Origin of the sequence: Prochlorococcus marinus CUG1435 (genome assembly GCA_017644375.1) — a bacterium.
Taxonomy (GTDB): domain Bacteria; phylum Cyanobacteriota; class Cyanobacteriia; order PCC-6307; family Cyanobiaceae; genus Prochlorococcus_A; species Prochlorococcus_A marinus_AH.
Genome location: JAEPLP010000001.1, coordinates 170,180 through 227,850 on the forward strand (window position 1 = coordinate 170,180; position 57,671 = coordinate 227,850).

Below are 57,671 nucleotides of genomic sequence, written 5' to 3' on the forward strand. Positions count from 1 at the left end.
CCTATGCTTTTAACTAATGTTGGAGGAATACCTTATTTATTGAAAAATAACTATCACGCATTAATTGTAAAACCACATTCTCCGAAAGAAATAGCAAAGAAAATTAAATATTTTTTGAAAAATAAAGAGACCGCACCAAAATTAGCAAAAAACGCTCATGATTTACTAAAAATTTATAATCTTGAATCTAGTGTTAATTCCTTAGTACAAAATTTAGAGAAAAAAATTTAATGAATAAAAGATCTAATTCATTTTTTTTAATAATATTATTTGTATTATATTCCATCTTTCTTTTGGAAGCCACCGGAATTCCTTTATTTCTTGTAAAGCTTGGCAGTTTTCCTCTTACACTTGGTAGGCTTGGGTTAGTAATCTTAGGTATTTTAAGTTTCTTTATAGCAGATAAGAAATATTTAAGATCAAAATTCGCCTTATCTATATATGCAATTTCAATTGGTTACTTTTTAGGATCTTGTTTCTCAAATGATTTTTCATACGAATTCTTAAAATCATTTATCCTAAGCTTAGTTCTTTGTTCAACAATAACTACAGCTTATTTATTAAAAATAAAAATTTTTAGAAATATAACAACCATATATATATTGACTATTTTTGTTTATTGGACACTTTATTCCATAATAGCTCCGCAAAATATAAGCGGTGAATTTCTTAACTACAATCTCGCATATGTATATAGTCTAGAAAACGAATTGGGTATTATTAATTACCATAAAGTTGGATTATTAATAAGTGTTAGCTCTTTAGCTATATTTGAATTCAAAAATAAAATAATGCAATCATATTTTAAATATATTCCTTTATTATTAGGTTTAGTATTTTTAATTAATCTAGGTTCAAGATCAAATATTGTAATTATTTTTTTATTCATAATTTTCAAAATTTTTAAAAATTTCAAATTTAATAAAAAAAATATAATAAGTTTAATAACCTTAGGATCTTTACTAACTTTAATCATTTTGTTAGCACTTGGCATAAACGAAGAGCTAAGATTTAGATTTTCAATAATAAATCCAGCCAATATTTTTGCTTTAAAATCAAGATATCAACTTCTAGCTTATGGTATTAGTGAAATCTTGCAAAATCCACTCGGAACAGGGCCAAGTGATAATAGAATTAATTTTTTTGGTTACCAATTTCAACCTCATAATCAGTATTTAACTTTTGGAGTAGGGGCTGGGTTATTAGGATTATTAGGATCATTAATCTGGATTAAAATTGTTTATTCTTCATTTGTTTTTATTAACAAAACAAGAAATTCCAAACTTTTGCCTTATTTTGCATTTACTGCAGTTTACTTAATTACGATGTTTACAAATGACCAGTCTGGTTCTTTATTATTCTTAAACCTTATTTTCATCCAACATCTTGAAATAAATTCTAAAGAAGAGTATTACTTTAATATTGAAACATGAAAATATTATTTCATTATCATACACCTGCTATTCAAAAAGGTTCAGGCATATATATGCCTGCTTACTTAGGTTTATTTATAGATAGCATTGCAAAATACTATGAAGAAATAATATTACTTTTGCATTTACCTAATAAAAAACAGAAAGAAATAACAAAATATAAATTAAAATCAAATAATATCAAATTAGTCTCTTTATCAGTACATTCTAATATTCCACATAGATATCTACTAGCTCCTTTTTTTATAAATAAATTATTTAAGCTAAGAAATAATGTGGATAATTTATTATTGAGGGCATCAACTCCATACCTACCATTTGTATACCTTTTTTGGAAAAAGAATACAACACTACTTTTTGTATCTGATGCAAATAAAGGTTTAGATGAACTAAATCAAAATTACTTAAAATTAAATCTTATTAAAGTCTGGGCTCATATCTGTAACAAATTTGAGCTAAGTTTTGCGAAGAAATCTAATGTGATTGTTAATTCATATACTCTTTTAGAAAAATTTAAAAAAATTAATAAAGAAGTTAAATTAATAAGCACAACAACAATAGAGGAAAAAGAAATTTTTTATAGAAAAGATACATGTTTATCATCACCATATAAATTGCTTTTTTCTGGAAGAATATCTAGAAATAAAGGTATCTTTGATCTTATAGGAGCATTATATATACTTAGACAAAAAGGATTTGAGGTAAACTTGAATATAGTTGGTTTTTTTGAAAATGATAGATTAAAAGACGAACTTAAATCAACAATTAGTAAATTAAATTTAAATTCATTTATTTCTATAAAGGGTTTCTTTAATGCAGGTCCTCAATTACTAAAATGGTACAGAAATTCTGATATTTTTGTAATGCCTACCAGATCAGAAGGTGAAGGTTTCCCGAGAGTAATATGGGAAGCTATGGCATCAAGCTTGCCAGTATTAGCAACTGATCTTCCAGGCATAAAAGAAAAAGTTAATGATTCAATAAAAACCTTCCAAAAATGCAGTCCCGAAGAGATTGCGAAAGCTATTACCTTTGTTATAGAAAACAAGAAGTATAGACAAGAATTGATAATAAAGGGCGTTAATTCCGTAAAAGAAATAACCTTAGAAAAACAAGCCAAAATTATCTCCAAAATCATACAAAGTTAATAATTTAAAAAATGATTTTAATGTTTCATAATATAGTTCCAGATAATATATCTAAAACCCTAGAAATTCCGCCGCATAATTTAAAGACCTCAGAATTTTTAAAAATTATAAAGATAGTAAACAAATTATTCAAAATAATTAGTTTAAAAGATTACGTTGAGAATTATATAAAGAGAGGTAGATTTCCTTACTCTAAATGTGCCATAACATTTGATGATGGGACTGCTTCATCTTTAGAAAACGGTATCCAGTTTCTATGTCGTAAGAATATTCCCGTAACTATTTTTATTTCAACTTGCCAAATTCATAATAAGAAAATATTAGATGGTTATTATTTAGCGGCTTTATGTCTAGAAAGTAAATACGAATCAATACAAATAGAAAATTATACTTTTCCTTTGAAAACATTTACTCAAAAAGTTTATACCTATAAAAAACTACAAAAAATCGTTAACCATAAATCAAAAGATCAATTAATTGAAAATTTAATAAATTCTTATCCCGTCATGGGAGAATCAATAAAATTTTATAGAGGTTTAACTAAATATGAAATTGAAGCTAACTTAGAAAAATTTAGTTGTTTGAATATTGCCTCTCATTCAAATAATCATTACAGTCTTGAAGAAATGGATTTTGATACCCAATATAAAGAAATAAAAGATTCTTTAGATATTATTTCTTCTCTTAATGGAACAAATAAACTATATTTTTCATATCCATATGGCGAATATAATAATGATACATTAAAAGTTTTAACATCTCTAGGATTATCTGCTTCCTTTGCAGTAAAGCCAAAGAATTTAAATATTAATAAAGCATTTGAGATTGAGAGGATAGGGATATATAAAAGCAATTTCTTATATGTTTTAGCTAAAATTTTAAAATATCAATTAAGAATATGAAATCTTTAAGACTTAACCAATTAAGATATTTTTTACCACTATCTCTTATACAAACTACAACCTTATTTTTACCTGATTTTATTATATTTATGAAATTTAGAGGTTTTTTATCAAGTTTTTTCGTAAAAAAATGTGGAAAAAAACTTATGCTTGGAAGAGATATAACATTTTACAATCCCCAAAATCTTTATTTGGGAGATAATGTATATATCTCTAAAAGTGCTTGGATAAATTCCTATAAAAAGGTAAACATAGGCAATGAAGTTTTAATTGCTCCAAATGTAGTAATAGCATCTGCGAATCATACTTATAAAAACCAGAGTTTTAGAAATAGTAAGCCAGTTGGTGAAAAAATTGAAATAATGGACGGCTCTTGGATTGGAGCTAATTCTGTAATTACTGCTGGATCGATAATTGGCAAAGGTTGTTTTGTTTCTCCTTGTTCGGTGGTAAGAGGCAAATTTGATGATAACTATATGATTGGTGGTAATCCAGCAAAATATATAAAACCTTTAAAATGAAAAGTATATTGTTTATTGGTTCATTCTTGTCTTCATCAACAGGAACAATTTCAGTAGTTGAAAAGTTGGGAAATATTTGGGTAAAAAATAATACATTCAAATTACAATATAGTTCCAGAAAAAATAACAAAATTTTTCGCTTAATAAATATTATTTATGATGTATTTACTTTTAAGGGTGATTTAATTCATATAGATGTTTTTAGTGGTTTTTCATTAATCATTCCATATTTTGCGGCATCTATATCTTATTTGAAATGTAAGAAAATCTACCTAACACTTAGAGGCGGAGGCATACCTTTTCACTACAAGAAAAATAAATTTATCTATGATAACCTTTTTAAATTTAGTAACAAAATATCATCTCCTTCAAAATTTATAATAATCAATTTGCCAAAAAAATATAATATTAATTATTTACCAAATCCTATTGATAAAAATTTATTCAAACCTCCTGCCCAATCAGTAAAAAGAGTAAATTTACTTTGGGTAAGAGCTTTTTCTAAAATATATAATCCTAAGACTCCAATTAATGCCCTCAAAATATTAATTGTCAAATACCCCAACTTAAAGTTAACAATGGTTGGTCCAGATAAAGGAGAATTATCAAAATGTCAAAAACTTATAAAGAAACTAAAGCTTGAAAATAACATAAATATTCTGGGACATATTGACCATTATCAACTTCCTGAAATTTACAAGAATCATTATATATATTTAAATACAACAAGTTTTGAAAGCTTTGGATCTGCCTTATGTGAGGCGGCGGCCTGCCAAATGGTAATAATTTCATCAATAGTTGGTGAAATACCTTTAACTTGGGAAGATAAAAAAAATATATTATTTTTTAAAAATAAAGATCATTCTGACCTGGCATCTAAAATTGAATTTGTTCTCAGTAACCCCATATTCTCTGAGTCAATATCTAAAGAGAGTCTTAAGCGAATTCAGTGTTATAGTACTGATGTGATTTCTGAAAAGTGGATTGATTACCTTAACCAAGGGGTTAATTCTTAAATTAGCTACAAATTTATACAATAAATCTCCTGAACTCATAAGAAATATAGGTTTAAATACTTATGGATATTATTTAAAGAGAAGAAAATATGGTGGAAATTTTAGAGAATATTGTAGAGAATTCAGGGAAAGAAGTTTTTACTCAGAATCTGAGTGGAATACTTATCAAACTAAAAAATTAAGAAAATTACTTTTACATTCATACAAGAATGTTCCTTATTACAGAAGTTCCCTAAAAAAGGCTGGATTTAAAGAAATTGATTTAAAGAACTTTAAATTAAATGAATTAGCAAACATACCAATCCTATCTAAAAATGAATTAAGAAAATATTGTAGTTCAGAACTATTATCAGAAAAAAGACCAAGTGGGATTTTTATTCCTTCTAGTGGTTCAACTGGTACACCAGTTAAAATCTTTTTTAGCAGAAAATTTCATCAATTATGGTCTGCCGCATTTGAGGTGAGAATAAGAGAATGGGCAGGAGTATCCAAAGAAGATGCTAGAGGAACAATTGGAGGAAGAAGAGTAGTCCCAACATACAAAACAAAACCACCTTTTTATAAATATAATATTTTTGAAAAACAACTCTACTTTTCCGCATACCACATTAACGAAAATACAATAAATAATTATTTTGAAGGAATATCTAGATTTTGTCCTGATTATTTAACTGGCTATGCAAATTCAATTTTTTTTCTTGCGCAATTATTTGAAGAAAACAATTTTAATGCACCTAAAATGAAAGCAATAATAACTAATAGCGAAGAATTAACTCCAAAAATGTCAGAATTGTTCCAAAAAGTTTTTGGTTGCAAAACCTATAATTCATATAGTGGGGTAGAAGCTTGTGGTTTATTCTCGCAAACCTCGAATGATGAATTTGTAAATAATCAAGATATAGGGATTCTTGAATTAATGGATAATCAAGGTAAGATTATCAACTCTTATAAAAAGGAAGGAGAAATAATTTTTACTGGTTTACTAAATTTCGATCAGCCATTAATTCGATATAAGATCGGTGATACAGCATCTTATTCGAGCAAAAGATGCATTGATAAAAGAATTAGAATGCCTATTATCGAAAAATTAGGAGGCAGGATCGAAGATGTAATTTTAGGGCAAGATGGTAGAATGATGGTTAGATTTCATAGTATTTTCCTAGAAATAAAAGGACTTTGCAGTGCTCAAATTGCTCAATATTCTTACACTAGAATAAAGGTATTTTTAATAGTAGAAGAAACTTATATATATGATATTTCAGAAAATATAATTAAATCTAGGATAAAGAGTCAATTAGGTGAAAATATAAATATCGAATTCGAATATATAGATAAACCCATTCTTAGTAAATCAGGTAAGTTTTTATCAGTAATTTCTTACTTATAAAAGAGATGAATATATTAATCTTGACTCAATATTACCCTCCAGAGATTGGAGCACCTCAAAATAGATTGAGTTCATTGGCTTTATCACTAAAAAGGGATAAACATAATGTTGAGATTCTTACTACTATGCCAAATTATCCCAAAAAAGAACTTTTTAAAAAATATAGAAACTTAAATTATTTAGAAGAAAAAATAAATAATATTAAAATAACAAGAACTTCTATTTATATTCCCAAAAATAAAAGAAAATTAAATTTATTGTTAATGTATTTTTCATTTGTTTTTAGCTCAATATTTCAATTTCGTATAAAAAATAAAAAATTTGATTATGTTATTTGTGAATCTCCTCCTTTATTTTTAGGTATTTCTGCTTTTTATCTTTCACTGAGATCAAAAGCCAAATTAATTTTTAATGTTTCTGATCTTTGGCCAGAATCTGCAGAAAGACTTGGAATAATAAAAAACAGAATATTTCTATTCCCAGCATATTTTCTTGAATGGTTAATTTATAAGTATGCATTTTTAGTTACCTGTCAAACAAAAGGGATTTTAAATAACATAAACAAAAGATATCCTAAGGTTAAAACTTATTGGTTTCCAAATGGATTTGATAAATCAATTTTGAAATCCAAGCGAGATAAATATTTTCCTAAAAATTTCAAAAAGAAAGGTAAGAAGCTGATTATTTATGGTGGCTTATTAGGACATGCACAAGGTTTAAAAACTATTTTAAGAGCAAAAAAATGGATAAGAAAAAATTATCCATCAATAAATAAAGGTTTAGAAATAGTTTTCATAGGAGACGGACCTGAAAAAGATGATTTGCAAAAATCAAATCAATTAATGGGAACGAATGTTACTTTTTTACCTGCTGATATCAAAAGTAAATTCATCTCTAAACTAAGGAATGCAGATGCATGTATTATTCCATTAAGGAAATTAGATATCTTTAAGGGGGCTATACCTTCTAAAATTTTTGATGCTTTAGCACTGGGTATCCCTATAATTCTTGGGGTAGATGGAGAGGCTAGAGAATTATTTATAGAAAAAGCAAATGCAGGAATTTTTTATGAGCCAGAAAATCATCAAGAATTAGCGAAAGGATTAATAAAAATTTATAATAATAAAAATCTAGAAAATAAAATATTAGGAAAAAATGGCAAAGCATTTGTTTTTAATAATTTTGATAGAGATCACTTAAACAAAAAACTAATAAATCATCTTGCGGAGAAAAATTGTTTTGCAAATTCTAATCGCTGACAAGAAAGACCTTATAGAAATTGCCAAATGCCACCAAAAGGCTTTCCCAAAATCACTTCTATCTTATTTAGGAATAAGTTCTGTTGCAAAAGTTTTAGAATGGTATCTTACTAATGAAAGAGGCATTATTTATTGTTTAAAAGATTCAGAAAATATTATTAAAGGATATTTTTGTGGAATAATTACAATTGACCAAAATTTGATAGGAGCAAATTCCAGTACCTTTAACTATGCCAAGGCCACTTTAACAATATCATTTTTAAAAAAACCATGGTTATTATTTCATCCTGAAATATTTTCAAAAATTAAAAATTTTTTAGCTTTTAGTCCAATAAACTTTTTGAAAGTATTTTATAAAAAGAGATTCAAAAAATTTGATAAGGAAAACTTTATACCTTTTATTGGGTTAGTTATAATTGGTGTAAAAGAAAAAGGGTTGGGTTATGGATCTTTATTATTAAAAGAATTCGAGAATATTTCAAGAACAATTCCAATGATTAAAAAGTTACAACTTTCTGTAAAAACTGAAAATAGAAGAGCCATTAAAGTTTATCTTAATAATGGTTGGGAGGTAGAAAAAAGCGAAAAAACATATTTTAAACTCTATAAAGTCTTATGAAGATACCTTTCTCTCCTCCTTACATCGATCAATTTGTTATTGATCAAGTTACATCTACATTAAAAAATAAATGGATAACCACTGGTCCTAAAGTAGAACTTCTTGAGAAGAAGATATCTGAATACTATGGTTTTGATTTTTGTGTTGGAGTCAATTCTTGGACAAGTGGTGCAATACTTATACTTAAGTGGCTCGGTATTAAGGAGGATGATGAAGTTATAATTCCAGCTTATACATATGCAGCAACTGCTCTAGCGATAATTCATGCTGGGGGTAAGCCAGTAATAGTAGATGTTGATAATGATTTCAATATTAATATAAATGAAATCAAGAAAAATATTAACTCTAAAACTAAAGCAATTATGGGAGTTGATATTGCTGGATATCAGGCAAAATATGGTGCAATAATTGAGATATTAAAAACTGAAGAATGTATTAGTAAATTTAGACCGAGTAATAATCTTCAAAGAAATATTGGAAGACCATTAGTAATAGCAGATTCTGCGCATTGTTTAGGAGGTAGATTCAAACCAATAGCTGATTTTCATATATTTTCTTTCCACGCAGTTAAAAACTTTACTACTGCTGAAGGAGGAATGATCGCCTCAAACTTAAAAAATTATTTCAATTTGAATGATTTGTACAAAAGGCTAAAAAGACTTACCATAAATGGGCAGACAAAAGACGCGTTTTCAAAATCCAAAGATGGTAGTTGGAAATACGATATCGTTGAGGCAGGATTAAAGTGCAATTTACCTGATATAAATGCGGCTATTGCTCTAGGTCAATTAAAAAGCAAAGAAAAAATAATCAAAAGAAGAAAAGAAATCTTTAAATTTTATCAATCATTCTTTTCAAAATTTTCTTGGTCAGAACTCCCGCCTTTTGAGGAAAAATCAAAATGCATTGAATCTTCTTGCCATATATATATGCTAAGAATAATTGGTATTAATGAAAAGAAGAGAGATTTTATAATTGATAAATTATTCGATAAAGGTATAAATGTAAATGTGCACTATATTCCTCTACCTCTTCTAACATATTTTAAAAATTTAGGATATGAAATTAAAACTACCCCAAATTCCTATAATTTGTACTCTAGAGAAATATCTCTACCAATTTATCCATCTCTTAAAGAAAAGGAGGTTTTGTATATTTGTGAGAATTTGAGATCAATCGTTGAAGAATTAATATGAAAAGTTTTTTTCTGAAAAGATTTTTTGATTTTTTACTTTCAACAATAATATTTTTGTTTACTTTCCCTTTTTTTATATTAATTTCATTTTTAATATTAACGTTTGATGGGCCACCCATATTTTATGTTCAAAAAAGAGTTGGCCTAATGGGCAAACAATTTAATATATATAAGTTCCGAACAATGAAAAATAAAAAAGAAAAAAATAGAAAATTTTATTCATTTACATTACATAAGGATAAAAGAGTTACTAAAATTGGACATTTTCTTAGAAATTTTAAATTTGATGAGTTACCTCAATTAATTAATGTTTTGAAAGGTGATATGAGTTTTGTGGGTCCCAGACCAGAATTAAAATTCTTTACTGATTTATATGATAAAAAACAAAAAGAGATCTTTTTAATAAGACCAGGTGTTACAGGTATTTCATCACTACTTTTCAGGAATGAATCTAATTTCCTAAAAGAAGAGAAAAATCCTGAATTTATTTACCGTGATTGTATCTTGCCTTTGAAATTAGAATTAGGATTAATTTATAAAAAACATTCGAATATAATTACAGATCTCAATATTATTTTGATTACGATCTTTCTTATTTTCATTAAAAAAAACTTATTAATTTCAGATTTTCTTATAAAAAAAAGTTTTAGAAAAGATATTTCAAAAATAGAAAAAAAAATTTCTAAACTTTCAATTTAGTATTTTTTAAAAATCATTTTTTAATCATCTAACTCATTAATTAAATCATTCAACTGGAAAAAAGGCATTATTTCTTTAGCAGGCGCAGAAATTATTCCTAGACCCTCTGTTAATTTAGATATAAATTTTTTACCAACGATTATAGTATCTTCATTTTGTAGCATTGGATTATTTTTTTCTGAAAGAGGCTTGTAGAAATCAACTGCTATTTTCTTAGAATTAAAAGTACCATTATTATTTTTTCTTAATAAGGAAACATTCTTACTTGATGTTTTACTTAAAAGTCCCCCTGCCTCTATTAATGCTTCATTAAACAAAGAGTTCGCCTTCATTACTATTTTGCCAGGTTTTCTTACTTCACCAACAACATAAATTGCAATTTGATCTGGTGCTAAAGTTGAATTTCCGAGTTTTCCATAAGAGGTAGAAGTATCTTCGGCTTTGTTTATTATTACTACATCTCCATCAAATAAAGTTAAATTCTGATTCTGATCACCATTAAAAATAAGCTCATAAAGATTAACCCTTGCGATTTTATAATTTTTTTCTTTACCTGGCAAAACTCTTTTAATTAAAATATTTGAAGCGTCAGAACTAACAGTTAAACCTCCTGCCTGTTTTATAACATCAGAGATTTTTGGGATAATATTATTTTCAAGTACAAGTCTTTGAGAATTTTGAGTTGCTGGAACACTTGAAGAACCAATAGTATAAAGCCCGGGACGAACAATCTCCCCAACAACTGAAACTCTAACTGGCCTCCTTTGAACTAAATTTATAGAAATAACAGGGCTAATAATATTTTTTGAAATTAACTTATGAATCTTTTTTTCTGCTTGAGTAAGAGTTAAACCATCTAAATTAGTATTTCCATAAAAGGGTATTTGAACACTTCCATCATTAAGAATATTTAAAAGACTAGAAAAATCGGGATGACCAAAAACTAATAGATTTAAAACATCTCCTGAACCAATTATATATTTATCAGTTAAATCTTCATCAAAATTATTTTCTTCATTTGCTACTAATTGATCATAAGATTTATTATCTTTAGCCAGGAGATTTGTGTTTATAGAACCTATAAAAAAATATATAAAAAAACTAACAATATATAAAATTTTTTTATTAAACTTCAACTTCATAAAAAATTCAAAAAATTTTAAGACAACTAAAAAATAATCTTAAGTCCTAATATAACAGTTATTCAAGTAATAATTATTAAATTTCACGTTTTATATCTGTTTATATTTCTCATTTATAAAGATCATTAATTTAAAAATCTGATTAAAATCAAATTGTTAGGTATCAAATAATGATAAGATCAAAGTTTATTGATCTTTAACCAAAAATAAACTAATAAGTATGGACAAAAAAGATCTAGATTTTGAAAGTAATATTGATATTGCGGATATTACTAGAACACTCACAAGAAGAAAAAAATTATTAGGATTTACAACTTTAACCGTTTTATCTTTAAGTATTTTTTTAACAACTTTACAAAGAATTTTTAATCCCTTATATTCTGCAAGTTTCACCATCCTAATTGATGATCCTATAGATAGTACAAAAGCGAAGCCAGCAGCAGGTTTTGGTGGTTCCGTATTCAATCAAGTCGCAGGTAATACGACATTTAATGATATTCCCACATTGATTGAGTTTTTAAAAAGTGATTTAATTTTAAAATCAACTGCTGATAAATATAAAATCCCAAAAGGATTACTTAGAAAAAGAATAACAATAAAAACAGGAGGCACCAAAAGAAGAGAAGCTGAAGGCGTACTTAAAGTGACTGTTTTGTCGGGAAGCAAAAACAAGACAAAAAATATAGCTACATCTCTTCAAAATGAATATATAAATGCAGCACTTACTCAGAGAAATAGGAGGTTCTCAGATGGATTAAAATTTCTTGACAAACAGGCTCCCATTTTAGAGAAACAGACACTTGAATTACAAGAAAAACTTGCTAAGTTCCGAGTAGATAATTCTATAATTGTCCCTTTTGAGGAAGTAAAAAAAAGTAAAGAATTCGAAGCTAATGCCAAGATTAAGATTCTTGATTTAAAAACTCAATTATCGCTATTAAATGAGACCAAAGAAAAAATTGAAAAAGGTGAATTAGTAACTGAAGGCTTTAACAAAATAATTGGGAAAGATACATCAAATCCTGATGGCTTAAATATTAGTAATGATAAAAGCAAACTTTATAATGAATTTAGAACTGAGTTGGCCAACAAAAGAGCTATTTATAGTCCTAAATCGCAAATAATAAAATCTTTAGAGTCAAGATTAAGAAAGATTAGTCCAGAAATCTTAAGAGAACAACTTTCAGCAATAAATTTGGCAAAAGAATTCTATACCAAAGAATTAAAAAGAATAGAACAAGAACTCAAAGAGATACAGCTTGAAAATATGAGATTACCAAATTTTATAAATGAATATGAAGATATTCAGCAAAGATTATTGATTTCAAAAGAAAATTTAACTTCTTTGATCGAAACAAGAGAACAATTTAAGCTTAAAATTGCCCAAGAAAGTTTTCCTTGGTTAATAATAAGTCCTGCTAAGGCATCAAGAAATCCAGTAAGTCCTTCTGTTCCAAGAAACCTTCTTATTGGATTATTCCTTTCAATTATTTCGGGAATTACAGCTGCTTTTGTAAGAGACAAATTCAATAACGTTTATTCAGATTACTTAGAAGCAGAGAGAGATCTGAAAATACCAAATCTTGTTACTCTTCCATATATTTCAAATTTCGAGGGTATAAAAGAAGATAAAAAATTAATGCTGGATACGCTTAATAAAGATCTCGAAAAGGATGAAGAATCTAATTTAGAAAGATTTTTCTATCAAGAAGCGATGAGAAGTCTATATACGTCTATAAGATTTTTAAAAACGGATAAGGAAATTAACTCAATTACCATTTCTAGTTCTATACCAGGCGAGGGAAAATCTTTAATAAATATTTTACTTGCCAAAACTTTATCTGATATAGGTAAAAAAGTTTTACTAATTGACTGCGATTTAAGAAAGCCACAAGTCCATACAAGACTAGGAATAAATAATACAAGTGGGCTCTCAAATCTCTTATCACTAGATGTTGAGGACTGGCGTAAAAATATTAGAAAAGTTGACAAACTTGCAAATCTTTCCGTATTAACGGCAGGCTTAATTCCACCAGATCCAATAAGACTTTTAAATTCACAAAGGATGAGGGATCTAGTTAAAGAAATTAAAGCCAGTAAAGAATTTGATTTAATTTTATTTGATACACCCCCCTTAATGGGTCTTGCTGACGCAGTTTATGTGAGCGATCTGACTGATGGCCTTTTATTAGTTGTATCAATAGGATTCGTGAATAAAGATCTCCCCAAAGAAGCAATCAAGCAACTTAATAAAAAGAATATCAAGCCAGTTGGATTTATATCAAACATTAGAAGGGAAGAAAAAGGACTAACAAAAAATCAAACTAATAATTATAGTTATAGTTACAGAGCATACGGTTCAGCTTATGCATCCCAAAATGAATCTGTAAAAGATACGAAAGAGGTGGAAAAACCCTATTTACTTAGAAAGTTGAGCGAACTAATTACTTGGCTAGATGAATAATATAAGAAAATCCCATTTTAAATTTGATTGGGTTCTCGTTGATGATATTGCTATTGGAACTGTTCCAACTAAATTAATACATCTAGAGAAACTTAAGAAAGAGGGAATTAAGGGAGTTTTAAATTTATGCGGAGAAGAAGAAGCTAAATGTATTGATAATTTAGATGATATTTTTACATTCAAAAGAGTAATTCTTCCTGATCATAGGCAAAAAAAATTGTTGACCAAAGATAACATCATTTCTGCTTTAAATGAATTAGAAAAACTAAACAAATTAGGGCCAACTTTTATTCACTGTTTAGCTTCTATGGAGAGATCCCCAATCATTTGTATGGCTTGGTTGATGAAAAAAAATGAAATGGATTGTTTCCAAGCAATGGATTATTTAATGATGGTGCATAAAGGTACTTCACCTTTAGCAGAGCAGTTTAATGTTTTAAAAAACATATAAAAATCAGGATTATTTTTTTTAAAAAACTATTTTCTTATAAAGGTTAAAGTAAAGCGCAGAAATTACTTCCATTGACCATTTGCGCAATGCTCTTTCTCTGGCCTTTCTACTCATTTCTAATCTTAAATCTTTCTCTTTAAGAATTCTATAAATTAGATCAGAAAATGAATCAGTATCAAATGGATTAGCTAATAAACCTGTTTTCTCATGATCTACAATATCTTCTAAACCGCCAGTATTAAATGCCACCACTGGGGTGCCACAAGAATGAGATTCTATTCCAACATTAGGTAAATTATCTTGTCGAGAAGAAATCACAAATAAATCTGCTGCAGAATAAATTAAACGTAAAGTAATATCGTCTTTTTGAGGACCTAAAAACTGATATTTTAAAAATGGTTTAGATTTTTCAAAAGGATTTGAATCTCCAAAAATTAATAATTCAAAATTTTCATTTTCATTATTTATAAATTTTTGTTGAAGTTTATTTATAGATTTAATAAATAAATCAACACCTTTTCTGTATGAAGATTTACCTGAACTAGACATGTAAAGAATCATCAATTTATTAGGATCTAGATTTAATGATTTTTTTGCTAAGGTTTTATTTATTGGAATCCAAAAATTGACGTCAATAGGATTAGGAATTACATTAGTTGACCAATTTTGCATAAGGGCGCTTTTTTTTACGCAATTTTCCATCCACTTACTTGGACAAACAATATTCATTTTTTTTCTCCAGAGTCTCTTTTTCTTAAGCCATATAGTTCTGTTTAAATCATTGATATTTTCCAGAGCTTCTAAATCAGACTTTAAATATCCAGATATAAATCTTTCTTCTTCATTTATAGTTCTACCAAAATAATTAGAATTTGAATAGTGCTCAGTACCACAAAAAGGCCACTGATCATGCAAAGTCCAAACTATAGGGGGCTTTAATTTACCAATTTCGGATATTGAAATAGTATTATCACCGAGCCAATGCAGATTAACTATATCTATTTTCTTTGATTCATATAAATTATTTATTTCTTTACCTAATCCAGTATTTATTAGACAAGTTGATAATCCCGTTTGAGTAGTTGGCTTAAAGCCTAGTTTGAAAAATAAAGTCAAATATGGATGCAATTTTCTTTGTAATTTATTTTGGTATATTGGTGCACCTCCTTTTATGTCATTATCATTAGTCGTTTTCTTAATAACTCGCATTTTTGAATCAATTAATATTTTATCTAATTTGCCAAATGAGCTATTGATCCTATATGAAGCCTTTGCTGCTCCACCTGAATTATCATTTGAATTTAAATGTAAAACCTTTAACATAGTTTCGATTAAAGACTAATTTTTGATATCTAAGTAAACCTAAATTAAATTGCATAATGGTTTATGTTAAATTTATTTTATGAAAAAAAATTTATTAATAAATTCTAAATAATTATTAATTAATAAATTTTATTTTATACAAACTTATTATCATTCGATTTTGAATAAAAATATTGGTTCAAATTTATTTTGGATTTATTTTAGAGAAAGTTCTACTATCTTCCTAAAAGTTATAGTTTTAGCAATATTATCTAGAAATGTAGCAATATCAGATTTTGGGTTATTAGCAATTGCGAGTATATTTATAAGATTTTTTAGTATCATCTGCCTCAAAACTATAGATAGTTATGTAATTTTTGTAAAAGAAAAAGAAGATTTCCAAGAAAAATTAAACTCAGCTTTTTGGTTAGATGTTTTATTAGGGATAACTTGTTTTCTTTTTCTTATTTTATTTCTTCCATATTATTTAAAAGCCTATGATTCAGTTGTTATTTATAAAAAACTAGAATTAGTTGTTATTGTATTAGCAATTCAAATACCATTAGACTCGCTATATAGAGTTCCAGATGCAATATTATCAAAAAATTTCAAATTAAAACAAATACAAATTAGAGATACATGTATAAAAACATTTACTTCTCTACTTTCAATCTTAATGGCATTAAATGGTAATGGAATCTGGAGTCTGGTAATTCCTGTCATTTGCACATCATCATTAAAAGTGGTGACATCTTACATAACAAATAATTGGAGACCTAAACTATATATAAACTTTAAACACTTTGGTGAAATAATAAAATACTCAATAAGTATTATTGGAGCAAACCTTACTAGTCTTATTATTAATGAAGGGGATACTTTAATTATTGGTAAATTTCTTGGAACAGAACTATTAGGTATATACAATTTCAGTTGGCAGACTTCGAATATTGTAAAAAGAACAATCTCAGGTGGGATTAGCGGATTATCTTTGCCTATTTTAAGTAAATCCAATCATGATTTTAAAAAACTAACTGATGATTTTATCTATATATCAAGAATAATTGTAATTACATCAGCTCCAATAATCATTACTATTGCTATCCTTTCTGACAATTTAATATTAAGTCTATATGGTGAAAAATGGACTAAGAGTATAGTACCGTTATTAATATTGAGTTTTACTCAATTAAGATTGCTTTCAACAAGTCAAATTATATTTCTAAATCAATCAATTGGTAAGCCTTTTATTAATTTTAAACTTAATTTATATTGTGCACCACTTTATTTAATTTCAATATTTTTTGCAACAAGATATGGAATAATATGCGTTGCATTAACAGGAACAATAGTAAGAATATTATTTTGCATAGTAAGTTGGAAAATAACAGCGAACCTTTTAAAAGAAAATTTTTATATTTTAATTCGCAAAATTTATAGTCCCTTAAAATTAGCTTTTACAAACGGTTTGTTATTACTAATAATTAAATTGAATTTAATAAACTTTATAAAAAATGATCTAATGATTCTTATCTCAGGCACGATAATATCTATGGTTATTACATTTCTTCTTATAAATTTCATATTCAAAGATATAAAATCAGATTTAATAAGATCATTTAAAATTATTTTGCCAAGAAATATTTTTAACAAAATTTTAATTAAATAAAATATCATGAAATCTATAAAATGGGATAAGATTGAAATTACAGATAAGACTATAGAAAAAAAATACAATAAATATTTGATATTCGAACCTAAAAACAGGAATGAGTTAATAGAAACTAAGGAATTTTTAGAAAAACATATTTCAATTGAAATATGTTTAATAATATTAAATCTTGATTTAGTTAGATTTTTGAATACTTTTCCAAAAACATTTAAAAATGTGAAAACATTTTTGATTTATTATCCTTTAATGAAAGATAATTTTTCCAATAATGATTCTTTCGAAATATCTAGTTTTTTAAGTAGAATAGCCAATCAAAAAGGCATTAAATCCAATTACTTAAATGATTTCTATAACAAGAAGGGTTATGAATTATTACTTAACCAGAAAAATATCGATAATAAAATAAAAAAATATATGCTAAGCGAATTTAACTTAATAAAGTTCTCAAATAAAAAGATATTAAAAAATATTGAATCAGAAATGAGCTCAATCATAAATAAAGGAATCTCTAATAATATGCATAAGTTTATTAATTTTCCAGTAGAACAAAAAACCTATCGAAAATTAAAATTATACATATACAAAGTAATCTATTCGCTTAGAAATATTATTAATAAAATCAACTTCTCAGTAATAATATCTCGCAAAAAAAAATCAACTAATCCTAGAAAATGGAAAAATGTTCTTATTACTGGATGGTATGGAACTGAAACAACAGGAGATAAAGCAATATTAGGAGAAATTATAAATAGAATCCAGTTCTATAATCCTGAAATGAAAATAAAAATTTCGACAATAGATTTGCTTTTAAGTTGGCAAACAAGAATTGAAATGAATTTAAATGTTGAATTCATTAATATTACTGAAATGAGTAATTTTATTAAAAATTCTCAAATTGATTCTTTAATTTTAGGGGGTGGTCCAATAATGTATACAAGATTCCTAAAAGAAATTAGTGAATGTTTTAGAATTTCGCAATTAAAAAAAATGAATAACATTATTTTTGGATGTGGAATTGGACCAATAAAAAATAAAAATACTGAAAATATTATTAAAAAAATTTTTAATAATACTGATAAAGCAATTTTTAGAGATAAAGAAAGTCACGATTTAGCTATTAGATTTGGTTTAGAAAGTGAAAAGTCCTATATAGGTTGCGATCCTGCACTTAAATATATAAAAGATATTTCTGAAAATTTTGGAAAGTCAGGTAAGGTCAAAACCACTTCTTTGCTTATAAGAGAGCCAACTAAAGAATATAATTTTCATGATTTAGATTCATTTGCGATAAGTAAAGAAATGATTAAACAATTATTTTCTAAATATTTTTTAGATCATATTGCTCGTCCTATTTCTATGCATATGTATTTTAGAGGAATAGATGACAGATGCATTAATAATAATATTGTTAAAGAATTAAATAAATCAGATTATTATAATTCCTATGAATATAAAGATATTTTTTCAATTATAAAAGAAATAAAAAACTCAGACTTAACAATAGTTATGAGATACCATGCACATATATTTTCTCTTGGTTTAGGAGTACCTTTTTTAAGCGTTGACTATACTGGAAAATCTGGAAAAATTAAAAATTTACTTAGATCGATAAAAATGGAAGATTATATTATAAGTGATAAATTATTTAATAAAAATATTATTGAGGAATTATTAAGTGAAGATCATACAAATAAATTAGTTAAGAAAAGGGATGAATTAGTAAATAAACTTGTCACTTGCTACGATAAAATTTGGGGTTCTTAGGAAATATTTAAAATTTATTTTATATGATTTAAGATGAAATCAAAAATCAAAAAAGATCCATTAGTCAGCATTATTACCCCATCATTTAATGATGCTGAATTCATTTTGGACAACATAAAAAGTGTCAAAAATCAAAATTGGAAGAATATTGAACATATAATATTCGATGGCAAATCAACTGATAAAACATTAAGTATATTAAAAAAATCAAAAGATATAATATGGTTTAGTGAAAAAGATTCCGGACAAAGCAATGCTATAAATAAGGCCTTAAAACTGGTTAAAGGAGAATATATAGGTTGGTTAAATTCAGATGATAGTTACAATCATCATGCTATTAAAAGGTCAATAAATTTTCTAGAAAATAATAAAGATATTGATTTAATTTATACTGATGTAAATATTATTAATAAGAATAATAAAGTTTTTGGGGTTAGCAAAGGTAGGGAGTTCAGTCTTGAAAATCTATTAGTTAATAACCCTATTAAACAGCCGGGAGTTTTTTTTAGAAGAAATATTCTTGATGAAATCGAGGGTTTAAATGAAAATCTTCATTATGTTATGGATAGATACTTTTGGTTAAAAATCTTTTATAAAAATAAATCAATCAAATATATTCCTTATTGGATAAATGCAAATTTCCGACTAATAGAGGGAACGAAATCATATGATTCAATAGATAAATTTAAAGACGAATGGATAAGTGTTTTAGAAAATAGTGAAGAATGTAAATTTTATAAAAAAACAAAGGGTAATTTAATTAACAGGGCAATAAATAAAACAAAATCATCAAAATATATGTACCTAATGAATAAAAACTTAACTAAAAAAAATCTTTTTTTTGCTTTAGTTTATTTTATTAAATGTATTTATCACAATATTTATATTTTAAATAATTTAGGTTTTTATAAATTAATTTATAGAAGTTTTGTAAAGGGCGAATATAACCCTTCCCAAAAATACTTAAAGTAAATCTAAAATTTAAACTAATTAATTATTTAAATGTCTTCTCATTTTCCTCTATTGAATTTGAAAAATTAATGCTAAATAACCATATGCAAGCAAAAGAAATTACAAGAATTTCACCACATTCTTCAAATAGAATAAGAAAAATAGTTATCAATCGAATTAGAAAATCTGACTTTATTGGAATCCATCTATACCAATTAGCTCCAATTAAATCGATTAACAAACCAAAAAATGCTAGCGAAAAGAATATAGTAAAATTTTATTTAATAAATTTTTTTATTGTATATTTACTTTTTTTTATAAATTGGAATTAGTGTTGTGGCTAATACAAAAAAACAATAGCCCAGTAAGACCATTCTCCAAAGTCTTTAACTCGTATAATTTGCTGATCTGAAATAAAATTAGATTCAAAAAGGTTCGATAAATATAAACCTAAAAATCCGTCATGAATTCTAAAAACATCATCTATAAATAAATATAGATAAATTAAAGAAATATAAAATCCTTCCCAATACTTTTTAGAAATAATCCAACTTGAGGAAAGTATAAAACACCATAAAAGTAAAATATATTGAAAATGTTCAAAATAACCGCCATCGAAATCAAGTTGAAGCATTCTATATGAGATTAATGGAGATAATTTATATAAAGGAAATATTGATCTAATTAACTCTAAATTAAATAACCCTGAAGCTAGCACTATGAACCAAGCTGAAACATGCACTATCACAGTACTTATGACTAAAAGAGAAAAAAGTTTTACAACCTTTTTTATGCTTTTATTTTTAATATTATGGAAGAAATCTATAATGTTGATTTGAAGATGAAATTCATAACAAAATATCAGAAAAAAGTAGCAATCAATTTGGCAACAAGTCAAATGCCATCACTATTCGATCAAAATCTGAAGTGAAAGGGATTGTTCTATGATGAAGAGAAGAGGGGAACAAAACTATATCTCCTGCCTCTGGTCGATGTATTAATTTTGGGGAGTTGATATTGGAATAATTCCTACCATTTAAACTAAATTCAATTGCCCCCTCATTCATTCCAAGTGGAGGTACAACCTTCAAGTAGATAACTCCACTTAGCCATCCAGCAGGATGTATATGTGCTTCTTGATATCCTTGCTTTTTAAGAATTACATGCCACGCTTTTAAATTCCTATTGGAGGGCCATTTTTGAATATAGGAACATAATTCTTTTTCAAACTTTAAATAATAAGCATCTAATTCATTTAAAATAATAGATTTAAGAATTGAGATATTTTTAGATGGGTTGGAAAATAAATTAATATGCACTGGAGTTTGAAAGCCTCCATGAGTTGCCTTTTTGTGAGGCTCCCAAATAGTTTTAATACTATCCAGTTCATTAATTATTTTTTTTATAAATTCTGCATAGTCTTTATGATGAAATTTTAGATTTGAAAAATATAAAAATTTTAGCGGGTTTCTGCAAAAATTATTTGAGGTATCTTTCTTTTCTTGTTCTGAAATAAATGAAGAAAAAGCAGCCAATCTTATATTTGTATCATCCAATTTAGAAGTTTTTTCAATTTTCTTGTAGACCTCATCAATTCTTCCTAATGCATAAAGGGTTTCTAAGGTACATGCCCTTGATCGCTTGGTATCACAAGACTCTGCATCTTTCAATGCCAAATCAAACTTTCCTTGATCAAAAAATAATAACCATCTATTCATTATTGCATCAGTGAATTTTGGTTTCAGTTCAATAGCTTTACAGTATGAAAATTCTGCTTCTTTTAATTTGCCAAGATCTTTCATTATGTTTCCTAGATTGGAATATGCCTGGGCGTAATCAGGTTTTATTTCAATAGCTTTACAGTATGAAAATTCTGCTTCTTTTAATTTGCCAAGATCTTTCATTATGTTTCCTAGATTGAAATATGCCTGGGCGTAATCAGGTTTTATTTCAATAGCTTTGCGGAATGAAAATTCTGCTTCTTTTAATTTGCCAAGATCTTTCAATATGATTCCCATATTAGAATATGCTTGAGCGTAATCAGGTTTTATTTCAATAGCTTTGCGGAATAAAGCTTCTGCTTCTTTTAATTTGCCAAGATCTTTCAATATGATCCCAAAATTAGAAAAAACCCTATGATCATTAAAACCTTGGTTAATGAAATATTGATAAAGTTTAGCTGCTTCTAAAATTTTTCCTTTTGAATGAAATTGAAATGCCTGTTTAATTATTTGCTGTTTAGAAGGTTTGGAAAGGTTATTTGAGTTAAAACTATTATTTTCTTTAATTACTCCCAGAGAAGACGAAACTGATAATTTTTCAAAATCAGAGCCAATTTCCTCTTTATTTTTTTTACTCTCTCTCATATAGTATTTCTTTAAGGATCTACTAATTAGAATTATAACTTGATTGAAGTTTTAATTATGAAAAGATATTGCATGTTTTAAATAAGTATCAGGTTATCGCTAGTTAAGGAGAAATAATTAATTCAGATCACTTATGTCTTAGCCTTTTTTATTGAAATATGCCCGCAAAGTTGTGCTTATAAGATTAACTTACATACAACTTACATATTCATAAAAACTAATCTCAAGAAAACGATGCCTGGGAAACTATTTTATAACTGCATTTTTTAAGTGGAGCCAAGGGGATTTGAACCCCTGACCCCCTGCATGCCATGCAGGTGCTCTACCAGCTGAGCTATGGCCCCAAATCTCAAAACGTTATTCATATCAATCAATCTAGAGATTTCTTATGTAACGTCCTTAATTCCTATAATACTTTATAGTGTTTGATTATTGAAATCTGCACCTTAAAATACACCTAGAGATTTATAAGTTGTATCACCCTCTTTAGGTCTATATAAGTTCTATTGAACCTATCCTAACCACCAGTACAGAAACGAACCGCATCAGCTGTTGGTGAATCTGTTGCTTTAATTTCTTCAACACATTCATTAAAGAACTTTGATTCTTTTTTTAATGTGTAAAAACCCAGTGCAATCGCTACTAACGCAAAAGCTGATACAACTGATGAACATAGTTGTATAAATCCATAAGTAAGCATAGCTTTATTATTTTTAAAATCATTTTTTGTATCTTTCTTTTTATTAGTCATTGTTATTAAAAAATAATCAAATATATTCTAAAATATTTGAAGAATATAATCACTAATCTCTAAAATAATAAAAATCCAATTAGGTATTTATTAATGACTTATAGGTTTAAAAAGATAATTATTGAAGTTAGATAGATAATATTGCAGATGTTGGAAAATTAAATTTTAATTTTCCTTTCAATTCAATTAACTGAACAACTACAGCTAAACCAGTAATAATTTTCTTTTGTGATTTAAGTAGCTTAGCTACACAACCGACAGTTCCGCCTGTTGCTAATAAATCGTCCACTATTGCAAATGAAGAAAAATCCCTAATTCCATCTTTTTGTATACATAATGTATTTTGCCCATATTCAAGATTATAAGAAGAGGAAATCAACTCTCCAGGTAACTTTCCAGGCTTTCGAGCAAGAACCAAAGGTTTTTGTAGTTTTAAGGCAATTCCAGAGCCAAAGATAAAACCTCTCGCATCTATAGCAATAATTGCATCAGATTTTTTAAAAAAATCAAAATCAGACATTTTTTCAATCAAACATGAAAAATTATCTGGGCTTCTAAGTATTGGTAAAACATCCTTATATTTAATTCCTTTTTTAGGAAAATCATTATGTGTCTCAATTAATTCGTGAAAATCCATAATAAAAGATTTTTAATTAAAATTCTAAGAATACACTTTAATGGAGTAATTAGACTATAACAATGAAAAAATTACATATAGGTCTTTTAAGTGCAATGCCAGAAGAAGTAGGGAAAACATTGCATCACTTAAAAAATGTCATTTCAATTTCATATGGAGATTTAGTTATTCACAAAGGTGAATGGATTTTAGAAAAATCAACTAATGCAAAAATTTTTATATCATTAGCATGGAGTGGATGGGGCAAAGTAAGTGCATCAAGAGCGGTCACAAGATTATTAAATACTGCAGACAATAATAAAAATTTGGATTTAATTCTTTTTACTGGAGTAGCCGGCTCTGGCAAAGCAGAATTAAATCAATGGGATATAGTCATTGCGAATGAAGTAATTCAACATGATATGGATGCAAGGCCTCTTTTTGAGAAATACAATATTCCAGCTTTAGGTATAGCTAAAATTAAATCTCCCCAAAATCTAACTAATTGGATATTTAATGTATTAAAAAATTCCAAAAAAAAAGGCCACCTTTCAAAATTTGGTTTTATTAAAAAAGGTTTAATTGCTTCAGGAGATAAATTCATATCAGATAAAAATAGCTTAAAGAAATTATGTATAGATATTCCTGACTTAGACGCAGTAGAAATGGAAGGAGGTGCAATTGCTCAGATAGCTACACAAGAAAAAATTCCATGGGCAATAGTGAGGGTGATATCTGATAGTGCCGATGAAGAAGCTAGTGAAGATTTTAGTACTTTTATAAAAAAATATGAAAATCACTCATGGGAAATTATTAACTGCTTATTAACAAAGATTTATGAAAACGAGACATTACTTTGAGTTTAAAAAAGTTTAAACTTTTCTCCAAACCGCTAAAAGTTTTCCTTGAAATGAAACTTCATTGAAATTTAATACAATTGGTTCATAAGCTGGATTTGCTGCTTCAAGAAATATTTTTCCTTCTCTCCTAACAAAATACTTCAAAGTTGTTCCTAAACCTGGAACCATTGCACTAACAATAGTTCCATTTTTAAGAGAGCGAGGATCTGTAATTGGCTCCATCAAAACCATATCACCATCTGCAATACATGCATCTATCATCGAATCTCCATTTACTGTGAGAGCAAAAACATTTTTCCTTTTTAAAACATTAGAAATATCTAAATTCTCTTGAACATCAGAATAAGTTTCAATTAAACCTCCAGCAGCGACTGAACCCATTATTGGTATTTCTTCTGTAATTTCATCAACTATTTGCATTGTTCTTGCTTTGCCTTCTTGCCAAGAGATGTATCCCTTTTCTTGCAAATGCTTTAAGCGACTTTGAATTGGGGCAGGAGATTTTAATCCCATAGCTTGCATCATCTGCCTGATGGATGGGCTATGCTGAAAGTCTTTCATATAATCTTTTATCCACCCATAAAGCTCATTTTGAGCATGGGTAAGATCATCCCCTTGATAAGCTTCCATAAAACAAATGTACTCTAATACATTTGTACCCTTATATTGCGTAATTTGCAAGTTTACCTAGTTTAGAAGACAAGATAAAAGTGCTTGTTGAGCATGCAATCTATTTTCTGCTTGATCAAAAATTCTACTTTTTTTACTTTCAAATACCTCATCAGTTATTTCTTTAGATCTATACGCAGGAAGGCAATGCATAATAATTGCATCTTTTTTTGCTTTATTTACTAGATCATAATTGAGAGTAAATCCATTAAAATATTTATCTTTCTCAGTCTTTTTATTTTCTTCGCCCATGGATGACCAAACATCTGTATAAAGAACATTTGCTCCTGAAACAGCGATATTAGGATCATGTGTAATTTTTAATAAATCCTTATTTTTGTATATTTCATAAGCTTTTTTAAGTACCAAGGAGTTTGGTTCATAACCTTTAGGGCATGCAATTCTAACTTCTACTCCTAATAATGCTCCAGATAAAATAAGAGAATTTGCGACATTATTACCATCACCTATGAATGTTAAAACTACATTTTTAAAATCAAAAAATTCATCATGAATAGTTAAAAAATCAGCAAGCGCCTGACATGGATGCTCTAAATCTGTAAGAGCATTTATAACTGGTTTCGAGGACCACTTCGCATATTCTTCCAAACTTGAATGATCAAATGTTCTAATCGCGATGACATCACAGTATCTACTTAGAACTCTTGCAGTATCTTTAATTGGCTCTCCTCTTCCTATTTGAGATGTTGTCGGATTAAGATCAATAGTAGTTCCACCAAGTCTTGACATCGCAACTTGAAAACTAACTCTAGTGCGCGTTGATGACTTATCAAAAATTAATCCTAAAACTTTATTGTTAGAGTTAATTTTTATTTTTTTGTTTTTAAAGTTTTTTGCAAGATTTAGAATATGATAAAGCTCATGAGTTGATATGTCCAAGCTTGATAAAAAATTTTTGTTAGCAAGCTTATTAGGTTTTAGCATGAATTATTCTAGTTAGATCTAGATTCTACTATGCAGGCAATTTAGATTCCGCAAGGAGGTTTTTTAAATCCTCACCCTCTATAACTTCTTCTTCAAGAATTTTTTGGGAAATTGATTCTAGTAAAGGTAGGTTATTCCTTAAAATTTTTAATGCAGTTTCATGAGCATCATCTACGAGATCTCTTACTTCTTTATCTATTGCTTGAGCTGTAGCATCACTAACTGATCTTCTTGGATTGTTTCCATTCCCAAGAAATTGTCCACCGCCTTGTTTGTCATAAGCAAGAGGTCCTAAAATATCGCTCATGCCAAATGTTCCTACCATTTGTTCCGCAATATCTGTAGCTCTTTGTAAATCATTAGATGCACCTGTGGTGATTTTCCCGAATACTACTTCCTCTGCAGATCGGCCACCTAAAAGTGTTGCTATCTGCCCTTTAAGTTCCTCTTTTGAATTAAGGAATCTTTCCTCTGTAGGTAATTGAAGCGTATATCCAAGCGCACTCATTCCTCTTGGAACTATTGAAATCTTTGCAACTTTTGAACCACCAGGCATTAAATGACCGACAATTGCATGCCCTACTTCATGATAAGCAACAACTTTCTTTTCATCATCTTGGAGGACTCTACTTTTCTTTTCAAGTCCAGCAACTACCCTTTCAATTGCTTCACTTAAATCTTGTTGTTCAACACTTTTCCTTTTTGCTCTTGCTGCAAGAAGAGCTGCTTCGTTGACCATATTTGCCAAGTCTGCTCCAGCGAATCCACTTGTGGCCTGAGCAATAGAATCTAAATCTATTGATTCAGCAAGTTTAACTTTTTTTGTATATATTTCTAAAATTGTCTTTCTACCTGACAGATCTGGTCTGTCAACTAAAACTTGCCTATCGAATCTGCCAGGCCTTAATAAAGCTGCATCAAGTACCTCAGGTTGGTTTGTTGCAGCAAGAACTATAACTGGTTTATCTGTTGACGCGAAGCCATCCATTTCTGTTAAAAGTTGATTAAGAGTTTGTTCTCTCTCATCATTTCCTCCCACAACTCCCATCGATCCAGAGCGACTTTTACCGATAGCATCCAGTTCATCAATGAATATAATGCAAGGTGCTTTTTTCTTTGCTTGCTCAAACAAGTCCCTGACTCTAGCAGCACCAGCACCTACGAAAAGTTCAACAAATTCAGAACCTGAAATAATAAAGAAAGGAACCTCCGCTTCTCCTGCAACCGCTTTGGAGAGAAGAGTTTTTCCTGTACCTGGAGGACCAACCAGAAGAACACCTTTAGGAATTCTTGCTCCTATATCTGTGTACCTTTCTGGCTTCTTTAAGAAATCAACTATTTCAGTTAACTCATCTTTAGCCTCATCTACTCCTGCAACATCAGCAAAAGTAACTTTAGATTCATCATCTGGCACATAAACTTTTGCTTTACTTTTGGTAAAGCTCAAAGCACCTTGTGCTCCTCCTCCTCCCATACTTCTTCTAGCGAAGAACTGTAAAACAAGTATAAAAATCAACGGTGGGACGACCCAGCTTAAAATGGTTGAAAAGAAATTAGGCTTTTTTGGAGGAGCAGCAGCGAATTCAACCCCTTTACTTTCTAACCTTTGTGGGAGGTCCATATCAAAAATTGGGGTTGTCGCTAAAACTGAAGGTGCGCCCTCTTCAGCTCCATTGAGTTCATATCTAATTTGCTCCTGAGTTATGTACGCTCTCTTAACTTCGCCATCGTTAACCTGATCTATAAATAAAGAGTAAGGAACCCTAGGGATTTGCATATTTTGATTAGGAAATAGGCTGCTAAAAAGAAGTAATGCTCCAACTCCTATTAAAATAATATTTACAATTCCAAATCTTCTATTAGGTTGATTATCATCTTGTCTTATTGGCATGGTTGTGGTCAAACTTGAACTTATTATAAACTAAACGAAGAGTTTCCGTATCTGTATTGTTTTTTTTGGGTAAGAACCGTACGGTACTTTCACCCATAGAGATTAGTATAAATATTTTGTTTAAATGAACTCTTAACGCATATATCATTCCCAATCAAACTAAGCTGAAAATCACTTAATTTAAAAATTTCATGCATTTCGTTAAATTCAAAATCACCAAAGGGATTCATACTATTTTCCCCTCCTAAGATTTTTGGAGCAATAAAAGTAATAATTTCCTGAATACAATTAGATTTGATAGCGGCTGTAGACAATCTAGGACCACATTCCCAAAGAACTTTATTACATCCTCTTTTAGCAAGTATTTTTGAAATTAACTCTGGATTATCTGATGATACCTTTTCAACCTCTACACATTTTGGAATCCTTGAGAGATAACTTTCATTTGCTGTAGAAGAATCATAAATAACTAAAGTTTTTGCCTTATTACAATCCCAAAGATTAGATTTTGAGGGGAGATCTAAACTTTTTGTGAAAACAACTCGCAAAGGCTCAGTTTTTTTTGAACCTCTGGTAGTCAAAAATGGATTATCTTTCCTTAATGTATTTCCACCAATGATTATTGCATCAAATTCTGCTCTAAAAGAGTGAACTACTGACCTTGATTCTTCACTAGTAATCCATTTACTTTTTCCATTTTTTAAAGCTATTCTTCCATCCATACTCATTGCCCATTTAAGAACACCAAATGCCTTTTTAGTTATATTTCTATGAATGAAAGCCTTATTCAAATCTAAGGATTCTTTTTTACATAATCCTAAGTGAACTTGAATTCCCGCTTCTTCTAGCAGCTTAATACCTTTACCAGAGACTCTTTTATCAGGGTCTTCAATAGATATATATACCTTTTTTATCCCAGAGGATATAACCTTATCTACACACGGAGGTGTTTTGCCTTGATGGCAACAAGGTTCAAGATTTACATACATTGTCCCCCCTTTGGCATCTTTATTAAGTTTTTCAAAAGCCATCGCCTCCGCATGAGGCATACCTGCTTTGTAATGGAACCCCTCTGAAACAAGTTTTCCATTTTTATCAAGTATTACCGCTCCTACCTTAGGGTTTGGACTCGTTGTGTTTTTGCCTAACGAGGCCAAAAAAATTGCCCTTTTCATCCATTTTGTATGGCTTACATTTTTTTCAATATCTTGTAAATTAATAATCAACTTAGTGATCTCCATTCCTTAACCACGAATGGAGGAACAGGTAACTCTGAAAAAACACCTGTCAAAGATAATCTCAATGGTCTATTTTTACCTATATTTTCAATAAGCTCATCCAGGTCAAATTCTGCAGCAGCTTGTCTACCGTCATTTGCTAATGCCTCGTTAAGTAATGTTTTGTCATCTAAGATCCATTGTTTTCTTCCAGACTCAACATTTAATCCTGTAGGGTGATCAATCCTAAGATTTCCTGGATATCCGATTACCCTCAAGATCAATTTATCTTCAAAAAGTGGAGATTTATAAGCTACTAATTGCCAAGTTTCAAAGTCCAAGTCCCTTAAAAACTCACTGCTAGCATTTATTAATTCCCCATTTATTTCTGTTTCTGCAATTTCTGCAGATACTTTTATTGGGTTAAAAACAAAGGATAGTAGTAAAAGTAAAGGTAATATTCTTTTAAAAAAAATATTTTTATTTGATTTTGTAATTTTCTTCATTTTCAGAATCCATCAGAGCATCTAGAGTTACGGCTGTTCTTACAATAGCTTGGTACCTTTTGATTATTTTACGATTTTTTTCTATAACTCGAGATAAATTCAAAGTGTCTTTTTCAGAATAGCTAGATGTTAAATCACTAGAATCTTCTTCAATAAACTCAAATTCATTATCTTTATTAATTAGAGTTAACAATAAATCATGTAATCTCTTTCTCCTTTCAGACAATTAATTTACAATGATAACTCGAATAATAATAAGATAATTTAATACAACATTCAAACAGTTTAGTTCTTTTTCATTAAATATTGATGACCGAAGTTAGTAGAAAAATTCATGTAGTAGGTATTAATTCATATATATTTGGAGATTTATCTTCCAAATTACAAGATCTTTTTTTAAAGACAGGTAATATTGCTGTTCCCAATTCATATCTTGAAGAAATTAAATCATGGAGCGAAAATGATTTAGAAAAAAAGAAATCATTTTTTTCTAGCAACAGTAATTACGAACTTGTTAACTGGCTTAAATCTCAAAAAACAGATGTTATTTTAATTTCAAGAGGAGATCCACTTTGGTTTGGAATTGGGAGAACACTACTTGAAAATTTTAAAAAAGATGAATTAAGTTTCTACCCTTCAAATACTTGCATTCAATTAGCATTTAGTAAGTTAAAGATCCCATGGCAAGATGCTGTTAATGTAAGTATTCACGGCAGAGATTCGACTCAGTTAATTGGGGCTCTTAAAGCAAGGCCTAAAAATTTAGCGGTTATAACGGATTCAAATAATAAAAGTTTAGAAATAATCAAAAAAAACTTATCAGAATTAAATCTGATTGACTTCTATGATTTTTGGCTCTGTGAAGAGTTAGGCTTCGACAACGAAAAAATAAGAAAATTAAATCTTAAAAAGTCATTACCATCTGATATATCAAGTTTGAATATTGTTGTTCTTACGAAAACAGAAAAAAATTACTCAAATAAGAATCTCCCTCTTTTCGGAATCAATGACCGTATTTTTAAAACTTTTGATGATAGACCAAATTTATTAACTAAAAGAGAGGTTCGTGTTCAAATCATAGCTGATTTAGAGCTCCCGAAAAAAGGTGTCATTTGGGATATAGGAGCAGGTTGTGGATCAATTGGTTTAGAGACATTAAAATTAAGGCCTAATTTAGATTTGTTTTGTATTGATAAAAGGATTGGATCAAAAGCATTAATACTAGAAAACGCAAAAAGACTTGGCGTTAAACCAAAATTTATTTTTGAGGAAGATATAATCAAAATCTTGAACACTAGAAATTTAAGTTCTTTTGAAAAACCTAATAGATTAGTAATTGGAGGATGTGATAAACAAACTAAAATTATTATTATTAATCAACTGGGTAAAGTAATGAATACAGGAAGTATTATCATCATCCCAATAATAGATATTCAAACTATAAAAGAATTGAAAAAACAATTAGAAAATAAAAATTTCAACACAAATTTAAATTTAATTCAGACTTACAAAAGCTTAAGTATCTCAGAGGGAATGAGATTAGAACCAAATAATCCTATTTTTTTATTAAAAGGGAAAAAATCAATTTAAATAATTCTTATTTGTCAGGTTTAGCCACATGGGGTAATCCCCAACCTAGTTTATTCCTTAAAACTTGGAAAAATTCATGATCTTCAAGTCTAATAAACTTTACTGAGTGTTTACTTTTTCTTATTAAAACTCTATCCTCAGGCCAAACATAACAACCAGCATTTCCATCAACAACCATTACTAATCTTTCAGGAGTTGCAGGGAAAACAGTTACTGGTTCGGAATCATTAAAAACTAAAGCTCTTGATGCCAATGAATGTGGGGCTATTGGAGTTAATTGCACGACTGGGCAATCTGGTGTAATAACTGGTCCTCCAGCACTCAATGAATATGCAGTAGAACCAGTTGGAGTAGATAAAATGACCCCATCAGCTGAAATATCCACAGGTGCATGTCGCCCTATAGAAATCTCAAAATGACACATACTTGTAAGAGGTTCTCTGTGAAGAGCCATCTCATTAAGGCAAAGAGATTCCCATCTCCTTTGATCATTCCTCATTACACTAATAATGAAGCAAGTTCTTTCTTCAATATCCCAATTCCCAGAAACAATTTTATCAATAGCTTCCTCTAAGTTAGATAAATAAGCTTCGGCAAGGAAGCCTAAATGACCAGTATTTATTGTAAGGATTGGAATTTTAGCAGGTGCCGTTTGCCTTGCTGCAGAAAGAACAGTTCCATCTCCACCAAGAACGATTGCAAATTCTATTGATGAATCAAACCCCTCGGGTACACAATTCTTATACCCCAAGGGACGAACATGTTGATCAGGATTTGCGAAACCAACCATCCCTCCAGAGCTACTTACTCTTACAACTTCAAAATTAGATTTTTCTAATTTTTTTTGAACAGAAGTTGCGGTTTGAACAGCTAGTTCCTTCCCATCATTAACGATTAGTCCTGCTTTACGTACCAATCAAAAAATTAAAGCTAGAACTATCTTAAACTAATTTGTTAGACAATCCTAATTTAAGAATTAAATACTATTAGAACTGTTCTAAAAATCTAATATCATTTGTATAAAATTTTCTGATATCGTCAATCTGGTGTCTCACCATACAAAATCTCTCAACTCCTAATCCTGCTGCAAAACCGGTCCATTTCTCAGAATCTATTCCTAATTTTTCTAAGACCTTTGGATCTACCATTCCGCAGCCCATTACTTCTAACCATTTACCTTTCCACTGGACGTCTACTTCTGCTGAAGGTTCAGTAAAGGGGAAATAACTAGCTCTAAATCTTACAGGTATATCTCCAAAAAAGGTTTTTAAAAATGTAAGAACTGTTCCTCTGAGGTGACTAAAATTAATATCTTGATCAATACATAAAACCTCAACCTGATTAAATACAGGGGAATGAGTAGCATCTACTGCATCTCTCCTATATACTCTCCCGGGGGCAATAATTCTTACTGGAGGAGGATTGTTCTCTAAGTATCTTATCTGAACAGGAGAAGTATGGGTCCTTAAAAGTCGATTTTCATCTAAGTAAAAAGTATCCTGCATATCTCTCGCCGGATGATTTTTGGGTATATTGAGAGACTCAAAATTGTAAAAATCAGTTTCTATTTCAGGTCCACTCTCAACTGAGTATCCTAAACCACAAAAAATATCTATTATTTCATCTTGAGTTGAAATTAAAGGGTGTTTATTTCCGGGGGGGGTTCCAATTGAGGGGATTGTTACATCAATTTTTTCTGTTTTGATCTTTTTGTCTAAGGCTTCAATATTTAGTTGATTTTTTCTTTCGGTTATTAATTCCTGCAAATTTATCTTTATTAAATTTGCCTTCTGGCCAACAATTGGTCGATCAATAGCTGATAATTGCCCCATTGTTTTCAAGATAATTGACAAATCACCTTTTTTTCCTAACAAGGAAACTCTTAATTGATCCAGTTCTTCATTAGTACTAGCATTATTTATATTATTTTTTGCTGTTAGAGAAAGATTATTTAGTTTTTCCTCAATTTGACTTAATGATTCAATCTGACTCACTGATATAGTAAAAATAAGTATTGCTTTATCTTACTTAAATATCGTCCATAAATAAAATTTATTGATTAATGAAACCGTTAAATATATTAATAAGCAATGATGATGGTGTTTTTGCAGCGGGGATAAGAGCTTTAGCAAAATCAGCACAAAAAAGAGGGCATAAGGTAAAAGTAGTATGTCCTGACCAAGAAAGATCAGCTACAGGCCATGGCCTTACTTTACAATCTCCACTAAGAGTAGAAAGAGCTGATGAATTATTCGAAAAAGGAATTGAAGCTTGGGGATGTTCAGGCACTCCTGCTGATTGCGTAAAATTAGCACTATCTGAAATTTTGGATAGAAAACCTGATTTAGTTCTATCTGGAATAAATCACGGTCCCAATTTAGGAACAGATATTTTTTGTTCGGGCACAGTCGCTGCAGCCATGGAAGGCACTTTAGAAAATGTTCCATCCATGGCGATAAGTGTGGCTAGTTTTAAGTGGAAAAATTTTGAATTCGCCGGAGAAATTGCAATGAATATTGCTGAACAAGCCATTAAAGATAGTTGGCCAGCTTCACTTCTATTAAATTTGAATATCCCCCCTTGCGATAAAAGCAAAATAAAAGAATTATCCTGGACAAGATTATCAGTAAGAAAATATAAAAATCAATTTTCCAAAAGAGAAGATCCTAGGGGTGATGATTATTATTGGTTAGCAGGTGAGGTAGTTTTAGATCTTAAATCAAAAGGTTATGGTCCTAAGAATTGGCCTAGTGATGTATCTCAAATACAAGATAATAAAATATCGCTTACACCTGTAGAACCAGATTTATTTTGGAGAGGTAATTTAGAAGACTTACCTAAAATTAATAATTCATTTATAAATCCTTCTTAAAAGCCATAAAGAAAAGCAAAGTCCAAAAAAATGGGCCGCAATAACTTGTGTGTTACTAAGAACTGATAATATTTCAAGCCCAGTAATTGGGATATCAGATGTTGCTGTTATCAATTGTCCAGTCGTCTGAGAGGATGCTTGTATAAAAAGGGCGCCCATAAGAGCTTGATATCCAATTAATCCAAACAAAATTCCTAATAAATCAACTATTAGGCCTCTTTTTATTAATTTACTGGTTTGTCCTCTTGAGGGTCTTGCATTACTTGCGATTGCTCTTCCTGTTCTAACTATTAACCAACCTTGCCAAAGACTAAAAAGTAGTAAAATCAAGGATATTGTTGTAAGTGATAGACCAGGTGCCAAGCCAAGCTGCCCTTCGCTATTATTTACAACATTTGAAAAAAGCAAAACAGCCGCAACAACAACACCTAAAATGGATTGAACCCAAAAGCGTATCCATCCAATGCGTCGCATTCCAAATGAAAGGGACTGAAAATCAATTTTGTCAGACATTCATTTGATTGAATAAACTACGATCTATTCAAATTTGCCATCAAAATCATAAAATTGCACGAAATCTTTTGATCTCTTTAATATCGCCATCTGAAGTTAAGAATCCTACTTCAATAGCTATTGGAAGTTTTGATGGCCTACATGCTGGCCACAGAAAATTAATAAAAAGTGTAGTTGATGAAAATCAATATGTCCCAACAATTGCCAGCTTCTGGCCTCATCCCAGAGAAGTTCTATACAAAGAGACACGTCTTAGACTTGATCTCCCTTATGAAAAACTGCCTATTCTTGAAGATCTTGGAATTAAACAATTAGTTCTTATTCCTTTTAATAAAGAACTATCCAAATTAAGTGCAGAAATATTTGTAAAAGATGTTTTGATAAATCAATTAAAAGCCAAAAACATTTCTGTAGGTGCTAATTTTAAATTTGGTTTTAGAAGAAGTGGTGACATAAATACTATAAAAAATACGATTAAAGATATGGACATAAAACTAAAAATTACTCCAATTTTAGAAGACAACGGAGGCAGAATCAGCAGCAGCAGAATAAGAGATTTATTAGAGAAAAGTGATCTGAAAAATGCTTTCAAAATGCTAAATAGGCCTTATAGTTTTAATGGAAAGGTTGTTAAAGGTAAAGGGATTGGGAAAAGTATAGGATGGCCTACCGCAAATCTTGAAATAGATGGCAGAAAATTTTTACCAGGAGAAGGAGTCTACGCAGCTTGGACAACTATAGAAAATTCCAACCAAAAAATCGAATCTGTTATGAATCTTGGCCGTCAACCAACGATAAATCCCTTATTGCCATCTGCAGTTGAAGTTCATTTAATTAATAAAGATATCGATCTATATGGTTTAAATCTATCTGTAGAACCACTTGAAAAGATTAGGTCTCAAATCCAATTCAAGAATATAGATCAACTTTCTAACCAAATTAAGAAAGATAAAGATAATGCCCTAAAAATATTTAAAACCGACAAAAAATAAATTAAAAATGCTGAATTCCAATCCTACAAACTCTGAAGATTTAAGAATTTATCAAATTATTGACGCCAATCTAGACAGAGCCAGAGAGGGATTACGAGTACTGGAGGATTGGGCTAGATTTGGTCTAGGCAAAGAAAAATATGTTAAAAGGATTAAAAATTTTAGACAAATTTTGGGGAAAAATCATCTAGAAATTTATAAACAATCTAGAAATCATACTGAGGACAAATGCAAAGGGCTGACCCATCAAGAGCAAATCAACAGAAATACCTTTGAGAAAATTATAAGTTCTAATTCAGGAAGAGTTCAAGAAGCATTAAGAGTCATCGAAGAATTCTCAAGGCTACATAATCATGAACTTTCAAAAATCGCTTCGGAAATTAGATATGAAATTTATAATATAGAAATTGACTTATTAAATTTAAGCACGTGTAAGAATTCTGAGGAAATATTAAAAGAAAATGACTTATATGTAATCACAGATCAAAAGGATAATTTATTAGAAATAATTGAAAAGATTTTAATTGCAGGAGTAAAAATCATTCAACATAGATTTAAAACGGGAACTGATAAAGATAATCTAGAAGAAGCAATTAAGATTAAAAATCTATGTAAAAGATATAATTCCTTGTTCATCATTAACGATAGGCTTGATATAGCTCTAGCTTCTAATGCGGATGGAATTCATCTTGGACAAGATGATTTAGACTTAAAGTCCGCAAGAAAATTATTAGGATATTCAAAAATAATTGGTATAAGCGCAAATAATGAAATTGATATTTCTAATGCTCTTAAAGACGGTTGTAATTACATAGGAGTAGGACCAGTATTTGAAACAGCAACAAAAAAGAACAAAAAACCTATAGGTATTGAAAAGATAAAAATATTGACAAAAGATTTAAATATTCCTTGGTTTGCTATCGGAGGAATTAAGTCGAATAATATTTCATATTTAAAAAAAAATGGGTTTAAAAAAGTTGCCTTAGTTTCCCAATTAATGAATTCTGAAGATCCTAAAAAAGACGCTATTATGATTTTAAAAAAGTTGTCTCATGAAAATTAAAGTAAATGGAGAAGAAAAAAAAATAGAACTTGATCAAGAAAACGCTGTATTATCTAAAGCTCTAAATTTAATGGGATATAAACCCAACACAATTGTCGTAGAGTTAAATAATTTAATTATTAATTCCTTAAAATGGGAAAAAGTGAAACTTAAAGATGGGGATAATTTAGAAATCGTTTCAATAGTTGGTGGTGGTTAAAAGATAAAATTTTGTATATTAAAAATCTTCATAATATTTTAAGTTTAGCCTTGAAACAATAACCAATTTTTTCCTGTTTTCGTTCTATATTCTTATTAACTCAATAGAGCAATGAAAGAAAAAATTAATAGTAACTCAAGATCTCTAAAATGGGAGCAAAATGGGGAATTAGCACAGAAAGATCTTTCTGAGTTAATTGAAAGATTAAAAAACGTAGAAAGTGAACATACATCTTCTGAGCTTTCTAGATTAGGTACAAAATCAAACATAAAAGATTAAATTTGTTACTTAGATCTTGTCTTTATAAAAATTTGTACCAAATTAAAGTTACTGAACATATAAATAAATGCCGAAAAGATTTCCAGAATGGGTAAATACACAAGTCGTGGTTAAAGCAATCAAAATGAGAGAAGAAGGAATGCTTTCAAAACAACTTAATTTATGGATAGAAAACCTGCTAGAAATAGAAAAAAAGTAAATCAATTAGGAAATATTTTTAATAATTCTCAGAGCCGCCATTGCTGCTCCGTAACCATTATCTATATTCATAACTGCAATACCTGGAGAACAACTTGACAACATACTATTTAAAGCTGCGCTCCCATCCTTACTAACGCCGTAACCGACTGAGACAGGTACTGCGATTATCGGTTGTGGCAACAATCCACCAACAACTGTTGCCAAAGCTCCTTCCATTCCAGCACAAACTATTAATACATTATATTTATTAATTTCTTCTAACTGACTCATTAATCGATGAAGTCCTGCTACTCCAACATCTATAAAAGATTGACAATTCACTCCATAAATTTCAAGTGCTAATTTTGCCTCAAGTGTTACGGCCAAATCACTTGAACCTCCTGAAATTATGGCAACTTTTTTATTAGTATTTATTTTATTCAGATTTTTCCCAATTATTAGGCAATTTGCTTCTTCATAGAATCGTGCATCATCATATAAATCTAAAAGATAATTAGCCTTTTCATCATTAATCCTTGTAATGAAAACAACCTCATTTTTACTTAATACACTCTCAGATAATCTCTTTAATTGGTCGATACTCTTGTCTTGCCCCCAGATAGCCTCAATAAGTCCAAGCCTCTCTCTTCTTTGAAAATCAAACTTGATATCAAAATTCATTTTTGTTTATCTAACTCTCCCTCATAAATTAATTTAAAAGGATTTTCTCTTACATTAAGAGCAGCTTTAACATTATCTTCAAATTTTTGTTGGACTACATTTACTTCTGACATTGGTATGCTTTTCCATAGTTTTTTACTTTTCCAATTTACCAATATCAAAGCTTCTTCTTTTTCTTTATCCCAAAACAATTGTCTCCCCAAAAAACCTTCTTGAATAGATAACCAAGGCTCCCAAACTTTGTTTTCAGCCTCAAGCCATACTTCTTTAAATTTAGATGGAACTTTAAGTCTTAATTCTTCTATTATGAATCCATTTTGATGATTTTCCATTTGTAGTGCATTAAGAATTTCAGAATTACTTTGAAAGAATAATATAAATAAACATATTAATAAGAAGGTATTGTTCCTAATTATCTTTTTAACTTTAAATCTTTTATTCATAATTTTTTCTCAAGCAATGCCACAGAATGACAACTTATTCCTTCTTCTCTCCCCTCTGGACCCAATTTTTCATTTGTGGTAGCTTTAATTCCTATTAAACTATCATCGATTTGTAAAGTGTTGGCAATATTTTTTTTCATTTGTTCCAAATAGGGTTTTAGTTTTGGCCGTTCAGCAACAACAACACTATCAATATTATTAACCTCCCAACCTTCTTTTCTTATTAATTCAATAACTTCTGATAATAGGAATAAACTATTTGAATCTTTCCATTTGTTATCAGATGGTGGAAAGTATTTTCCAATATCCCCAAGAGAAAGAGCTCCTAATAATGCATCCATAATGGAATGTATTAAGACGTCGGCATCACTATGCCCATCTAGACCTAAATTATGAGGATGGTTTAATAAAACACCTCCGATGATAAGTTTCCTTCCAAAAACTAATCTATGAATGTCATATCCATTACCAATACGGAACTGTGGTGAGGTTCTAGTCATACCAATAGGTTTGAGGTATCTAAAAACAATCTGTAACTTTTCTGTAATTCCATATGGATATTTAACTTAACAATTTGCTGATACATCTGACCTCCTAAAGTACATCTTAGCAATAAAAAGAACCCCCACTAAAGTGAGAGTTCTAATAAAGGTCTTAGGTGTAATTTTATTCTGGAAATTTTATTATTTGGATTTGAAACAGAAGTACGATTTCCATATGAGTTATACCGTATTGCAGTTATAGATTACATTTCATTATGGATGTTAAAACTGTTCATGTATTGTTTATGCACTATGAAACGATCCACAAGCATTAATTTAATAATAACTTGCATACTTTTAATAATTCCAGGTGTAAGATCTCAAGACAAATTTGACTATCATTGGCGACATTGGAAAGGTCAAATTCCACCCACAATGAGTTGTGCAAATGGAACATTGAAGTGGGAGCAAATCTCTACAGCAAGGATGGTTATCCCCAGTAAAGAGTGGAGTGACTTTAAAACAACTGCTGAGGTTCATTTAACACTCACAAGACCTGATAACTCAGTCATTAAAGAAAACGGAATAGCAAGAAATAATGGTGTCTTATCATCAGTAACGGGCAAAAGGATCTCAGCAGGTGTTGGTACTCAGTCGCTCACACTAAAACTAGATGAAAATATTCTTTGTGAAAACTGGAAGTTTCATAAACCCAATGTCTTCACTTATTAATCACAACTTTAATTGCTTCTTAAGATATGCTTCTGCAATTTCATCTACGGTCAGATCACTTTGTCTTGCTTTATTACTTAGTCGTCTATAGATGTCAGAATTAATTAATATCCTTGATTTCATGATGCCTATTAATTAGTTCCAGAAAGAATACTATCAAGTTGTTCCTTATCTTTTATTTTCATACCTACCTCTGCATAGTTTCTTAAGAGAGTTGCAGTTGGAACAAACGTAGTATTGCTCTCTCTTACTAATCTCTTGTACATTTCCTGTTTTGCTTTAGGAAATGAAGTATTAATCTTAGGTTGTGTTTTAATAATTGTGCTTTGCATTAGGTTTACCTGTTGTGAAGTTAACTGAACTCAAACTAATGAGTTGTAAGGATCAAGTGACAAATGTTTAGAACTGGTTTCCTTATTTAAGTATCCAACTACTGAATATTTATCTTCTGGTTCTATCCATTGAACATCTACTTTTCTCCATTTATTAATACTCTTACAGCGACCTCTAATTACAGTATTAAAGGTGTCCTGTAATTCTTGCTTGTCTGCTTTTGTTTTATACAATTCTGTCTTAGGTAATATCAGATGAGTATGGTAATTATGTTTAACCTTACCTAGTTCATGGAAGAATAATAGATTTGGATGCTTCTTTTTCCAAGTTTGATTTAAGCGTTTAATACCATACAGATATCTCAATACCAAGTTCAATATCTTTTTTGCATCAGGATAGATATGGTCTATTTTCTTGCGTCTTTTAGAATTGATATTCTGTTTCCATAAATCACCAAAGCATTTGTAACCATATCTGTCTTTGTACCCAAATGGATTATCTGTTTCTTTGATTGGTTTTATGTAATCCACGTCATTTGTATAGTGGAGCGTTACCAACCAAGTTGGATTAATTACATTGTTGTCTAGTAGGTTCCTGAGATAAAGAAGTCCTTCTATGTAATAGTCATAATCCTCTTGCTTGTTGAGACAAACTTTTGGATTTATTGGTATGTGATCTCTATGTAGTTTGATACTTCTATCATTGAACTGACGCTGATAAGCATAGTAGTTATCTAATGAGCGTAAGTTTATTGGTCTATCTAATTTGATAGATAATTCTCTTTCTAATTCAATAATTTGATTAAAATTCATGGCACGACAAAGATTTAGGGGTGTAAATCCCAAGCAGAGAAAGATATTCAACTATTACTAGCGTTCCCTCCCATAGACCATTTCTCCTTTGGTAAATTAATTACTATTGAGATTGCTATTTCTAAAAACAAGACACTATCAACTGATAGTGGTGATCTATGTTTGTACTATCCAAGAGGAGTTCTACTTACTTGGCAATATATTTAATATGTTTCATAAATAGTTAACTTTGATTACCTACAGTCGGTAATGCACAAGGTAAGACCACTAGAGTGACGAACTAAAGAAAACAAATATAGTTTTATTAGTAGATTAATTAAATTGTGGTTTTGGAATTATGAACCATGTTTTATTTATGCAAGTTGTTCCCTAAATCTTCTGATTTGTCCTCAAATCTTGATAATTGAGCAATATTTTCTACTTTCTGGTCACTTTTAATGGTGTTTTTCTTCCGCTTTTAGAATTAATCTACCGCATGGTTCATATGTTGTATTACACGAAATGCTAGTGCTACAGGGCGTTGTGGGGGTGTGTGAAAACACATACGGTAACGTGCAGGCATTAACTTGCTGATGCTACATAATCATCATCTAATACTTCTGGGATAGCAAGACGTACACCATTTCTTTTCAATCTCTGTTCTACTTGGTTCTTTGTTATCTGGTCTGCTTGTTCCAAAACCATGATGTGACCATAAGTACTTTCAATCTTTCCAACTGATGTCCCCATTTGTTTAGCGAGAAGATGTATTGGAGTATTTCCAAATCTCAATCTCCAACAAGCATATAAGTGTCTAAAACTATAAAGTGAGACACGTTTACCTTCTGCATCAAACTCATCTTGTAAACCACTATCAAGTAATACTTTCTTGAGACGATTATGGAAAACCATCCTTCCATAACTGTTTCTCTTTTTAGAAGTGGGATTTATGAATAAGTAATCTTCCTTTTCTTGCTTCACACCCAACTGTTTATAGTACTTTTTCACTTTCTCTACCCTATCTCTGACTGGTGCTACACATAGACGACCTTTACCAGTTTTACTATTATCTTTGCGTACCTTCATAACTATATCGGTCTTCTTTTTCTCATCATCCCAACCTTCTCCCTCAGTAATTTCTCCAATCTTTATTCCAAGTAATTCCTTTGTCCTAAACCCAACATTCGCCATTATCAATACAAATTCAGTAAATATCTTTCTCTTGAGTAATTCCTCTTTAGGTACATCTGGATTGTGTTTCTTAGCAGAGTAACGATGATGGCAATATTTCCAGAATTTCTCATACTGTACTTCTGTTAAGATATCCCTCTTAAAACTATCATCTGGTACTTGTTTTATCCTGTCTATTACTGGTATTTGACTTTCTGTTAGATAGTTACCTTTGGCAATCTGGTAATACATTCTCGTTATCTCGCTCACAGTATCATTAACAACTTCAATACTCCTTCCTTGTATGTGTTTTGCTGTCTGCTTGGGTTTGTTTAGCATCCACAATCCAAAGTTCTTAACTTGATTTGGTTGGATTTTATCTATTGGTTTATCAATTAATTTGTTTTCAGTTAGGAACTCTCTCCATGTACGAAGATGGTATCTTTTAACTTTGTAGTGGTCAGGTGTTATCCCTCCAGACATTGGTATAGGAGATATCTTCTCTACTAATGTCTTCTCATATTTTTGTATTAATTCTTCTGCTGTAATCTGCTGCAATTTCTCATTTCTATCAATTTTCCCTTTCAATTCCATGTACATCACTCTTGCAGTAGCAATTGCTTTATTCTTATCAGTTGTCTTTAGTGAACGTACTACTGGTTTATTGTTCTTGTAATCATAAATTCTTAAATACCATTTACCACTTACACTTGTTGCTCTTTTGTAGATAAAACATTCATCAATATTTGGATAAATCAATGTCTTTTCCAACCAGAATTTATTATCTTGTTTCTTGCTTACTAAACTCTGTGATTTAGCATTTTTAATTGCATCAAGTGCAATATTTAATTCATCTTTATTAAATCCAGCAGATGTTAATAGAGCATCAACTGCATTCAATATCACATCATTATCTGTAACTGATTTGTGATTTGTAATTTCTTGCTCGTTTGATGTCACTTGAGTTGTAACCCACCTGTAACTCAAATTCTAACACAAAACTCTAGTTATAGTCACCAATCTGGATAAATGTCGTATTCATTACCAATCCTTAACTGTGGAGATTTTCTAGTCATGCTTAAAAAATTGAAGCATCATGAAACCACTTGCAATTAAAATATTAACTACTTATGGATAATTTACTTAATAATAAACCTTTAACCCCCTAATTGATAATTTACCAATCCAAGAATAAAAAGATTACTAACTAACAGTTCTAAGGATTTTATATTTAATTAACTCATTTAAGTTCTAATTCAAACGCGCTCTCCTTACAAATTTATTTGTCAAACCAGTAAATTTTGGTTCTTTTTTAAACTGTCGTTGATATAAGTTTTCATTTAAATACCATTTTTTTGAAGGATTTAACTGTATCATTATTAAGTTAGTTTTATTACCATCTTTAGGAACTCCTGCTTTATGGGGGCATACGTTTAATTTGCATAAAAAAATATCCCCTAAATCTCCAACTAGGTATTGCTTTCTTTGATTAATATCAATCAATTCTAATGGTCCATCATTCATACCAATCTTGGTCAATGGTATAAATACTTTTAACATATTTGCACTGTTAGGTTTATCTAAATGATAATGATTTGCATACCAAGGTTTATCAATATATTTTTTTGGAATATGTAAATTCTGATAAGCGCCAAAAAAATCAACACTATATTTAAATCCAGTTTGTAAAGTTAAGAATTCACAAAATTGTCCATCAAAAATCAACTTGATAATTAAGTTTAAATTTTCTTGACTTAAAATGAATTTTTTTTGATATTTATTTGAGTAAAAACTCATCTCGTTGTCATTCAAAACAAAATCAAACCTAAGTTTTGAGATATTTAGTTTACTTTTACTTGTTATTTTGAGAAATCCATCTTTATCCAGATTAAGTTTAGATTTAAAATTTCTTCTTAAAAAAGAATCTTCGAAGAAGGTAATTACCCTGGAGTAAAAAAGACAAATAATCTCATAGACTAATTTATAAAGAAGTTTCATGAAGATGTTAATAATCAATCAACAGAATTTATGATTACAGATTTATCTGTAACTGATATAAATTCTATGGTTTGTTTTTCGTTAGTTTGCATTTAATCTGTAAACTTCCTATAAAATCAAACTTTATCATATAAAAACAAGCCAACTTATCAAATCAGGGCGAATATCGTAGTCATAAGCGACTCGAAATTGGCCTAAAATTTAATCATTTTTTAGGTTTGATATACCTAGATATCCCAGTACCATTCATTTTCATCATATTGATTTCCATTTTGATCAGGAAATATTTTTTTAAAAAGATCTTTTCTCCTTTCATTAGTTCTTTTCAACATTTGTTCCTCCCTCCAGATTTCTATTTCTTTATGGTTTCCATTTATAAGAACGTCAGGGACTTTCATATCTTTAAAAACCTGAGGCCTAGTGTAATGGGGATATTCTAATAAAGAAGAATTATGGCTTTCTTTAATTAATGACTCAGGATCCCCAAGAGTCCCAGGTAAAAGTCTGGTCAAGCCATTAATTATTGATAACGCAGGGATTTCGCCCCCAGATAAAATAAAATCGCCTAAAGAAATTTCTTCATCAGCCAGAAATCTAACTCTTTCATCAAACCCTTCATATTGCCCGCATATAATTATTAATTGATCCAAAGTTGACCATCTCATAAGATCCCTTTGCTTTAATACTTTACCCTGTGGCGTCATCAACAAAGTTTTACTTTTAGATGTTTTTCTAATTGATTCAAATGCCTTATAAATAGGTTCAGGTTTTAACACCATTCCCGCCCCTCCTCCATATGGCTTATCGTCTACCTGTCTATAAGAGCCTTCTCCATATTCTCTCAAGTCGTATAAATTAACATCAATCAAATTATTATCTAGAGCTCTTGTAATAACCCCTAAATTATTTATTAATTCAAAAGCTTTAGGGAACAATGTAATTACTTCAAACTTAAAACTCATCATCTAGAAATCTTCCTCATAACCAAACTCAATTAGTCTTGATTCTTTTTTTCTCCAATTAGTAACAACTTTCACAAACAACTCCAAGTGAACTGGACCATCAATTAATTTTGACATATTTGATCTTGCACACTGACCAATATTTTTTAACATCGAACCATTCCTTCCAATAAGAATCCCTTTTTGAGTTGACCTTTCAACAATAATAGTGGCCAAAATAGCTGTAAAACTTTTTCCATTTTTTCTTTTCATTTCCTCCATCTTTTCTATCTTTACGGCAACACTATGCGGCACTTCTTCTCTTGTATTAATTAATACCTGCTCACGCACTAGATCAGATAATAATTTCTCTAATGGTTGGTCGCATATAGTATCTTCATTATAAAGTTTTGGACCCTCTGGAAGAAAAGGAAGTATCTTATCGATTAATTCAGAACATCCTTCTCCTTGCGAAGCACTTACAATTTGAAAATTTCTATTAAATCCGAAAAATCTTCTATACTGATCTAATCGTAAATTCCTAAAATCCTTACTTACCAAATCCCACTTATTTAAAGCAACAATAAATTCAGTTTTATTTGCAGCTAAAAAATTCATTATGTATTCATCACCTCTACCAGGCTCTTCACTTGAATCAATAACAAAAACAACCATATCAACTCCATTAATTGCTGATTTTGCATTTTTTACTAATATTTCCCCAAGGCGATGATGAGGTTTATGCACTCCTGGTGTATCAACAAAAATTATTTGTCCATTTTCCGTAGTTAGTATTCCTTTTAATTTATTTCTAGTAGTTTGGGCTATTGGAGAAGTAATTGTTATTTTTTCTCCAATCAACTTATTTATTAAAGTAGATTTTCCAACATTTGGCCTACCTAGTAAAGTTACAAACCCAGATTTATAATTAATCAAAGACTTAATGCATCAATAATAAAATTCTGATCAAAAATGGAAAAAAAGACAATAAACTTAAAAGAGGCTTCTTTTACTCAGGCAATAAATATATCAGCAAAATGGTGTAAAGAATGGGCAGAAGAACTGCTCAGCGAAGAGGTTTTAGCAGATAGAATTGCAGAGCTAATCAAAACAAAAAATGGACGTAGAGGATTTTTTGCGTACGCTTTATCTGATAAAGATTGTTTTTTGTTAGATAAACTTCCCTTTTCACTGATTTATAAACTTAACGAAGGAGGAGTTGACGTAGTAGAAATTGTGATAAAAAATTTAATAATGAGTTCAGCTCAAATTATTATTCATCGAAGAGAAAATAATCATGAATATGAGATAACATCAGACAATATTTCTGATAGATGTAAAAGTATTTTGAGACATCTCGAAACAAAATTAGTTACGAAGACCATTAATCAAGTTATAAAAGACTTAGATAATATGGGAAATAGTTTTGATAATTCAACAAAATATGATTTAGAGCAAAAGCAGTTTATAAAAAAACAAATTCTTGATATCGCTCAATAAAAAAGCGTAGAAAAAATTTCTACGCTTCAAAGTAATAAATATTTAAATAATTAGCTTAATCTCTTCTTCCTCCTCCTTGGAGAGCAATCATTAACCTTAATATGAAAACGAATAAATTTATGTAAGTAAGGTACATTCCTAAAGCTCCCGCGAGGTACTGATCGTCATTATATCTTCTTGGCATTGTATAAAAATCCACAAAAGACATTGCAACAAATAAGACTGTACCAAATCCTGCGATTATCAACTCGAGTCCTGAACCTCCAAAAACACCAGGAGCAAAGAATCCTCCTATTAATTGAACAAACATAGCTATTAGAAGCCCAATTAAACCAAGCCCAACGACGCCACTTAGTGCTTGACCAACACTATCACTCATCCTTTGGCCAGTGTAGGACGCTATAACAAAAGTTATACCTGTAGCTAATGCAGCTGTTCCAACTGAACCAATACCAATTGTTCCTATTGCTAATGCGACTATTCCACTTAATGTGAATCCAGTTAGCAAACTAAATCCTGTTAGTAAAGGCAAGGCCTTTGCATTATTTGCATTATTTGCGGCACTTGTTGCTATAAAAAACAAAACTAATTCTGCAATTAGAGCAACTATTGAAAGAGGCTGAAAAAGAGTGGGATTCGTTGCTATGAGTGAGACACCTGCTAAAACCCCTAAAGAGGTTAGCACCATACCTCCACCAACATAAGGTAGAGCTTTTTGAACAACATTAGGTCCAACAATTGAACTCGTTTGTGCTTCTCGAATGGCTTGATTGAAATTACTACTTGCTGGCATTTTTTTATTAATTATGATTTTATTCTACTTGATTTTTAAAATTTCAGTGTACGGATCTCCAGAGTTATAAAGTTATTTATAAGCCTCAATAATTTTCTGAACTAGGGGATGTCGAACTACATCTTGGACAGTCAAATAGCAAAATTTTATGCCTTCAGTTTCAGCGAAAATTCTTGATGCCTCTACTAGACCACTTTCCTGATCTTTTTTTAAATCAATTTGAGTAATATCTCCGTTTACAACCATTTTAGATCTCTCGCCTAATCTGGTTAAAAACATTCTCATTTGAGAACAGGTTGTATTTTGTGCTTCATCTAAAATGACCATAGAGTTATCTAAGGTCCTTCCTCTCATAAACGCTAAAGGAGCAACTTCAATTATTCCTTTATCAATTAACGAATTTGTTCTATCCACTCCGAAAATATTATGCAAAGAATCAAATAGGGGTCTTAAATATGGATCTACTTTTTGTTGCAAATCTCCAGGTAGGAATCCCAAACTTTCACCAGCTTCGACTGCTGGTCTGGTCAGGACAATTTTTTCTATTTTTTTCTCGTTCAATAGTCTTGCTGCACAAACAGTTGCCAAAAATGTCTTACCAGTTCCAGCAGGGCCAATTGCAAACGTCAGATCAAAGTTTTCAATTGATTCAACATATTCTTTTTGCCTTATTGTTCTTGGTCTTAAGTATTTTCCTGCTTTGGAACGAGCAAGGACTTTTTTTCCAAGTTCAGCATGTGAAGATGACTCTCCCATATTTAAAGAACTAAGAGCAGCTTTAAGATCCACCTCAGGAACTTCTAACCCTTGTTCCCAAATTGGTCTTGTGAGCTCTACTAATGCTGAAGCTCTTTCAATCTTAGATATAACCCCATTCATCTCAAGTTGTAAGCCCCTTATAGTTAAAGAAACTCCTGTGAGAGACTCAAATTTTTTTAAAAAAGAATTTCCTTGTCCGGATAATGCTGTAGCAGCGTCAGAACTTGGCAAATCTATAATGAAGTGACCAGTTTTGGAAACTTCTTTCATTTAGTTAGAGTACAAGAATAAAGATCAATCAAACGACTAGCTTTCAGCTTCATTGCTACTACTTTCAGTTTTAGAACTATCACTTTCTTCGTCTTTTGATTTAGCTTTAACTAATTTTTCTTTCTCTAACTTTGCCTTACCGATAGCTATGGCGGGCCTCTCTACTTTTTCTAATAATCCTCCCTTTTCTAATAAAGTCCTTACAACACTAGTTGGCTGAGCACCCTGTGTAAGCCTTTTTCTTAAAGCTTCAGTATCAAGCCTAGTTTCTTTAGTTCTTGGGTTATAAAAACCTAGTTCTTGGAGAGGTCTACCGTCTCTTCTGGAAGTACTATTGCATGCAACAATTCTGAAACTTGCCTCTTTTTTCTTTCCAAAGCGCTTAAGGCGCAATTTAATCATCTTAAATTAATGGGTTTTTAATAATAATATCATTTAAAGGTAAAATTTAAGAACCTACAAATCAGCAAAACCTTTTTTCTTTTTATTATTTTTTTGTTTTTTCATTGATTTATTAGTACCAACTCCCCCCATTCCAGGCATTCCTCCCATTCCAGGCATTCCTCCCATTCCAGGCATTCCTCCCATTCCAGGCATTCCTCCCATTCCAGGCATTCCTCCCATTCCAGGCATTCCTCCATTCGACATTTGTTTCATAAAGCCCCTCATTCTTTGAAAATCAGCTAAAACTTTATCAACATCTTTTGCTTCATAACCACTACCTTGAGCAATCCTTTGTCTTCTTGAAGGCTGAGCAGCAAGAACTTCAGGTTTTTGTTTCTCTTCAAGAGTCATTGATGAGATCATAGATTCTATTTTCTTGAGTTGATCTTCTCCGTCTTTTATCATCCCATCATCAATTTTATTCATTCCAGGTATTAGTTTTATCAAGCCCCCAAGTGATCCCATCCTCTTAATTAATCTCATTTGCTTAACAAAATCATTAAAATCAAAAGTTGCTTCTTGAAGTTTCTTTTGCATTGCTTCTGCATCAGCAAGCTCAACTTCCTTTTGAGCTTTTTCAACGAGTGTCAATACATCACCCATTCCTAAAATTCTGCTTGCCATTCTTTCTGGATGGAAAGGTTGCAGCGCCTCAATTTTTTCTCCTACTCCAATAAATTTGATAGGTTTGCCACTTATTTTTCTTATTGATAAAGCAGCGCCTCCTCTAGAGTCGCCATCCAACTTTGTAAGTATCGCGCCTGAAATTCCAACTTTTTCATGAAATGACTTTGTTAAATCAGCAGCTTCTTGACCAATCATAGAATCAACAACAAGTAAAACTTCATCAGGTTTAGATACTTCTTTAATCCGAACCATTTCACTCATCATTGATTCATCAATTTGCAATCTTCCTGCTGTATCAATAATGATGGAGTTAAAGTTATTTTTACTCGCATATAGCAATGCATCCTTTGCAATATCTTCGGGCTTACTATTATTTCCTTTCGCTGAAAAAACTTCTAAATCATATTGACTTCCTAGTGTTTTAAGTTGTTCAACGGCTGCTGGTCGATAAATATCTGCAGCCACCAAAAGAACTTTTTTTTCTTTTTCCTTCAAGTAAAGACCTAATTTTCCTGTTGCAGTTGTTTTACCAGCTCCCTGAAGTCCAGCCATTAAAATAACGGTGGGGCTATTTTTATTTTCGTTTAAAGGGGAGTTTTCATTCCCCATAATGTTAATTAATTCTTTATTTACAACCTCTATAAATTTTTGACTTGGGTTTACACCCCTAACTACTTCTTCTCCAATAGCTTTATCCTTTACATCTGATATAAACTCTTTTACTACAGATAAACTGACATCGGCATCAAGCAATGCTCGCTTTACTTCCTTCAAGGCATCATTTATATTATTTTCACTAATTTTTGCTTCGCCTCTTAAACCTTTTACTGCGTCTTCAAAGCGTGATGAAAGTTCATCAAACATTATTTAAAAAGTATTTTTTATTATTATAGATGATCTAGAAGTGTATACTTACAAGCCACTTACAAAATCAACTAATTTCCAGGATTTATTAGAATAACCCAAAATATATTTAACTTTCAGGGGAGTAAATGATGTTTCGTTAACTAATTCTCCGGAATTTCGTATTATCTTCTCTAGGTAATTTAATTCAGCTAAAACAACTATCCTAGATGAAGTTTGTGATTCCAAATCTATCTTCAGTATTTGTGAATTAATTTCTTTATAAATTCCTTTCTTTAAATCATTTTGTCTTTCTTTGATTGTTCTATCGATCAAACCATTACTAACAATCTTGGAAAGATTAGTTAAGCTTTTTCCAGCTAAATAATTTCTTTTGCTTTGAAGCCATACATTTATTAATTTTTTTATTTCTCCTGTAGAAGGCGATGCTTTAGTGATTGCTTCAACTTTTAGAGTGTTTTTTAGACTAGGTTTCTTGGTAGTAGAATTAAATACATTTGAAGAGTCTTTTTTGATTTCTTGAATGATAATTTTATCACTACCCATCTTTTTTTCATCTAAAGCTGTTGTAGATTTATCAGTCAAAGCTGGCTCCTGAATTGATTTTTTTAGATTATTTCTTAAGAATCCAACCCCTATACCAAATGTAAATAATATTAAAAAAGCATACAAATAAATTAAATAAGGTGACCGACGGATAATCTCTTTGTCATTCAAAAACTCCCCTAAACTAAATTTAAATTCAGCAATTTTTTCAACTAAATACTTATAAAAGTCTATAGCTTTATTCTTAAATATTTCCTCATTGAAACTGTTTTCTTGTATATCAAGATTTGCATATTCTTTTTTTATGCCACCAGGCCATGGCAATCTTCTTTCATCAATATTCTCTGTTTTACTATCAAAATCTTCAGTAATTTTTGTAGAGGATTCTTGTTTAAACTGCTGGGTTTGAAGATTTGATTTGATTAGTGTTTTATTTGATTTTTTTTCTAATTTTTCAATAAATTCTTGAATTCCCCTATCTTCAAACCATAAATCTAAATTCACCTCTTTTGATTCAATATCTCGATAACCAACTAAAACGTCATTCTCAAGCCAATTTTTACAGAAAATACAAATTGCTTCTAACTTCATACCTGGATAATTATTAAACCAATCTCTTAATTTCTCATCGGAACTGCTAGAGAACCTCGCAGAGGCTTGATTAATATCTGCTAAAAGCAGATCTAAACAACCAATAAGAGGCATTGAATCAAGACCTGACAGGTTAAGTTTCTTTAAAATTCGCCTCGCTTCAAATAATTTTTCTGGCTTTCTTCTTGAATACCCAATTGCTGTCAAGGATAGAAAGGCTAAAAATCCTGCTTCTAATGATCCTCTTTTTTGTAATTCAAGAAACAAATCTATCTGTTCTTGCACTGTCAAATATGGCTTTATTTGTTGGAAAAAGGCTTCGAATTCTTGCTGATTAAGATAATCTCCATATTCAGATTTATTATTACCTTCCAATCCACCTCTTTTAATTATTAAATTTTCCAACATACTTAAACCTTTTTGATGAGACTCTTGATCACTTAAATCTCTACTAAGTAGATCTAAAATCCTATAAGGAGTAAGGGAAACCAAGTCTTCTTCAAGTTCTTTCCTCCTTTCACTTAGTTTTCCCATTCTTTGAAGAAGTTGAATACCCTCATGTAAAAATTCTGCAGCGTTTGAATATGATCTAAGCTGTTGTTCTTGAATTGCAGAATCTCTTGCTGCTAAGGCAGCTAATAGAGTTAGGTCAGCTTCTCTACTACTTCCTAAAGCAGGAGTTTGAGGGGGCTGCAAAGCTTTTCTAACGATTTTGAAAGCTTCTTTTGGGGAACCCGATTCCCAAAGAAGGATTAATCCTGCCACTTCTCTATTTGAAGAAAACTCTAATCCAGAGGATCCATCTAGCAACAAATTCTCATACTCTCTCCTGCTTTCTGGATCTGTAAGCAAATCAGCAGTGTGGCGAAGCAATTCTGATCTTTTGGTTAAAACTTCATAAGTAAATCCCTCATCAGGGGTTTTATCCAACCTTAATTGAAAGGCTCTTAATATTTCCTCAGATGTTGCGGAGGGGCTTACGCCAATTAAACGATAATGATCTAAAGGAAGTTCCAAACAAATATCCTATTAAATTATTAGATAAATTTTATCAAGTTAAAAATTTTTTTCATAAGGTCTTGCAGAGTTATTAAAAAAAATCATGAAAATCGACCTTCACACCCTAGAATGTCAACAAATCAAAACTTCGTTAAGGTATTTTTCTTGGAAACACACGTAGAAAGAATTTCAAATCTTCAAGATATAAAAAAAGCCGAATTAGATCGGGAAACAGGATTATTCCTTTATGAAGATATGGTACTTGGTAGAAGATTCGAAGATAAGTGTGCAGAAATGTACTACAGGGGGAAAATGTTTGGTTTTGTTCACTTATATAACGGTCAAGAAGCTATAAGCACTGGAGTAATTGGCGCTATGAAGAAGAAACATGATTGGTTTTGCAGTACCTACCGCGATCATGTTCATGCACTTAGTGCCGGAGTTCCCTCCTTTGAAGTTATGAGTGAGCTTTTTGGGAAAGCTACAGGTTGCAGTAAAGGCCGAGGAGGTTCCATGCACTTATTTTCAAGCGAGCATCACTTACTAGGAGGATATGCATTCATCGGAGAAGGAATTCCGGTTGCTTTAGGGGCAGCTTTTTCAAGCAAATATAAAAAGGAAGTTGCTGGCAATAGTGGTAGTGATGCAGTAACTGCAGCATTTTTTGGAGATGGAACTTGTAATAATGGCCAGTTTTTTGAATGTTTAAATATGGCTCAATTATGGAAATTACCTATAGTTTTTGTTGTTGAGAATAATAAATGGGCTATTGGTATGGCCCACGATAGAGCTACTAGCAATCCTGAAATCTGGAGGAAAGCTTCTGCTTTTGGAATGCATGGTGAGGAAGTTGATGGGATGGATGTATTAGCAGTAAGAGGAGCGGCACAAAGAGCAATAGAGAGAGCTAGGGCAGGTGAAGGTCCTACACTTTTAGAATGCTTGACTTACAGATACAGAGGACATTCTCTTGCTGATCCAGATGAATTAAGATCTGAAAAAGAAAAGGAGTTTTGGGCAGAAAGAGATCCTATTAAGAAGTTAGCCCAAGAAATTATTAAAGGTAAATTTGCAAAAGAAGAAGAATTAAAAAATATTGAAAAGAAAATAGATATAGAAATATCAGAGTCCGTTAAGAAAGCTTTGGAAGCGCCTGAACCACCTTCAGAAGAATTAACTAAGTATATTTGGGCTGAAGATTAGATTAGATTAGATACCGCTAGGTAACTTTCTGGTTAAGTTTCTTAATTTCCTTAATGCCTTAAGTTCAACTTGTCTAACTCTTTCCCTAGAAACTTCTAATAATCTTCCTATTTCAGCAAGAGTATGTCTTTCATTTCCATCTAAACCAAACCTTAACTTGAGAACGTGTTGCTCTTGCTCGCTGAGATGGCTTAGCCATTTCCCAAGTTGCTCTTGATGCATTTTTTGTTCAACTTGATCTAAAGGCTCTTCATTATTACTATCTGCGATTAAATCACCCAAAAAGCTCCTACCATCATCGCCATTCACTGGAGCATCCAAACTACTTGTTGATAAAGCTTGTCTTAAAACCGAATCTAATTCCTCAACATCAATTTCCATTGCTTCTGCAATTTCAATTCTGCTTGGCATCGCACCTAGCTTATGAGCCAGATCCCTACTAACTTTGCGTATAGATGCTAATCTTTCACTTAAATGAACTGGTAAGCGGATAGTTCTTGATTGGCACGCAATTGCTCTAGTCATACTTTGTCGGATCCACCAAAAAGCATATGTTGAAAACTTATATCCTCTTGTAGGATCAAATTTCTCAACAGCCCTCTCCAAGCCAAGAGAACCTTCTTGAACCAAATCAAGTAATTCAAGACCTTTGCCTTGGTATTTTTTTGCCACACTAACAACTAATCTCAGATTAGCTTTCATCATTCTATCTTTAGCTCTCCTGCCAATTTTTATTGTTCTTTTTTGCTGCTTTGTAAATTCATTAATTTTTTCATTTAATTGTCCATCTTCTGTAATAATCATCATTTTTTGGACTTGATTACCAAGTTCAATTTCTTCGGCGGGAGTTAACAAGGGTACTCTGCCGATGTTTTGCAAATACCAACTTATTGGATCATTACTTCTTCTTTTTGGCTGTTCTGCCTGTGTTGGTATAGATGAGACCATTTTTAAGCCAATAAAGGTATTAAAACTCTCCTACACTTTTTTGAAAAAACCCAAATATTTAATATGTGCTTCAGATTTCATGTAATATTTGTTTATTTATGTGTTTAAAACTTAAAAAAACTCCTTTAAATTGTTTCTTTCAAGATATTTGTCTCGATTTCCTATTTCTCATCAACTTTGATAATTCATCACTAATACTGTGAGCATTTGACCCTTTTTTACATGTTGATGCAGCGAAAGAATGTAAAAGTACGTATTTAGCGAAAAAATCAGTTTTTATATCCTTACAAAAGGATAAATCAATCGCAGAACTGCCCGCTACAAATCCAGATAAAAGATCTCCCAATCCAGCTCTAGCCGTATGAGAATCGGTCCCAAAAATTTGCCATGCTTTTTTGTTATCTGCGACTATGCTATTAGCTCCCTTTAACAAAACACTTATATTAAATTCTTTTGCCGCATTAAGAGCTAATCCAACATTAGTTTTACATTTTATATGAGGAAATAACCTCACAAATTCTCTCTTATGAGGTGTAATCCATGTTTTAAATTTTCTCTCCAAAAAGAATTTTGTTCCTAATTCAGATTGCGCAATTCTATTGAGCGCATCTGCATCCAAGATCAATAATCCTTCAAAACCTATAAGGATGTCTTTTGATTTTTGCCAATCATCATTATCAATCCCTATCCCTGGGCCAACAGCTAATGAATCATATGCATTTAAATCGATATTACTTAATGCACTAAATAGAGATGCATTACCATCTTGATTAGATTTCATAGTTCCTTTTAAAACTATTTCTGGGGCAACTTGCCAAATAGATTCAGCAACTAATTCAGGCAGGACTGCAGAGATAAAACCTACTCCGCTAGATATAGCACCTTTTATTGCTAATGATGCAGCACCAGGATATTTTTCACTTCCGGCAATTAATAGTGTTCTTCCTCTTCTATATTTATTGAAATTTTTAGGTAAAGAAGGCAAATCAATATTCTTTAAATCACTATAAGTAACCTTAAAAATTTTTTTTTCAATCTTAGATAACTTATTTATGGGTACGCCAACATCGATATGGTGCAAGTCTCCAATAAAAGGTAATGCTGAATCTTGTATTAATCCAATCTTATTAAGACCAATGGCCAAGGTATAGTCAGCTTTTACTGCTACATTATCCTCAAAAGGCTCTCCTGTATTAGGACATAATCCTGTAGGGATATCAATGCTTACAACTTTACCAAATTTGTTATGAAATTTCTGATTAAATAATTTAATTAAATTATTATCCACTTTTCTTGTTTGATTATTGCCAAAAACAGAATCAATCCATAGTTCTTTCCCATTCGCATCGGGGGGTTCTACTAATTTTGTTACACCAATAGATGTAAGATAATTAATGTGGTCAATTGTTAATGTTTTTTTTATTGGAAATGGACACCATACCTTAACTAAATACCCTTTCAAGGAAAGCTCTCTAGCTAGTACGGCACCATCCCCACCATTATGTCCAGGACCTATTAAAACAATTATTCCATGCTTTAAAAGAGGTTTCTTTTTTAAGAGCCATCTACTAATTTGGATGCCAGCTTTTTCCATCAATGCTTCTGGGGGCATCCCATCAGAAAACATTTCTTTCTCTAATATCAACATTTGCTTTGAATCAACAATTAAATGTTTTGAGTCAATTGTTGGCCATACAATTTCGTTCATAATTAGTACAAAGAAACTTAAGTACTGTTCAAAAATTTAAACTTCCATGTTAAAGACACAAAAGGATAAAAAATTAGAGAACTGTTTTTCTACTAATAATAAAGCTAAGAAGAAGAAAAATATTATTGTAGGTCTTTCTGGTGGTGTAGACAGTTCCCTTTCAGCTGCTCTTCTTGTTGAAAGAGGCTGGAATGTTGAAGGACTAACTCTTTGGCTAATGAAAGGTCAAGGCTCCTGTTGTTCTGAAGGGTTAGTAGATGCTGCAGGCCTTTGTGAAGATTTAGGAATTAATCATAAAATTATAGATTCAAGAGAAATTTTCGAAAGAGAGGTAATTAAAAAAACTACTGAAAGCTACGAGAAAGGATTCACTCCCCTTCCATGTTCGATGTGCAACAAGAATGTGAAGTTTGAAGAGATGCTTAATTACGCAATAAACAAAAAAGACTTTACTCATATTGCGACAGGACATTACGCAAGAATTAAAAATTTTTCTTATGCTGCAAAACTTGATTACAAAGGCTTTAAATTTAAGGAATTTCTACTTCTAAGAGGTGCTGACGAGAATAAAGACCAAAGTTATTTTCTTTATTGTCTTTCACAAGAATTACTAAGCAGATTGGAATTCCCCTTAGGTGACATGAAAAAAGAGGATACAAGAAAGGAAGCCCTGAGATTAGGCCTTAGAACTGCTAATAAACCAGAAAGTCAAGATTTATGTTTAGTTGAGCATTATGGATCAATGCAAACATTTATCGACAAACACATTGAGCCCAAAAAAGGTGAAATTATTCATGTAAACGGTAAAGTACTTGGAACTCACAATGGTATTCAGCACTTTACGGTAGGTCAAAGAAAAGGTTTAGGCATTTCTTGGCCTGAACCACTATATGTAAAAAGTTTAGACAGGGTAAAAAATATAGTTTATGTAGCAGATAAGAGTAATCTATTTAAAAAAGAAGCAATAATTAGTCAGGTAAACTGGGTTTCAATCGAAGAACCTAAGCAAAAGATAGAAGTAGAAGCACAAATCAGATATAGAAGTCATCCAGTAAAAGGAACTTTAATTCCATTGAAAAATTCAGATAATTCAGATAATCCAATTAAAACATTTAAATTAATTTTCGAAGAGAGTCAAAGTTCTGTAACGCCAGGACAAGCTGCTGTTTTTTATAAAGAAGAAATTCTATTAGGTGGCGGATTAATTAATTAATTTTCCAAATGAAATTTAATCCCATAAAAAATATAAACAATAATAAAATAGGTTTATCTCCAAATTTTGTATAGAAGGTCTTGTCGGTTGAAAAATTAGGGAATACTATTTTAATTTGCTCAACGTTTAAATCTAGAAGTTGAATAATTTCTCCATCATCTTTAACTAAACCCGAAGGACCAGTGTTTGATACAAGTAGAT

General features: G+C 30.4%; 59 protein-coding genes and 1 tRNA gene (2 of these 60 running past the window's edge). 27 read left to right on the top strand and 33 right to left on the bottom strand.

The window, feature by feature from the left end; genetic code table 11:
* The 11 genes from JJ844_01005 to JJ844_01055 form a co-directional block, all read left to right on the top strand.
* A protein-coding gene (locus JJ844_01005) for a glycosyltransferase family 4 protein (GenBank protein MBO6974257.1) crosses the window boundary here: on the top strand, positions 1-231 show its 3' portion. The gene continues 960 nt to the left of window position 1, outside the view; 231 of the gene's 1,191 nt are visible here — the last part of the coding sequence; its start codon lies off the left edge, out of view; the stop codon is at positions 229-231.
* Positions 232-293: 62 nt separating this feature from the next.
* Positions 294-1,433 (top strand): hypothetical protein, encoded by a 1,140-nt coding sequence (locus JJ844_01010; protein ID MBO6974258.1) that lies wholly within the window; start codon positions 294-296, stop codon positions 1,431-1,433.
* Complete coding sequence (locus JJ844_01015) at positions 1,430-2,581, top strand: glycosyltransferase (protein ID MBO6974259.1); 1,152 nt, start codon at positions 1,430-1,432, stop codon at positions 2,579-2,581. Before JJ844_01010 ends, JJ844_01015 begins: the two co-directional genes overlap by 4 nt.
* Positions 2,582-2,601: 20 nt before the next feature.
* The gene (locus tag JJ844_01020) at positions 2,602-3,483 is read left to right on the top strand and encodes a polysaccharide deacetylase family protein (protein MBO6974260.1); all 882 of its coding nucleotides are present in this window, start codon (positions 2,602-2,604) and stop codon (positions 3,481-3,483) included.
* Positions 3,480-4,004, top strand: a complete 525-nt coding sequence (locus JJ844_01025; protein ID MBO6974261.1) for an acyltransferase — start codon at positions 3,480-3,482, stop codon at positions 4,002-4,004. The genes JJ844_01020 and JJ844_01025 overlap by 4 nt, the downstream gene beginning before the upstream one ends.
* The gene (locus JJ844_01030; protein MBO6974262.1) at positions 4,001-5,020 is read left to right on the top strand and encodes a glycosyltransferase; all 1,020 of its coding nucleotides are present in this window, start codon (positions 4,001-4,003) and stop codon (positions 5,018-5,020) included. Before JJ844_01025 ends, JJ844_01030 begins: the two co-directional genes overlap by 4 nt.
* On the top strand, positions 4,989-6,407 hold the full coding sequence (locus JJ844_01035) for a phenylacetate--CoA ligase family protein (GenBank protein MBO6974263.1): 1,419 nt from the start codon (positions 4,989-4,991) through the stop codon (positions 6,405-6,407). Before JJ844_01030 ends, JJ844_01035 begins: the two co-directional genes overlap by 32 nt.
* Before the next feature lie 20 nt (positions 6,408-6,427).
* Entirely contained in the window at positions 6,428-7,666 is a 1,239-nt protein-coding gene (locus JJ844_01040; protein MBO6974264.1) for a glycosyltransferase family 4 protein, read from the top strand.
* A complete protein-coding gene (locus JJ844_01045) occupies positions 7,647-8,285 on the top strand; it encodes a hypothetical protein (GenBank protein ID MBO6974265.1) in 639 nt (212 codons plus the stop codon). Before JJ844_01040 ends, JJ844_01045 begins: the two co-directional genes overlap by 20 nt.
* Positions 8,282-9,481, top strand: a complete 1,200-nt coding sequence (locus JJ844_01050; GenBank protein MBO6974266.1) for a DegT/DnrJ/EryC1/StrS aminotransferase family protein — start codon at positions 8,282-8,284, stop codon at positions 9,479-9,481. Before JJ844_01045 ends, JJ844_01050 begins: the two co-directional genes overlap by 4 nt.
* The gene (locus JJ844_01055; GenBank protein ID MBO6974267.1) at positions 9,478-10,179 is read left to right on the top strand and encodes a sugar transferase; all 702 of its coding nucleotides are present in this window, start codon (positions 9,478-9,480) and stop codon (positions 10,177-10,179) included. The genes JJ844_01050 and JJ844_01055 overlap by 4 nt, the downstream gene beginning before the upstream one ends.
* A gap of 20 nt (positions 10,180-10,199) precedes the next feature.
* On the opposite strand, the gene JJ844_01060 is transcribed toward JJ844_01055, so the two are convergent.
* Positions 10,200-11,321, bottom strand: coding sequence for a polysaccharide biosynthesis/export family protein (locus tag JJ844_01060; GenBank protein ID MBO6974268.1), 1,122 nt, complete (start codon positions 11,319-11,321; stop codon positions 10,200-10,202).
* Between the two features lie 220 nt (positions 11,322-11,541).
* Between JJ844_01060 and JJ844_01065 the strand changes: the two genes are divergently transcribed.
* The gene (locus tag JJ844_01065; protein ID MBO6974269.1) at positions 11,542-13,785 is read left to right on the top strand and encodes a polysaccharide biosynthesis tyrosine autokinase; all 2,244 of its coding nucleotides are present in this window, start codon (positions 11,542-11,544) and stop codon (positions 13,783-13,785) included.
* Complete coding sequence (locus JJ844_01070; protein ID MBO6974270.1) at positions 13,778-14,236, top strand: dual specificity protein phosphatase family protein; 459 nt, start codon at positions 13,778-13,780, stop codon at positions 14,234-14,236. Before JJ844_01065 ends, JJ844_01070 begins: the two co-directional genes overlap by 8 nt.
* A gap of 18 nt (positions 14,237-14,254) precedes the next feature.
* On the opposite strand, the gene JJ844_01075 is transcribed toward JJ844_01070, so the two are convergent.
* Entirely contained in the window at positions 14,255-15,559 is a 1,305-nt protein-coding gene (locus tag JJ844_01075; GenBank protein MBO6974271.1) for a glycosyltransferase, read from the bottom strand.
* A gap of 160 nt (positions 15,560-15,719) precedes the next feature.
* Between JJ844_01075 and JJ844_01080 the strand changes: the two genes are divergently transcribed.
* Genes JJ844_01080 through JJ844_01090 form a run of 3 tightly spaced genes read left to right on the top strand, consistent with a single transcriptional unit; the run spans position 15,720 to position 19,946 of the window.
* A complete protein-coding gene (locus JJ844_01080) occupies positions 15,720-17,207 on the top strand; it encodes an oligosaccharide flippase family protein (protein ID MBO6974272.1) in 1,488 nt (495 codons plus the stop codon).
* 6 nt (positions 17,208-17,213) lie between these two features.
* Complete coding sequence (locus JJ844_01085) at positions 17,214-18,974, top strand: polysaccharide pyruvyl transferase family protein (protein ID MBO6974273.1); 1,761 nt, start codon at positions 17,214-17,216, stop codon at positions 18,972-18,974.
* 33 nt (positions 18,975-19,007) lie between these two features.
* Positions 19,008-19,946 carry a glycosyltransferase gene (locus tag JJ844_01090; GenBank protein MBO6974274.1) on the top strand — a complete coding sequence of 313 codons (939 nt, stop codon included), beginning with the start codon at positions 19,008-19,010 and terminating at the stop codon, positions 19,944-19,946.
* Positions 19,947-20,265: 319 nt separating this feature from the next.
* On the opposite strand, the gene JJ844_01095 is transcribed toward JJ844_01090, so the two are convergent.
* The 5 genes from JJ844_01095 to JJ844_01115 form a co-directional block, all read right to left on the bottom strand.
* Complete coding sequence (locus JJ844_01095) at positions 20,266-20,667, bottom strand: hypothetical protein (GenBank protein MBO6974275.1); 402 nt, start codon at positions 20,665-20,667, stop codon at positions 20,266-20,268.
* Between the two features lie 136 nt (positions 20,668-20,803).
* Positions 20,804-22,291, bottom strand: coding sequence for a tetratricopeptide repeat protein (locus JJ844_01100; protein MBO6974276.1), 1,488 nt, complete (start codon positions 22,289-22,291; stop codon positions 20,804-20,806).
* 271 nt (positions 22,292-22,562) lie between these two features.
* Positions 22,563-22,635, bottom strand: a tRNA-Ala gene (locus JJ844_01105).
* A gap of 173 nt (positions 22,636-22,808) precedes the next feature.
* Positions 22,809-23,042, bottom strand: coding sequence for a hypothetical protein (locus JJ844_01110; GenBank protein ID MBO6974277.1), 234 nt, complete (start codon positions 23,040-23,042; stop codon positions 22,809-22,811).
* 127 nt (positions 23,043-23,169) lie between these two features.
* The gene (locus JJ844_01115) at positions 23,170-23,679 is read right to left on the bottom strand and encodes an adenine phosphoribosyltransferase (GenBank protein MBO6974278.1); all 510 of its coding nucleotides are present in this window, start codon (positions 23,677-23,679) and stop codon (positions 23,170-23,172) included.
* A gap of 62 nt (positions 23,680-23,741) precedes the next feature.
* On the opposite strand from JJ844_01115, the gene JJ844_01120 reads away from it, so the two are divergent.
* Positions 23,742-24,518, top strand: coding sequence for a 5'-methylthioadenosine/adenosylhomocysteine nucleosidase (locus tag JJ844_01120; GenBank protein MBO6974279.1), 777 nt, complete (start codon positions 23,742-23,744; stop codon positions 24,516-24,518).
* Between the two features lie 12 nt (positions 24,519-24,530).
* On the opposite strand, the gene lexA is transcribed toward JJ844_01120, so the two are convergent.
* The 6 genes from lexA to JJ844_01150 form a co-directional block, all read right to left on the bottom strand.
* Complete coding sequence (gene lexA, locus JJ844_01125) at positions 24,531-25,148, bottom strand: repressor LexA (protein MBO6974280.1); 618 nt, start codon at positions 25,146-25,148, stop codon at positions 24,531-24,533.
* Positions 25,149-25,205: 57 nt separating this feature from the next.
* On the bottom strand, positions 25,206-26,132 hold the full coding sequence (gene argF / locus JJ844_01130) for an ornithine carbamoyltransferase (protein MBO6974281.1): 927 nt from the start codon (positions 26,130-26,132) through the stop codon (positions 25,206-25,208).
* 28 nt (positions 26,133-26,160) lie between these two features.
* Positions 26,161-28,023, bottom strand: a complete 1,863-nt coding sequence (gene ftsH, locus JJ844_01135; protein MBO6974282.1) for an ATP-dependent zinc metalloprotease FtsH — start codon at positions 28,021-28,023, stop codon at positions 26,161-26,163.
* 89 nt (positions 28,024-28,112) lie between these two features.
* Positions 28,113-29,198, bottom strand: coding sequence for a bifunctional diaminohydroxyphosphoribosylaminopyrimidine deaminase/5-amino-6-(5-phosphoribosylamino)uracil reductase RibD (gene ribD / locus JJ844_01140; GenBank protein ID MBO6974283.1), 1,086 nt, complete (start codon positions 29,196-29,198; stop codon positions 28,113-28,115).
* A gap of 47 nt (positions 29,199-29,245) precedes the next feature.
* Complete coding sequence (locus JJ844_01145) at positions 29,246-29,746, bottom strand: DUF3122 domain-containing protein (GenBank protein MBO6974284.1); 501 nt, start codon at positions 29,744-29,746, stop codon at positions 29,246-29,248.
* Entirely contained in the window at positions 29,721-29,972 is a 252-nt protein-coding gene (locus JJ844_01150; protein ID MBO6974285.1) for a hypothetical protein, read from the bottom strand. The genes JJ844_01145 and JJ844_01150 overlap by 26 nt, the downstream gene beginning before the upstream one ends.
* Positions 29,973-30,055: 83 nt before the next feature.
* On the opposite strand from JJ844_01150, the gene cbiE reads away from it, so the two are divergent.
* The gene (gene cbiE, locus JJ844_01155; protein ID MBO6974286.1) at positions 30,056-31,336 is read left to right on the top strand and encodes a precorrin-6y C5,15-methyltransferase (decarboxylating) subunit CbiE; all 1,281 of its coding nucleotides are present in this window, start codon (positions 30,056-30,058) and stop codon (positions 31,334-31,336) included.
* A gap of 7 nt (positions 31,337-31,343) precedes the next feature.
* Here cbiE and JJ844_01160 read toward each other — a convergent pair whose 3' ends face one another.
* Complete coding sequence (locus JJ844_01160; protein MBO6974287.1) at positions 31,344-32,252, bottom strand: NAD(+) kinase; 909 nt, start codon at positions 32,250-32,252, stop codon at positions 31,344-31,346.
* Positions 32,253-32,322: 70 nt separating this feature from the next.
* Positions 32,323-33,330 carry a phenylalanine--tRNA ligase subunit alpha gene (pheS, locus tag JJ844_01165; GenBank protein MBO6974288.1) on the bottom strand — a complete coding sequence of 336 codons (1,008 nt, stop codon included), beginning with the start codon at positions 33,328-33,330 and terminating at the stop codon, positions 32,323-32,325.
* A gap of 68 nt (positions 33,331-33,398) precedes the next feature.
* Here pheS and surE point away from each other — a divergent pair, with 68 nt between their 5' ends.
* Positions 33,399-34,208 carry a 5'/3'-nucleotidase SurE gene (surE, locus tag JJ844_01170; GenBank protein MBO6974289.1) on the top strand — a complete coding sequence of 270 codons (810 nt, stop codon included), beginning with the start codon at positions 33,399-33,401 and terminating at the stop codon, positions 34,206-34,208.
* Here the strand turns inward: surE and JJ844_01175 are convergent.
* Positions 34,188-34,721, bottom strand: a complete 534-nt coding sequence (locus tag JJ844_01175) for a DUF3611 family protein (protein ID MBO6974290.1) — start codon at positions 34,719-34,721, stop codon at positions 34,188-34,190. The two genes, surE and JJ844_01175, sit on opposite strands and share 21 nt — an antisense overlap.
* Positions 34,722-34,789: 68 nt before the next feature.
* On the opposite strand from JJ844_01175, the gene JJ844_01180 reads away from it, so the two are divergent.
* From JJ844_01180 to JJ844_01195, 4 genes are all read left to right on the top strand, one after another.
* Entirely contained in the window at positions 34,790-35,713 is a 924-nt protein-coding gene (locus JJ844_01180; GenBank protein ID MBO6974291.1) for a bifunctional riboflavin kinase/FAD synthetase, read from the top strand.
* Between the two features lie 7 nt (positions 35,714-35,720).
* Positions 35,721-36,776: a thiamine phosphate synthase gene (locus JJ844_01185; protein ID MBO6974292.1), complete on the top strand. Its 1,056-nt coding sequence runs from the start codon at positions 35,721-35,723 to the stop codon at positions 36,774-36,776.
* Entirely contained in the window at positions 36,766-36,975 is a 210-nt protein-coding gene (gene thiS, locus JJ844_01190) for a sulfur carrier protein ThiS (protein MBO6974293.1), read from the top strand. Before JJ844_01185 ends, thiS begins: the two co-directional genes overlap by 11 nt.
* Positions 36,976-37,086: 111 nt before the next feature.
* The gene (locus tag JJ844_01195; protein MBO6974294.1) at positions 37,087-37,254 is read left to right on the top strand and encodes a hypothetical protein; all 168 of its coding nucleotides are present in this window, start codon (positions 37,087-37,089) and stop codon (positions 37,252-37,254) included.
* A 204-nt stretch (positions 37,255-37,458) separates the two neighbouring features.
* Here the strand turns inward: JJ844_01195 and larB are convergent, their stop codons facing one another.
* Genes larB through JJ844_01210 form a run of 3 tightly spaced genes read right to left on the bottom strand, consistent with a single transcriptional unit; the run spans position 37,459 to position 39,058 of the window.
* Positions 37,459-38,115, bottom strand: a complete 657-nt coding sequence (gene larB / locus JJ844_01200) for a nickel pincer cofactor biosynthesis protein LarB (GenBank protein ID MBO6974295.1) — start codon at positions 38,113-38,115, stop codon at positions 37,459-37,461.
* The gene (locus JJ844_01205; GenBank protein ID MBO6974296.1) at positions 38,112-38,558 is read right to left on the bottom strand and encodes a TIGR03792 family protein; all 447 of its coding nucleotides are present in this window, start codon (positions 38,556-38,558) and stop codon (positions 38,112-38,114) included. The genes larB and JJ844_01205 overlap by 4 nt, the downstream gene beginning before the upstream one ends.
* Entirely contained in the window at positions 38,555-39,058 is a 504-nt protein-coding gene (locus JJ844_01210) for a 2-C-methyl-D-erythritol 2,4-cyclodiphosphate synthase (protein MBO6974297.1), read from the bottom strand. Before JJ844_01210 ends, JJ844_01205 begins: the two co-directional genes overlap by 4 nt.
* Positions 39,059-39,352: 294 nt before the next feature.
* Between JJ844_01210 and JJ844_01215 the strand changes: the two genes are divergently transcribed.
* Positions 39,353-39,772, top strand: a complete 420-nt coding sequence (locus tag JJ844_01215) for a hypothetical protein (protein ID MBO6974298.1) — start codon at positions 39,353-39,355, stop codon at positions 39,770-39,772.
* Between the two features lie 131 nt (positions 39,773-39,903).
* Here the strand turns inward: JJ844_01215 and JJ844_01220 are convergent, their stop codons facing one another.
* The 6 genes from JJ844_01220 to era form a co-directional block, all read right to left on the bottom strand.
* Complete coding sequence (locus JJ844_01220; GenBank protein MBO6974299.1) at positions 39,904-40,104, bottom strand: hypothetical protein; 201 nt, start codon at positions 40,102-40,104, stop codon at positions 39,904-39,906.
* A gap of 30 nt (positions 40,105-40,134) precedes the next feature.
* Positions 40,135-40,968: a hypothetical protein gene (locus JJ844_01225; GenBank protein ID MBO6974300.1), complete on the bottom strand. Its 834-nt coding sequence runs from the start codon at positions 40,966-40,968 to the stop codon at positions 40,135-40,137.
* Positions 40,969-41,478: 510 nt separating this feature from the next.
* Entirely contained in the window at positions 41,479-43,026 is a 1,548-nt protein-coding gene (locus JJ844_01230; GenBank protein ID MBO6974301.1) for a site-specific integrase, read from the bottom strand.
* 291 nt (positions 43,027-43,317) lie between these two features.
* Complete coding sequence (locus tag JJ844_01235) at positions 43,318-44,064, bottom strand: hypothetical protein (protein ID MBO6974302.1); 747 nt, start codon at positions 44,062-44,064, stop codon at positions 43,318-43,320.
* Between the two features lie 227 nt (positions 44,065-44,291).
* Complete coding sequence (gene trmD, locus JJ844_01240; GenBank protein ID MBO6974303.1) at positions 44,292-45,029, bottom strand: tRNA (guanosine(37)-N1)-methyltransferase TrmD; 738 nt, start codon at positions 45,027-45,029, stop codon at positions 44,292-44,294.
* Entirely contained in the window at positions 45,030-45,941 is a 912-nt protein-coding gene (era, locus tag JJ844_01245; protein ID MBO6974304.1) for a GTPase Era, read from the bottom strand.
* A 36-nt stretch (positions 45,942-45,977) separates the two neighbouring features.
* Here era and JJ844_01250 point away from each other — a divergent pair, with 36 nt between their 5' ends.
* The gene (locus tag JJ844_01250) at positions 45,978-46,505 is read left to right on the top strand and encodes a hypothetical protein (protein MBO6974305.1); all 528 of its coding nucleotides are present in this window, start codon (positions 45,978-45,980) and stop codon (positions 46,503-46,505) included.
* A gap of 55 nt (positions 46,506-46,560) precedes the next feature.
* On the opposite strand, the gene JJ844_01255 is transcribed toward JJ844_01250, so the two are convergent.
* From JJ844_01255 to JJ844_01275, 5 genes are all read right to left on the bottom strand, one after another.
* Positions 46,561-47,298 carry a US12 family protein gene (locus tag JJ844_01255; protein ID MBO6974306.1) on the bottom strand — a complete coding sequence of 246 codons (738 nt, stop codon included), beginning with the start codon at positions 47,296-47,298 and terminating at the stop codon, positions 46,561-46,563.
* 72 nt (positions 47,299-47,370) lie between these two features.
* A complete protein-coding gene (locus tag JJ844_01260) occupies positions 47,371-48,327 on the bottom strand; it encodes a PhoH family protein (GenBank protein ID MBO6974307.1) in 957 nt (318 codons plus the stop codon).
* A gap of 36 nt (positions 48,328-48,363) precedes the next feature.
* Positions 48,364-48,729, bottom strand: a complete 366-nt coding sequence (gene rpsP / locus JJ844_01265; protein ID MBO6974308.1) for a 30S ribosomal protein S16 — start codon at positions 48,727-48,729, stop codon at positions 48,364-48,366.
* Positions 48,730-48,783: 54 nt separating this feature from the next.
* Positions 48,784-50,262, bottom strand: a complete 1,479-nt coding sequence (gene ffh / locus JJ844_01270; GenBank protein ID MBO6974309.1) for a signal recognition particle protein — start codon at positions 50,260-50,262, stop codon at positions 48,784-48,786.
* A 48-nt stretch (positions 50,263-50,310) separates the two neighbouring features.
* Positions 50,311-52,416, bottom strand: a complete 2,106-nt coding sequence (locus tag JJ844_01275) for a DUF4101 domain-containing protein (GenBank protein ID MBO6974310.1) — start codon at positions 52,414-52,416, stop codon at positions 50,311-50,313.
* Between the two features lie 111 nt (positions 52,417-52,527).
* Here JJ844_01275 and pdhA point away from each other — a divergent pair, with 111 nt between their 5' ends.
* Positions 52,528-53,601 (top strand): pyruvate dehydrogenase (acetyl-transferring) E1 component subunit alpha, encoded by a 1,074-nt coding sequence (gene pdhA, locus JJ844_01280; protein ID MBO6974311.1) that lies wholly within the window; start codon positions 52,528-52,530, stop codon positions 53,599-53,601.
* 6 nt (positions 53,602-53,607) lie between these two features.
* Here pdhA and JJ844_01285 read toward each other — a convergent pair whose 3' ends face one another.
* Complete coding sequence (locus JJ844_01285) at positions 53,608-54,549, bottom strand: RpoD/SigA family RNA polymerase sigma factor (GenBank protein ID MBO6974312.1); 942 nt, start codon at positions 54,547-54,549, stop codon at positions 53,608-53,610.
* 139 nt (positions 54,550-54,688) lie between these two features.
* Complete coding sequence (locus JJ844_01290) at positions 54,689-56,257, bottom strand: NAD(P)H-hydrate epimerase (protein ID MBO6974313.1); 1,569 nt, start codon at positions 56,255-56,257, stop codon at positions 54,689-54,691.
* Positions 56,258-56,303: 46 nt separating this feature from the next.
* Here JJ844_01290 and mnmA point away from each other — a divergent pair, with 46 nt between their 5' ends.
* Positions 56,304-57,470 carry a tRNA 2-thiouridine(34) synthase MnmA gene (gene mnmA / locus JJ844_01295; protein ID MBO6974314.1) on the top strand — a complete coding sequence of 389 codons (1,167 nt, stop codon included), beginning with the start codon at positions 56,304-56,306 and terminating at the stop codon, positions 57,468-57,470.
* Here the strand turns inward: mnmA and JJ844_01300 are convergent.
* Positions 57,463-57,671 carry the end of an acyltransferase gene (locus JJ844_01300; protein ID MBO6974315.1) on the bottom strand. Its footprint extends 1,279 nt past the window's final position, so 209 of the gene's 1,488 nt are visible here — the last part of the coding sequence; its start codon lies off the right edge, out of view; the stop codon is at positions 57,463-57,465. The genes mnmA and JJ844_01300 overlap by 8 nt on opposite strands.

Coding starts and splice junctions, on each gene's coding strand:
- JJ844_01015 (MBO6974259.1), top strand. CDS start 1,430: ATGAAAATATTATTTCATTATCATACACCTGCTATTCAAAAAGGTTCA.
- JJ844_01020 (MBO6974260.1), top strand. CDS start 2,602: ATGTTTCATAATATAGTTCCAGATAATATATCTAAAACCCTAGAAATT.
- JJ844_01025 (MBO6974261.1), top strand. CDS start 3,480: ATGAAATCTTTAAGACTTAACCAATTAAGATATTTTTTACCACTATCT.
- JJ844_01030 (MBO6974262.1), top strand. CDS start 4,001: ATGAAAAGTATATTGTTTATTGGTTCATTCTTGTCTTCATCAACAGGA.
- JJ844_01050 (MBO6974266.1), top strand. CDS start 8,282: ATGAAGATACCTTTCTCTCCTCCTTACATCGATCAATTTGTTATTGAT.
- JJ844_01055 (MBO6974267.1), top strand. CDS start 9,478: ATGAAAAGTTTTTTTCTGAAAAGATTTTTTGATTTTTTACTTTCAACA.
- JJ844_01060 (MBO6974268.1), bottom strand. CDS start 11,321: ATGAAGTTGAAGTTTAATAAAAAAATTTTATATATTGTTAGTTTTTTT.
- JJ844_01065 (MBO6974269.1), top strand. CDS start 11,542: ATGGACAAAAAAGATCTAGATTTTGAAAGTAATATTGATATTGCGGAT.
- JJ844_01070 (MBO6974270.1), top strand. CDS start 13,778: ATGAATAATATAAGAAAATCCCATTTTAAATTTGATTGGGTTCTCGTT.
- JJ844_01075 (MBO6974271.1), bottom strand. CDS start 15,559: ATGTTAAAGGTTTTACATTTAAATTCAAATGATAATTCAGGTGGAGCA.
- JJ844_01085 (MBO6974273.1), top strand. CDS start 17,214: ATGAAATCTATAAAATGGGATAAGATTGAAATTACAGATAAGACTATA.
- JJ844_01090 (MBO6974274.1), top strand. CDS start 19,008: ATGAAATCAAAAATCAAAAAAGATCCATTAGTCAGCATTATTACCCCA.
- JJ844_01100 (MBO6974276.1), bottom strand. CDS start 22,291: ATGAGAGAGAGTAAAAAAAATAAAGAGGAAATTGGCTCTGATTTTGAA.
- JJ844_01110 (MBO6974277.1), bottom strand. CDS start 23,042: ATGACTAATAAAAAGAAAGATACAAAAAATGATTTTAAAAATAATAAA.
- JJ844_01115 (MBO6974278.1), bottom strand. CDS start 23,679: ATGGATTTTCACGAATTAATTGAGACACATAATGATTTTCCTAAAAAA.
- JJ844_01120 (MBO6974279.1), top strand. CDS start 23,742: ATGAAAAAATTACATATAGGTCTTTTAAGTGCAATGCCAGAAGAAGTA.
- lexA (MBO6974280.1), bottom strand. CDS start 25,148: ATGGAAGCTTATCAAGGGGATGATCTTACCCATGCTCAAAATGAGCTT.
- argF (MBO6974281.1), bottom strand. CDS start 26,132: ATGCTAAAACCTAATAAGCTTGCTAACAAAAATTTTTTATCAAGCTTG.
- ftsH (MBO6974282.1), bottom strand. CDS start 28,023: ATGCCAATAAGACAAGATGATAATCAACCTAATAGAAGATTTGGAATT.
- ribD (MBO6974283.1), bottom strand. CDS start 29,198: ATGAAAAGGGCAATTTTTTTGGCCTCGTTAGGCAAAAACACAACGAGT.
- JJ844_01145 (MBO6974284.1), bottom strand. CDS start 29,746: ATGAAGAAAATTACAAAATCAAATAAAAATATTTTTTTTAAAAGAATA.
- cbiE (MBO6974286.1), top strand. CDS start 30,056: ATGACCGAAGTTAGTAGAAAAATTCATGTAGTAGGTATTAATTCATAT.
- surE (MBO6974289.1), top strand. CDS start 33,399: ATGAAACCGTTAAATATATTAATAAGCAATGATGATGGTGTTTTTGCA.
- JJ844_01175 (MBO6974290.1), bottom strand. CDS start 34,721: ATGTCTGACAAAATTGATTTTCAGTCCCTTTCATTTGGAATGCGACGC.
- JJ844_01185 (MBO6974292.1), top strand. CDS start 35,721: ATGCTGAATTCCAATCCTACAAACTCTGAAGATTTAAGAATTTATCAA.
- thiS (MBO6974293.1), top strand. CDS start 36,766: ATGAAAATTAAAGTAAATGGAGAAGAAAAAAAAATAGAACTTGATCAA.
- JJ844_01195 (MBO6974294.1), top strand. CDS start 37,087: ATGAAAGAAAAAATTAATAGTAACTCAAGATCTCTAAAATGGGAGCAA.
- larB (MBO6974295.1), bottom strand. CDS start 38,115: ATGAATTTTGATATCAAGTTTGATTTTCAAAGAAGAGAGAGGCTTGGA.
- JJ844_01205 (MBO6974296.1), bottom strand. CDS start 38,558: ATGAATAAAAGATTTAAAGTTAAAAAGATAATTAGGAACAATACCTTC.
- JJ844_01210 (MBO6974297.1), bottom strand. CDS start 39,058: ATGACTAGAACCTCACCACAGTTCCGTATTGGTAATGGATATGACATT.
- JJ844_01215 (MBO6974298.1), top strand. CDS start 39,353: ATGAAACGATCCACAAGCATTAATTTAATAATAACTTGCATACTTTTA.
- JJ844_01220 (MBO6974299.1), bottom strand. CDS start 40,104: ATGCAAAGCACAATTATTAAAACACAACCTAAGATTAATACTTCATTT.
- JJ844_01235 (MBO6974302.1), bottom strand. CDS start 44,064: ATGAAACTTCTTTATAAATTAGTCTATGAGATTATTTGTCTTTTTTAC.
- trmD (MBO6974303.1), bottom strand. CDS start 45,029: ATGATGAGTTTTAAGTTTGAAGTAATTACATTGTTCCCTAAAGCTTTT.
- JJ844_01250 (MBO6974305.1), top strand. CDS start 45,978: ATGGAAAAAAAGACAATAAACTTAAAAGAGGCTTCTTTTACTCAGGCA.
- JJ844_01255 (MBO6974306.1), bottom strand. CDS start 47,298: ATGCCAGCAAGTAGTAATTTCAATCAAGCCATTCGAGAAGCACAAACG.
- JJ844_01260 (MBO6974307.1), bottom strand. CDS start 48,327: ATGAAAGAAGTTTCCAAAACTGGTCACTTCATTATAGATTTGCCAAGT.
- rpsP (MBO6974308.1), bottom strand. CDS start 48,729: ATGATTAAATTGCGCCTTAAGCGCTTTGGAAAGAAAAAAGAGGCAAGT.
- ffh (MBO6974309.1), bottom strand. CDS start 50,262: ATGTTTGATGAACTTTCATCACGCTTTGAAGACGCAGTAAAAGGTTTA.
- pdhA (MBO6974311.1), top strand. CDS start 52,528: ATGTCAACAAATCAAAACTTCGTTAAGGTATTTTTCTTGGAAACACAC.
- JJ844_01285 (MBO6974312.1), bottom strand. CDS start 54,549: ATGGTCTCATCTATACCAACACAGGCAGAACAGCCAAAAAGAAGAAGT.
- JJ844_01290 (MBO6974313.1), bottom strand. CDS start 56,257: ATGAACGAAATTGTATGGCCAACAATTGACTCAAAACATTTAATTGTT.
- mnmA (MBO6974314.1), top strand. CDS start 56,304: ATGTTAAAGACACAAAAGGATAAAAAATTAGAGAACTGTTTTTCTACT.